This is a genomic window from Streptomyces phaeolivaceus (assembly GCF_009184865.1).
GTDB classification, from domain to species: domain Bacteria; phylum Actinomycetota; class Actinomycetes; order Streptomycetales; family Streptomycetaceae; genus Streptomyces; species Streptomyces phaeolivaceus.
In genome coordinates this window covers 7,336,526-7,394,196 of sequence record NZ_CP045096.1, presented here as the reverse complement: position 1 = coordinate 7,394,196, position 57,671 = coordinate 7,336,526, and the positions used below count along the sequence as shown (strand labels likewise).

Annotated in this window: 45 protein-coding genes and 4 pseudogenes (1 of these 49 cut by a window edge); 20 read left to right on the top strand and 29 right to left on the bottom strand. The window is 70.8% G+C overall.

Annotated elements, in window-relative coordinates; genetic code table 11:
• Window positions 1-2,106 carry the 5' portion of an alpha-glucan family phosphorylase gene (glgP, locus tag F9278_RS34235; RefSeq protein ID WP_152171756.1) on the bottom strand. 627 nt of this gene lie to the left of the window's left edge, so only the first 2,106 of its 2,733 coding nucleotides appear in the window; the start codon lies at window positions 2,104-2,106; its stop codon lies beyond the left edge, outside the window.
• Window positions 2,107-2,446: 340 nt separating this feature from the next.
• Here glgP and F9278_RS34230 point away from each other — a divergent pair, with 340 nt between their 5' ends.
• The 5 genes from F9278_RS34230 (at window position 2,447) to glgB (ending at window position 12,529) form a co-directional block, all read left to right on the top strand.
• Window positions 2,447-3,658 carry a S8 family peptidase gene (locus F9278_RS34230; protein WP_226967075.1) on the top strand — a complete coding sequence of 404 codons (1,212 nt, stop codon included), beginning with the start codon at window positions 2,447-2,449 and terminating at the stop codon, window positions 3,656-3,658.
• 229 nt (window positions 3,659-3,887) lie between these two features.
• Entirely contained in the window at window positions 3,888-6,023 is a 2,136-nt protein-coding gene (locus F9278_RS34225; protein ID WP_152171754.1) for an alpha-1,4-glucan--maltose-1-phosphate maltosyltransferase, read from the top strand.
• Window positions 6,023-7,741 (top strand): maltose alpha-D-glucosyltransferase, encoded by a 1,719-nt coding sequence (gene treS / locus F9278_RS34220; protein WP_152171753.1) that lies wholly within the window; start codon window positions 6,023-6,025, stop codon window positions 7,739-7,741. Before F9278_RS34225 ends, treS begins: the two co-directional genes overlap by 1 nt.
• Window positions 7,742-7,834: 93 nt before the next feature.
• Complete coding sequence (locus F9278_RS34215) at window positions 7,835-9,304, top strand: maltokinase N-terminal cap-like domain-containing protein (protein ID WP_152171752.1); 1,470 nt, start codon at window positions 7,835-7,837, stop codon at window positions 9,302-9,304.
• Window positions 9,305-9,331: 27 nt separating this feature from the next.
• Window positions 9,332-12,529 (top strand): 1,4-alpha-glucan branching enzyme, encoded by a 3,198-nt coding sequence (gene glgB / locus F9278_RS34210; RefSeq protein WP_152171751.1) that lies wholly within the window; start codon window positions 9,332-9,334, stop codon window positions 12,527-12,529.
• A 280-nt stretch (window positions 12,530-12,809) separates the two neighbouring features.
• Here the strand turns inward: glgB and F9278_RS34205 are convergent, their stop codons facing one another.
• From F9278_RS34205 to F9278_RS34185, 5 genes are all read right to left on the bottom strand, one after another.
• A complete protein-coding gene (locus F9278_RS34205; protein WP_152171750.1) occupies window positions 12,810-14,282 on the bottom strand; it encodes a cytochrome P450 family protein in 1,473 nt (490 codons plus the stop codon).
• Window positions 14,283-14,440: 158 nt separating this feature from the next.
• Entirely contained in the window at window positions 14,441-16,687 is a 2,247-nt protein-coding gene (locus tag F9278_RS34200; protein WP_193241755.1) for a HelD family protein, read from the bottom strand.
• A 199-nt stretch (window positions 16,688-16,886) separates the two neighbouring features.
• Window positions 16,887-17,219: a thioredoxin family protein gene (locus tag F9278_RS34195; protein WP_152171748.1), complete on the bottom strand. Its 333-nt coding sequence runs from the start codon at window positions 17,217-17,219 to the stop codon at window positions 16,887-16,889.
• Window positions 17,216-17,650: a MerR family transcriptional regulator gene (locus tag F9278_RS34190; protein WP_152171747.1), complete on the bottom strand. Its 435-nt coding sequence runs from the start codon at window positions 17,648-17,650 to the stop codon at window positions 17,216-17,218. The genes F9278_RS34195 and F9278_RS34190 overlap by 4 nt, the downstream gene beginning before the upstream one ends.
• A 223-nt stretch (window positions 17,651-17,873) precedes the next feature.
• Window positions 17,874-19,256 (bottom strand): cation:dicarboxylate symporter family transporter, encoded by a 1,383-nt coding sequence (locus F9278_RS34185; RefSeq protein WP_152171746.1) that lies wholly within the window; start codon window positions 19,254-19,256, stop codon window positions 17,874-17,876.
• 536 nt (window positions 19,257-19,792) lie between these two features.
• Here F9278_RS34185 and F9278_RS34180 point away from each other — a divergent pair.
• Window positions 19,793-21,580: an ATP-binding protein gene (locus F9278_RS34180; RefSeq protein WP_152171745.1), complete on the top strand. Its 1,788-nt coding sequence runs from the start codon at window positions 19,793-19,795 to the stop codon at window positions 21,578-21,580.
• Entirely contained in the window at window positions 21,577-22,266 is a 690-nt protein-coding gene (locus tag F9278_RS34175) for a response regulator (RefSeq protein ID WP_152171744.1), read from the top strand. The genes F9278_RS34180 and F9278_RS34175 overlap by 4 nt, the downstream gene beginning before the upstream one ends.
• A 37-nt stretch (window positions 22,267-22,303) precedes the next feature.
• Here F9278_RS34175 and F9278_RS34170 read toward each other — a convergent pair whose 3' ends face one another.
• On the bottom strand, window positions 22,304-22,897 hold the full coding sequence (locus F9278_RS34170; RefSeq protein ID WP_152171743.1) for a hypothetical protein: 594 nt from the start codon (window positions 22,895-22,897) through the stop codon (window positions 22,304-22,306).
• Window positions 22,898-23,052: 155 nt separating this feature from the next.
• On the opposite strand from F9278_RS34170, the pseudogene F9278_RS47585 reads away from it, so the two are divergent.
• Together F9278_RS47585 and F9278_RS34160 are read left to right on the top strand one after the other, a co-directional pair.
• Window positions 23,053-23,401: pseudogene (locus F9278_RS47585) on the top strand (ABC transporter substrate-binding protein); the annotation flags it as partial.
• 88 nt (window positions 23,402-23,489) lie between these two features.
• Window positions 23,490-23,798 (top strand): annotated as a pseudogene (locus tag F9278_RS34160) (carbohydrate ABC transporter permease); the annotation flags it as partial.
• Here the strand turns inward: F9278_RS34160 and F9278_RS34155 are convergent.
• The gene (locus F9278_RS34155; RefSeq protein WP_152171742.1) at window positions 23,707-26,145 is read right to left on the bottom strand and encodes an ATP-binding protein; all 2,439 of its coding nucleotides are present in this window, start codon (window positions 26,143-26,145) and stop codon (window positions 23,707-23,709) included. The pseudogene F9278_RS34160 and the gene F9278_RS34155 sit on opposite strands and share 92 nt — an antisense overlap.
• A 99-nt stretch (window positions 26,146-26,244) precedes the next feature.
• On the opposite strand from F9278_RS34155, the gene F9278_RS34150 reads away from it, so the two are divergent.
• Window positions 26,245-27,102, top strand: coding sequence for a 5'-methylthioadenosine/S-adenosylhomocysteine nucleosidase (locus F9278_RS34150; protein ID WP_152171741.1), 858 nt, complete (start codon window positions 26,245-26,247; stop codon window positions 27,100-27,102).
• Between the two features lie 62 nt (window positions 27,103-27,164).
• Here F9278_RS34150 and F9278_RS34145 read toward each other — a convergent pair whose 3' ends face one another.
• On the bottom strand, window positions 27,165-27,620 hold the full coding sequence (locus F9278_RS34145) for a PPOX class F420-dependent oxidoreductase (protein WP_152171740.1): 456 nt from the start codon (window positions 27,618-27,620) through the stop codon (window positions 27,165-27,167).
• Between the two features lie 83 nt (window positions 27,621-27,703).
• Here F9278_RS34145 and F9278_RS34140 point away from each other — a divergent pair, with 83 nt between their 5' ends.
• Window positions 27,704-28,525 carry a helix-turn-helix domain-containing protein gene (locus F9278_RS34140; RefSeq protein ID WP_152171739.1) on the top strand — a complete coding sequence of 274 codons (822 nt, stop codon included), beginning with the start codon at window positions 27,704-27,706 and terminating at the stop codon, window positions 28,523-28,525.
• Window positions 28,526-28,567: 42 nt separating this feature from the next.
• Here the strand turns inward: F9278_RS34140 and F9278_RS34135 are convergent, their stop codons facing one another.
• Window positions 28,568-29,593 (bottom strand): ATP-dependent 6-phosphofructokinase, encoded by a 1,026-nt coding sequence (locus tag F9278_RS34135; protein ID WP_152171738.1) that lies wholly within the window; start codon window positions 29,591-29,593, stop codon window positions 28,568-28,570.
• A gap of 242 nt (window positions 29,594-29,835) precedes the next feature.
• Between F9278_RS34135 and pta the strand changes: the two genes are divergently transcribed.
• The 3 genes from pta to pyk all read left to right on the top strand — a co-directional run bounded on the left by pta (window position 29,836) and on the right by pyk (window position 34,717).
• Window positions 29,836-31,920, top strand: a complete 2,085-nt coding sequence (pta, locus tag F9278_RS34130; RefSeq protein ID WP_152171737.1) for a phosphate acetyltransferase — start codon at window positions 29,836-29,838, stop codon at window positions 31,918-31,920.
• 47 nt (window positions 31,921-31,967) lie between these two features.
• The gene (locus F9278_RS34125) at window positions 31,968-33,173 is read left to right on the top strand and encodes an acetate kinase (RefSeq protein ID WP_152171736.1); all 1,206 of its coding nucleotides are present in this window, start codon (window positions 31,968-31,970) and stop codon (window positions 33,171-33,173) included.
• 113 nt (window positions 33,174-33,286) lie between these two features.
• Window positions 33,287-34,717: a pyruvate kinase gene (gene pyk / locus F9278_RS34120; protein ID WP_152171735.1), complete on the top strand. Its 1,431-nt coding sequence runs from the start codon at window positions 33,287-33,289 to the stop codon at window positions 34,715-34,717.
• A gap of 115 nt (window positions 34,718-34,832) precedes the next feature.
• Here the strand turns inward: pyk and F9278_RS34115 are convergent, their stop codons facing one another.
• The 4 genes from F9278_RS34115 to F9278_RS34095 form a co-directional block, all read right to left on the bottom strand.
• Window positions 34,833-36,227: a hypothetical protein gene (locus tag F9278_RS34115; protein ID WP_193241753.1), complete on the bottom strand. Its 1,395-nt coding sequence runs from the start codon at window positions 36,225-36,227 to the stop codon at window positions 34,833-34,835.
• Window positions 36,217-36,855, bottom strand: a complete 639-nt coding sequence (locus F9278_RS34110; RefSeq protein WP_152171733.1) for a DUF6114 domain-containing protein — start codon at window positions 36,853-36,855, stop codon at window positions 36,217-36,219. Before F9278_RS34110 ends, F9278_RS34115 begins: the two co-directional genes overlap by 11 nt.
• A gap of 163 nt (window positions 36,856-37,018) precedes the next feature.
• Window positions 37,019-37,654: a DUF6230 family protein gene (locus F9278_RS34105; RefSeq protein ID WP_152171732.1), complete on the bottom strand. Its 636-nt coding sequence runs from the start codon at window positions 37,652-37,654 to the stop codon at window positions 37,019-37,021.
• Window positions 37,655-38,293: 639 nt separating this feature from the next.
• Window positions 38,294-39,274: a tetratricopeptide repeat protein gene (locus tag F9278_RS34095; protein WP_152171731.1), complete on the bottom strand. Its 981-nt coding sequence runs from the start codon at window positions 39,272-39,274 to the stop codon at window positions 38,294-38,296.
• Window positions 39,275-39,473: 199 nt separating this feature from the next.
• Between F9278_RS34095 and F9278_RS34090 the strand changes: the two genes are divergently transcribed.
• Window positions 39,474-40,148 (top strand): TetR/AcrR family transcriptional regulator, encoded by a 675-nt coding sequence (locus tag F9278_RS34090; RefSeq protein ID WP_152171730.1) that lies wholly within the window; start codon window positions 39,474-39,476, stop codon window positions 40,146-40,148.
• On the opposite strand, the gene F9278_RS34085 is transcribed toward F9278_RS34090, so the two are convergent.
• From F9278_RS34085 to F9278_RS34040, 10 genes and pseudogenes are all read right to left on the bottom strand, one after another.
• Window positions 40,124-41,824 (bottom strand): acyl-CoA mutase large subunit family protein, encoded by a 1,701-nt coding sequence (locus F9278_RS34085; RefSeq protein ID WP_152171729.1) that lies wholly within the window; start codon window positions 41,822-41,824, stop codon window positions 40,124-40,126. The two genes, F9278_RS34090 and F9278_RS34085, sit on opposite strands and share 25 nt — an antisense overlap.
• Window positions 41,825-41,902: 78 nt before the next feature.
• Complete coding sequence (locus F9278_RS34080) at window positions 41,903-42,241, bottom strand: DUF3817 domain-containing protein (protein ID WP_152171728.1); 339 nt, start codon at window positions 42,239-42,241, stop codon at window positions 41,903-41,905.
• A 57-nt stretch (window positions 42,242-42,298) separates the two neighbouring features.
• Complete coding sequence (locus tag F9278_RS34075; RefSeq protein WP_152171727.1) at window positions 42,299-42,808, bottom strand: MarR family winged helix-turn-helix transcriptional regulator; 510 nt, start codon at window positions 42,806-42,808, stop codon at window positions 42,299-42,301.
• A gap of 93 nt (window positions 42,809-42,901) precedes the next feature.
• Window positions 42,902-43,009 (bottom strand): annotated as a pseudogene (locus F9278_RS47580) (galactose oxidase-like domain-containing protein); the annotation flags it as partial.
• A 20-nt stretch (window positions 43,010-43,029) separates the two neighbouring features.
• A pseudogene (locus F9278_RS34065) lies at window positions 43,030-44,682 on the bottom strand (glycosyltransferase family 2 protein); the annotation flags it as partial.
• Between the two features lie 240 nt (window positions 44,683-44,922).
• Window positions 44,923-45,555, bottom strand: coding sequence for a TetR/AcrR family transcriptional regulator (locus F9278_RS34060; RefSeq protein WP_152171725.1), 633 nt, complete (start codon window positions 45,553-45,555; stop codon window positions 44,923-44,925).
• Complete coding sequence (locus F9278_RS34055) at window positions 45,552-46,268, bottom strand: DUF4166 domain-containing protein (protein ID WP_226967074.1); 717 nt, start codon at window positions 46,266-46,268, stop codon at window positions 45,552-45,554. The genes F9278_RS34060 and F9278_RS34055 overlap by 4 nt, the downstream gene beginning before the upstream one ends.
• A complete protein-coding gene (locus F9278_RS34050; protein ID WP_152171724.1) occupies window positions 46,265-47,011 on the bottom strand; it encodes a hypothetical protein in 747 nt (248 codons plus the stop codon). Before F9278_RS34050 ends, F9278_RS34055 begins: the two co-directional genes overlap by 4 nt.
• Window positions 47,012-47,209: 198 nt before the next feature.
• Entirely contained in the window at window positions 47,210-47,503 is a 294-nt protein-coding gene (locus F9278_RS34045; protein ID WP_152171723.1) for an MTH1187 family thiamine-binding protein, read from the bottom strand.
• On the bottom strand, window positions 47,500-47,859 hold the full coding sequence (locus tag F9278_RS34040; protein WP_152171722.1) for a DUF3817 domain-containing protein: 360 nt from the start codon (window positions 47,857-47,859) through the stop codon (window positions 47,500-47,502). Before F9278_RS34040 ends, F9278_RS34045 begins: the two co-directional genes overlap by 4 nt.
• A gap of 191 nt (window positions 47,860-48,050) precedes the next feature.
• Between F9278_RS34040 and F9278_RS34035 the strand changes: the two genes are divergently transcribed.
• The 4 genes from F9278_RS34035 to F9278_RS34020 all read left to right on the top strand — a co-directional run bounded on the left by F9278_RS34035 (window position 48,051) and on the right by F9278_RS34020 (window position 50,711).
• A complete protein-coding gene (locus F9278_RS34035; RefSeq protein ID WP_152174298.1) occupies window positions 48,051-48,683 on the top strand; it encodes an AIM24 family protein in 633 nt (210 codons plus the stop codon).
• Window position 48,684: 1 nt separating this feature from the next.
• Window positions 48,685-49,335: an AIM24 family protein gene (locus tag F9278_RS34030; protein WP_152171721.1), complete on the top strand. Its 651-nt coding sequence runs from the start codon at window positions 48,685-48,687 to the stop codon at window positions 49,333-49,335.
• A gap of 2 nt (window positions 49,336-49,337) precedes the next feature.
• Window positions 49,338-50,135: an AIM24 family protein gene (locus F9278_RS34025; protein ID WP_152174297.1), complete on the top strand. Its 798-nt coding sequence runs from the start codon at window positions 49,338-49,340 to the stop codon at window positions 50,133-50,135.
• A 99-nt stretch (window positions 50,136-50,234) separates the two neighbouring features.
• The gene (locus F9278_RS34020) at window positions 50,235-50,711 is read left to right on the top strand and encodes a MarR family winged helix-turn-helix transcriptional regulator (RefSeq protein ID WP_152171720.1); all 477 of its coding nucleotides are present in this window, start codon (window positions 50,235-50,237) and stop codon (window positions 50,709-50,711) included.
• Window positions 50,712-50,811: 100 nt separating this feature from the next.
• Here the strand turns inward: F9278_RS34020 and F9278_RS34015 are convergent, their stop codons facing one another.
• Both F9278_RS34015 and F9278_RS34010 read right to left on the bottom strand, forming a co-directional pair.
• Window positions 50,812-52,233: a sensor histidine kinase gene (locus tag F9278_RS34015; protein WP_152171719.1), complete on the bottom strand. Its 1,422-nt coding sequence runs from the start codon at window positions 52,231-52,233 to the stop codon at window positions 50,812-50,814.
• On the bottom strand, window positions 52,230-52,898 hold the full coding sequence (locus tag F9278_RS34010; protein WP_152171718.1) for a response regulator transcription factor: 669 nt from the start codon (window positions 52,896-52,898) through the stop codon (window positions 52,230-52,232). The genes F9278_RS34015 and F9278_RS34010 overlap by 4 nt, the downstream gene beginning before the upstream one ends.
• Window positions 52,899-53,040: 142 nt before the next feature.
• Between F9278_RS34010 and F9278_RS34005 the strand changes: the two genes are divergently transcribed.
• Window positions 53,041-53,757, top strand: a complete 717-nt coding sequence (locus F9278_RS34005; protein WP_152171717.1) for a PepSY domain-containing protein — start codon at window positions 53,041-53,043, stop codon at window positions 53,755-53,757.
• Between the two features lie 63 nt (window positions 53,758-53,820).
• Here F9278_RS34005 and F9278_RS34000 read toward each other — a convergent pair whose 3' ends face one another.
• The 3 genes from F9278_RS34000 to F9278_RS33990 form a co-directional block, all read right to left on the bottom strand.
• Complete coding sequence (locus F9278_RS34000; RefSeq protein ID WP_152171716.1) at window positions 53,821-55,095, bottom strand: MFS transporter; 1,275 nt, start codon at window positions 55,093-55,095, stop codon at window positions 53,821-53,823.
• A gap of 310 nt (window positions 55,096-55,405) precedes the next feature.
• Window positions 55,406-56,362, bottom strand: coding sequence for a methylmalonyl Co-A mutase-associated GTPase MeaB (gene meaB, locus F9278_RS33995; protein WP_152171715.1), 957 nt, complete (start codon window positions 56,360-56,362; stop codon window positions 55,406-55,408).
• A 46-nt stretch (window positions 56,363-56,408) separates the two neighbouring features.
• Window positions 56,409-57,611, bottom strand: coding sequence for an acetyl-CoA C-acetyltransferase (locus F9278_RS33990; RefSeq protein ID WP_152171714.1), 1,203 nt, complete (start codon window positions 57,609-57,611; stop codon window positions 56,409-56,411).
• Window positions 57,612-57,671 lie beyond the last annotated feature (60 nt).

Sequence of the window (57,671 nt, the reverse complement as noted above, 5' to 3'; positions counted from 1 at the left end):
GTCGTAGAGGGCGGCGGCCTCCACGTCGTCCCGGCGGTCCTGGTCCTCGGCCGTGGCCGTGCCGTCGGCGGTGGGGATGGCCCAGCCGAAGTCCGGCCGGAACCACTCGTCCCACCAGCCGTCCAGCACGGACAGGTTGAGACAGCCGTTGAGGGCCGCCTTCATCCCGCTCGTCCCGCACGCCTCCAGGGGGCGGAGCGGGTTGTTGAGCCAGACGTCGCAGCCCGGGTACAGCTTCTGGGCCATGGCCATGCCGTAGTCGGGCAGGAACACCAGGCGGTGCCGGACGCGCGGGTCGTCCGCGAACCGCACCAGCTCCTGCACCAGGCGTTTCCCGCCGTCGTCCGCCGGGTGCGCCTTGCCCGCGACCACGATCTGGATCGGCCGCTCGGGGTGGAGGAGGAGATCCATCAGACGGTCGGGGTCGCGCAGCATCAGGGTCAGTCGTTTGTACGAGGGGACGCGGCGGGCGAAGCCGATGGTGAGGACGTCGGGGTCGAGGACGCCGTCGATCCAGCCCAGCTCCGCCGTACCGGCGCCGCGCTGCCGCCAGGAGGCGTGCAGGCGTTCCCGTACCTCGACGACGAGTTGCTCGCGCAGGTCCCGGCGCAGCTCCCAGATGTCCTGGTCGGGGATGTCGCCGACGGCGTCCCAGCGTTCGGAGCCGCCGACGGACATGGCGTCCTCGGTCCGTTCGGCGCCGATCTGCCGGGCGCCGAGTCGGAACACCTCCGGGGCCACCCAGGTCGGGGCGTGCACCCCGTTGGTGACCGAGGTGATCGGCACCTCGTCCGGGTCGAAGCCGGGCCACAGGCCCGAGAACATCTCCCTGCTGACCTGCCCGTGCAGCAGGGAGACGCCGTTGGCGCGCTGGGCGAGCCGCAGTCCCATCACCGCCATGTTGAAGACGTTCGGGTCGCCGCCGCCGTACGTCTCCATGCCGAGCCCGAGGATGCGGCCCACGTCGATGCGGGGGAGTTCGGCGTCGGGGCCGAAGTGGCGGGCGACCAGTTCGCGGTCGAAGCGGTCGATGCCGGCGGGGACGGGGGTGTGGGTGGTGAAGACGGTGCCGGAGCGGACCGCCTCCAGACCGGAGTCGAAGTCGAGCCCCTCGTCGCAGAGTTCGGCGATGCGTTCCAGGCCGAGGAAGCCGGCGTGCCCCTCGTTGGTGTGGAAGACCTCGGGCCCGGCGTGGCCGGTGATCCGGCAGTACGCGCGTACGGCCCGCACCCCTCCGATGCCGAGCAGCATCTCCTGGAGGAGCCGGTGTTCGCTGCCGCCGCCGTACAGCCGGTCGGTCACTCCGCGTTCGCCGAGGTCGTTCTCCTCGACGTCCGAGTCGAGCAGCAGCAGCGGCACCCGGCCGACCTGGGCCTGCCAGATCCGGGCGTGCAGCCGGCGCCCGCCGGGCAGTGCCAGGCCGACCTGGGCCGGGGTGCCGTCGGTGTCCTGGAGCGGTACCAGGGGCAGTTCGTTGGGGTCGAGGACGGGATAGTGCTCCTGCTGCCAGCCGTCCCGGGACAGGGTCTGCCGGAAGTAGCCGTGCCGGTAGAGCAGTCCGACGCCGATCAGCGGGACGCCGAGGTCGCTGGCCGCCTTCAGATGGTCGCCGGCGAGGATGCCGAGGCCGCCGGAGTACTGCGGCAGGGCGGCGGTGATGCCGAACTCGGGCGAGAAGTAGGCGATGGCGGCGGGGAGTTCGGACGTCGTGGCGGCCGGAGGTTCGGACGTCTGTGCCTGCCCCGGGGACGGCGGCTGCGGCTGCGCCTGTCCCGGGATACGGGGCTGCCCTTGGCCCTGCCCCCGTCCCTGCTCCTGGTACCAGCGGTCCCCGGTGACATAGTCACGCAGGTCGTCGGCGACGGCGGTCAGCCGGCGCAGAAACCGCCGGTCCTCGGCGAGTTCGGCGAGGCGCCGGGTGGAGACGGAGCCGAGCAGGCGTACGGGGTCGCCGCCCGACGCCGCCCAGCGCTCGGGGTCGACCGACTGGAAGAGGTCACGGGTCTCCGCGTGCCAGGACCAGCGCAGATTGCGCGCCAGTTCGCTGAGCGGATGGAGGGCTTCGGGGAGGACGGGTCGGACGGTGAATCTGCGGATGGCCTTCACAGAGGGTTCCACCTTCGCGCCAGGACGTACGGGCCGGGGGACGCACTCCGCTGTGCGCCGTTCGTCTCCCCCGACGGTAGCGGCGCGGGGGCCCGGCAACCACGGGGCGTCCCCTCGGTATGCGATTACGGCGCATCCGTACCCCGGCCGCCCCGCCGGGCAGTCCACCCCGGGGAGTTCAGGCCTGAATTCGTCGCAGCCCAGCCGCGAGGTTCACATGTACCCCACGGGTGATATGGCCGATTCCGCCCCTCTGCGCGGCCTTGTGGGGCTTCACACCGCACGAGAGGCTGCCCAGTGGAACACCGGCCGACCTCGGCCGGGGAGGGGGTTCTCACAGATGCACGATCCGACAGAGGCGAGAAACCGGCGCGGGCGCTGGGCGGGAGGGCTCACGGCGGTACTGACGGCCGTCGCGCTTTCGGCCATCTCCCCGCCGGCGCATGCCGCCGCGGAGGGGTTCGTCCTCGGAGCCGGTGGTCCCGGTTCCGTCAGCGGCAGTTACATAGTCACCCTCAAGGCGGGAACGGACGCCCCGTCGAAGGCCGGAAAGGGCATAGCGGCGAAGTACGGGGCGAAAATACGCCATATGTACAGCACCGCCCTGAACGGCTACTCCGTGACGGCCGGTGAGAAACAGGCCGGGCGGCTCGCGGCGGACTCCCGGGTGGCCTCGGTCGTCCAGGACACGAGGGTCACCCAGGACCGGCGGCAGTCGCACCCGCCCTCGTGGGGCCTGGACCGTGTCGACCAGCGGGACCTGCCGCCGGACAAGAGCTACACCTGGCCGGACTCGGCGGGCCGGGGCGTCACCGTGTATGTGATCGACACCGGCGTCCGGATCAGCCACAAGGAGTTCGGCGGCCGGGCCGTCAACGGCTGGGACTTCGTCCAGAACGACCGGACCGCCCAGGACGGCAACGGCCACGGCACCCATGTCGCGGGCACCGTCGCGGGGGCCACGTTCGGGGTCGCCAGGAAGGCGAAGGTCGTCGCCGTACGGGTGCTCGACGACGCGGGCGGCGGCACGACCGCCCAGGTCATCGCGGGCATCGACTGGGTGACCGAGCACGCGCGGAAGCCGGCCGTGGCCAATATGAGCCTCGGCGGCCCCGGCAACGCCCAGCTCGACACGGCCGTACGCAACTCCATCGCCTCCGGTGTCACCTTCACGGTCGCCGCCGGCAACGACGGGATCGCCGCGGGCCTCTCGTCACCCGCCCGCGTCAAGCAGGCGATCACCGTCGGCGCCACCGACCGGAAGGACGTCCGCGCCCCCTTCTCGAACTGGGGCCCGAGCCTGGACCTGTTCGCCCCCGGTGTCTCCATCACCTCCGCCTCCCATCGCGACGACACCGGGAAGGTGACCTCCTCGGGTACGTCCATGGCCGCCCCGCACGCCGCGGGCGCGGCGGCGCTGTATCTGGCCGACCATCCCCGGGCCGCCCCGGCGGAGGTGGGCAGGGCGCTGGTCAAGCGTGCGGTTTCGGGCAAGGTCAAGGACAGATATCCGGGCTCCCCGAACAGGCTTCTCCACGTCGACAACCCGTAGGAACCTGTAACACCACAGGTGAACGGCCCTTTACCCAGAGCGACTACAGTGACCGGTCTCGCCCTCCTCGGACGAGGCCGGTCTTGTGTGTAGACATACGCGTGAGTAGTTAACAAAGTGCCGGAATGCCCACCCGCACTGTGTGGGAAGGCTCCACCGGTACGTCCCAATGGCCCCACCTCCCCACACCCTCATCCGCCCACCCACGTTGACGCGGACAGGAGCGGTCATGCCCGCCACGCACCACTCGTCACCACCCCCGACGACCAGTACCACCACCGCACCACCCGACAGCACCGACGCACGCCCCGTACGCCCGGCGCGCACAGGCTCGCCCGCGCCGTCCGCGCCACCGCCGAAGCCCCCGACGACGCCGGGCGCCCCCACCATCGGGCGGATACCGGTTCTGGACGTACGGCCGACGGTCCACCATGGCCGCCGGCCGGCGAAGGCCGTCGTGGGCGAGGCGTTCGAGATCTCGGCCGTCGTCATCCGGGAGGGCCATGACGCGGTGGCCGCCAATGTCGTGCTGAGGGACCCGGAGGGCCGTCCGGCCGGCTGGACCCCGATGCGCGAACTCGCCCCCGGCACCGACCGCTGGGGCGCCACCGTCGCCGTACCGAGCGAGGGCGTCTGGTCCTACGCCGTGGAGGGCTGGGGCGACCCGGTCACCACCTGGCGGCACCACGCCCGCATCAAGATCCCGGCGGGTATCGACACCGAACTCGTCCTGGAGGAGGGCGCCCGCCTCCATGAACGCGCCGCCGACGGGATCCCCGAGGGCGGGGCCGGCCGGGGCACGCTCCGCGCCGCCGTGGACGCGCTGCGGGACACCGCGCGCCCCGACTCCTCCCGGTTGGCGGCGGCGTTGGCCCCGGAGGTGGACGAGGTCCTGACCCGCCACCCCCTGCGCGAGCTGGTCACGTCCTCCGAGCCGTTGCCGCTGCTGGTGGAGCGGGAGAGGGCCCTGTTCGGGTCCTGGTACGAGTTCTTCCCGCGTTCCGAGGGCACCCCCGAGCAGCCCCACGGAACCTTCCGCACCGCCGCCCGCCGCCTCCCGGCCATCGCCGCGATGGGCTTCGACGTCGTCTACCTGCCCCCGATCCACCCGATCGGGACCACCTTCCGCAAAGGCCGCAACAACACCCTCTCCCCCACCCCCGACGACGTCGGCGTGCCCTGGGCGATCGGCTCCCCCGAGGGCGGCCACGACGCCGTCCACCCCGGCCTCGGCACGATCGACGACTTCGACCACTTCGTCACCGAGGCCCGCGCACTCGGCCTGGAAGTCGCCCTGGACTTCGCCCTCCAGTGCTCCCCCGACCACCCCTGGGTGCACAAACACCCCGAGTGGTTCCACCACCGCCCCGACGGCACCATCGCCCACGCGGAGAACCCGCCGAAGAAGTACCAGGACATCTACCCCATCGCCTTCGACGCCGACCTGCCCGGCCTCATCGCCGAGACCACCCGCGTCCTGCGGCACTGGATGGACCACGGCGTCCGCATCTTCCGCGTCGACAACCCCCACACCAAACCGGTGGTCTTCTGGGAACACGTCATCGCCGACATCAACACCACCGACCCCGACGTCCTCTTCCTCGCCGAGGCCTTCACCCGCCCCGCGATGATGCACACCCTCGCCGCCACCGGCTTCCAGCAGTCCTACACCTACTTCACCTGGCGCACCACCAAAACCGAACTCACCGAGTACGCCACCGAACTCGCCGGCGAAGCCGCGAGCTACATGCGGCCCAACCTCTTCGTCAACACCCCCGACATCCTCCACGCCTTCCTCCAGGAAGGCGGCCGGCCCGCCTTCGAACTCCGCGCCGTCCTCGCCGCCACCCTCTCCCCCACCTGGGGCGTCTACTCCGGCTACGAACTCTGCGAGAACACCCCCCTCAAACCCGGCAGCGAGGAATACCTCGACTCCGAGAAGTACCAACTCCGCCCCCGCGACTGGGACACAGCCGCACGAGACGGACGTACCATCGCCCCACTGCTCGGCAAGCTCAACGAGATCAGGCGTCGGAGCCCGGCGCTGCGCCAGTTGCGGGATCTGCGCTTCCACCACGCCGATCAGGACGCGGTGATCGTCTACTCGAAGCGCGCGGGCTCGAACACGGTTCTGGTGGTGGTCAACCTCGACCCCCACCACACCCAGGAGGCCACGGTCTCGTTGGACATGCCGCAACTGGGCCTGGACTGGCATGAGTCCGTGCTGGTGCGCGACGAGCTCACCGGCGAGGTCTACACCTGGGGCAGGAACAACTATGTACGTCTTGAACCGGGCCGCGCGCCCGCCCACGTACTGACCGTCCTGCGACCGTCCAACCCGCAGATCGGGGGGTCACCCACATAATGATCGTCAACGAGCCCGTTCCGGACACCTTCGAGGACACTCCGCAGAAGGACCGGGACCCGGACTGGTTCAAACGCGCCGTCTTCTACGAAGTGCTGGTCCGTTCCTTCCAGGACAGCAACGGCGACGGCATCGGCGACCTCAAGGGCCTGACCGCGAAACTCGACTATCTGCAGTGGCTCGGCATCGACTGCATCTGGCTGCCGCCGTTCTTCAAATCCCCCCTCCGCGACGGCGGCTACGACGTCTCCGACTACACGGCCGTCCTCCCCGAATTCGGCGACCTCGCAGACTTCGTGGAATTCGTCGACGCCGCCCACCAGCGCGGCATGCGGGTCATCATCGACTTCGTCATGAACCACACCAGCGACCAGCACCCGTGGTTCCAGGAATCGAGAAATGACCCCGACGGCCCCTACGGCGACTACTACGTATGGGCCGAAGACGACAAACAGTTCCCCGGCGCCCGCATCATCTTCGTCGACACCGAAGCCTCCAACTGGACCTTCGACCCCGTCCGCAAGCAGTACTACTGGCACCGCTTCTTCTCCCACCAACCCGATCTCAACTACGAGAACCCGGCGGTGCAGGAGGAGATTGTCTCGGCGCTGCGGTTCTGGCTGGACCTGGGCATCGACGGCTTCCGGCTGGACGCCGTGCCGTACCTGTACCAGCAGGAGGGCACCAACTGCGAAAACCTTCCGGCAACCCATCATTTCCTGAAGCGGGTGCGGAAGGAGATCGACGCGCACTACCCCGACACGGTGCTGCTGGCGGAGGCGAACCAGTGGCCGGAGGACGTGGTCGACTACTTCGGCGACTTCCCGAGCGGTGGCGACGAGTGCCATATGGCGTTCCATTTCCCGGTGATGCCCCGCATCTTCATGGCGGTCCGGCGGGAATCCCGCTACCCGGTCTCGGAAATCCTCGCCAAGACCCCCGCCATCCCCTCCCGCTGCCAATGGGGAATCTTCCTCCGCAACCACGACGAACTCACCCTCGAAATGGTCACGGACGAAGAACGCGACTACATGTACGCGGAATACGCCAAAGACCCCCGCATGCGCGCCAACATCGGCATCCGCCGCCGCCTCGCCCCCCTCCTCGACAACGACCGCAACCAGATCGAACTCTTCACCGCCCTCCTGCTCTCCCTCCCCGGCTCGCCGATCCTCTACTACGGCGACGAGATCGGCATGGGCGACAACATCTGGCTCGGCGACCGCGACGCCGTACGCACCCCCATGCAGTGGACCCCCGACCGCAACGCCGGCTTCTCCTCCTGCGACCCGGGACGGCTGTCGCTGCCGACGATCATGGATCCGGTCTACGGCTACCAGGTGACGAACGTCGAGGCGTCGATGTCGTCACCGGCCTCGCTGCTGCACTGGACCCGGCGCATGATCGAGATCCGCAAGCAGAACCCGGCGTTCGGCCTCGGCACCTACACCGAACTCCAGTCGTCCAACCCGGCCGTCCTCGCCTTCCTGAGGGAGGCGCCCTCCACCGAGGGCGACGGGGACGACCTGGTGCTGTGCGTGAACAACTTCTCCCGTTTCGCACAGCCCACCGAACTCGATCTGCGCGCCTACGAAGGACGCCACCTCGTCGAACTCATCGGCGGAGTGCGCTTCCCGGCCATCGGCGAACTGCCCTATCTCCTCACCCTCGCGGGCCACGGCTTCTACTGGTTCCGCCTGCGGAAGGACGCCGTGTAAGCCCGCCCGTCACCCCGGGCGGGCCGGTTTCCCCCGGCCCGCCCGGGGCACGCAGACAGGAACACCCCGCCCCCGGGGAAAGGACGCGAGGCCATGTCGGAAGCCGCCACGCAGTCGGAAGCCGCCACGCACCCCACCGCGACAAGTCCCGCTTCACCGCCCGCCGCGGAGCCGGGTCCCGGGCTGCTCGTCTCCCTGGAGCCACTGCTGCGGGAGTGGCTGCCGCGGCAGCGCTGGTTCGCGGGGAAGGGGCGGCCGGTCACCGGCTTCGGCCTGGTGGCGGCCACCGAACTGCTGCCGGTGGGGGCGGCCAAGGCCGGGCTGCTGCATCTCCTCGTCCGGGCCCACCAGCCGCTGGTGCCGTCCCAGGGCACCCCGGCCCACCCCGGCGACTGCTACCAGCTCCTGATCGGCGTACGCGAGACACTGCCGCCACGGCTGGCACCCGCGCTGATCGGGCATGTGGCCGAAGGCCCGCTGGCGGGGCGGACCGTGTACGAGGCGCTGCACGACCCGCGTCTCGCCGACGTCCTGCTGGAGGCGCTGCGCTCGACGGCACACGTCGGGGACCTGCGCTGCGAGCGGGACACCCGGCGCGACATCCCCGAGGGCCTGGTGCCGCGCATGCTCACATCGGAGCAGTCCAACTCCTCGATCGTCTACGGCGATACGTTCATCCTCAAGCTGTTCCGCAGGGTCGTCCCCGGGGCCCACCCCGATCTCGAACTGCCCCTGATGCTGTCCCGTGAGAACTGCCCCCGGGTACCGGCACCGGTGGCCTGGATGCTGGCGGACCTGGGCCGCACCCCCGCCGAACGTGAGCCGCACACCCTGGGCGTCCTCCAGCCGTTCCTGCACGGCGCGGCGGACGGCTGGGAGCTGGCGCTGAGCGTGCTGGCCAAGGGCGAGGACTTCACGGCCGAGGCACGGGCGCTGGGCCGGGCGACCGCCGAGGTGCACACCGCGCTCACCCGGGCGCTGCCCACGGTCACCCTCGGGCGTCCACAGCTGGAGTCGCTGGTCGACGGGATGACCGGACGCCTGGAGGCCGCCGCGCAGGCCGTCCCCGCGCTGCGGACCTACGCGCCCGGACTGCGCACGGCGTTCGCGGCGCTCGCCGACCTGGCCGCCGAGGGCCGCACCTGGACCGCGCAGCGCATCCACGGCGATCTGCACCTCGGGCAGTGTCTGCGCTCCCCCTCCGGGGAGTGGTCGCTCATAGATTTCGAGGGCGAGCCGTCGAAGCCGCTGGCCGAACGGCGGTTGCCGCAACCCGTCGCCCGTGACATCGCCGGCATGCTCCGCTCCTTCGACTACGCCGCGCACTCGGCACGGCCCCCGGCCGACGGCTGGGCGACCGTGTGCCGGGCCGCGTACTGCTCCGGCTACGCGGACGTCGCCGGGGCCGACCCCCGGACCGATCCGGTACTGCTGCGCGCGTACGAGACCGACAAAGCGGTGTACGAGGTCCTCTACGAGGCCCGGCACCGCCCCGAATGGCTGCCGGTGCCGCTGGCCGCCGTCCACCGCCTGGCCACGGACCCCTGCACCGACACCCCCTGACCCACCCCTCCCGAGGAGACCGTCCCTGTGACTCCCCGCACGCCGTCCGAGGACAGCACGCAACACCCCGACACCCCGGCCGAGACCCCGGCTCCGGCTCCGGCTCCGGCTCCGGTGAAGAAGACGGCCGCCACGAAGAAGACGGCCGCGAAGAAGGCGACGGCGAAGAAGGCGGCACCGGCAGCGAAGAAGACCGCCGGGGGCGCAAAGGCGGCGCCGCGAAAGGCGACCGTGGCGGAGGGGACGACGGCGGAGGGGTCCCCCGCGAAGGAGACCGTGGCCAAGCAGACCATCGCCAAGCAGACCATCGCCAAGAAGACCGTCGCCAAGAAAGCCGTAGCCAAGAAGACGGCGAAGAAGGCCGCGAAGAAGGCGACCCCCGCTGGTGCGGCTCCCACGGAGACCGCCCCCACGAAGGCGGTCGCCACGGAGGCGGTCGCCGAGAAGCCGGTGGCGAAGAAGTCTGCGGCGAAGGAGACCGTGGCCAAGAAGGCCGCTGCCAAGAAGGCCGTCTCCGCCGGAGCCGTAGCCAAGAAAGCCGTGGCCAAGAAGGCAGGCACCGCCAAGGCCGTAACTGCCGAGGCAGGCACCGCCAAGGCCGGTGCCGCCGAGGCCGTAACCGCCGAGGGGCGTGCCAAGAAAGCCGTCTCCGCCGGAGCCGTAGCCAAGAAAGCCGTGGCCAAGAAGGCCTCCGCGAGGAAGGCCGTGAAGGCACCGCAGGATGCCGTGGGGGCGGCGGCGTCCTCCGTCCAGGCCGTCCCGCCGGGCGCCGGGACGCCGCCGGTACCCGAGATGGCCGCCGCCGAGCCGACCGCCTCCGTGTCCGTGCTGACCGACCCCACCGGCCCCGACCCCCTGCTCCCCCACCAGACCACCGCCGAGCCGGCCGACACCGCTCCGGCCGCCCCCGACCCGGTACTGCCCAAGCAGGCGACCACCGAGCCGGTCGTCCCGGAGTCGACCGGCTCCGAACCACCGGCCTCCGCCCCCGCCCCTCAACCCGCCTCCACCCCGTCCGCCCTGCCCCGGCCCGCCTTCTCCCCGGCCATGGACGGGGGCGATCGTGAGCGGCTGCTCGCGGGGACCCATCACGCGCCGCACTCCGTGCTCGGGGCCCACCCCGCGCCCGGCGGTGTCGTGTTCCGGGCGTTCCGGCCGTACGCGCTCGGGGTGAGCGTCGTGGTGGACTCGCTGCGGGCGGAGCTGCACGACGACGGCGGCGGCTTCTTCTCCGCGCTGCTGCCGCTGCGGGAGGTGCCGGAGGCGTACCGGCTGCTGGTCTCGTACGAGGGGACGGAGCAGGAGACGGAGGACGCGTACCGTTTCCTGCCCGCGATCGGTGAGCTGGACCTGTATCTGATCGGCGAGGGCCGGCACGAGGAGCTGTGGCGGGCGCTGGGTGCGGAGCCGATGACCCACCAGGGCGTCACCGGCACCCGGTTCACCGTGTGGGCGCCGAACGCGCGTGGCGTACGCCTCGCCGGGACCTTCAACTTCTGGGACGGCTCCGGCTTCCCGATGCGTTCGCTGGGCTCCTCGGGCGTGTGGGAGCTGTTCGTGCCCGGGATCGGCGAGGGCGAGCTGTACAAGTTCGAGATCACCCGGCCGGACGGTTCGAAGACGCTCCGGGCCGACCCGATGGCCCGCCGCACGGAGGTTCCCCCCCACACCTCCTCCATCGTGCACGCCTCGCACCACGAGTGGACCGACGAGGAGTGGCTGGCCGCACGGACGGAGACGCCCGCGCACGAGGCGCCGTTCTCCGTCTACGAGGTCCATCTGTCGTCCTGGCGCCCGGGGCTGACGTACCGTCAACTCGCCGAGCAGCTCCCGGCGTACGTCTCCGACCTCGGCTTCACGCATGTCGAGCTGCTGCCGATCGCCGAGCACCCCTTCGGTGGCTCCTGGGGCTACCAGGTCACCGGCTTCTACGCCCCGACGGCCCGCCTCGGCACCCCCGACGACTTCAAGTACCTGGTCGACGCCCTGCACCGGGCGGGGATCGGGGTGCTGATGGACTGGGTGCCCGCGCACTTCCCGCGTGACGACTGGGCGTTGGCCGAGTTCGACGGGCGTCCGCTGTACGAGCACGAGGACCCGCTGCGGGCGGCGCACCCCGACTGGGGAACGCTGGAGTTCGACTACGGCCGCCGTGAGGTGCGCAACTTCCTGGTGGCGAACGCCCTTTACTGGTGCGAGGAGTACCACATCGACGGGCTGCGGGTGGATGCCGTGGCGTCGATGCTGTATCTCGACTATTCGCGCGAGCCGGGCCAGTGGACGCCGAACGAGCACGGTGGCCGGGAGAACCTGGACGCGGTGGCCTTCCTCCAGGAGATGAACGCGACCGTGTACCGGCGGGTGCCGGGTGTCGTGACGATCGCGGAGGAGTCCACGGCCTGGGACGGGGTCACCCGCGCCACCCATCACAACGGTCCGGGCGGCTTCGGCGGGCTCGGCTTCGGCCTGAAGTGGAACATGGGCTGGATGCACGACTCCCTGGGCTACATGGCCAAGGAACCCGTCCATCGCAAGCACCACCACAACGAGATGACCTTCTCGATGGTGTACGCGTACAGCGAGAACTACGTCCTGCCCATCTCCCACGACGAGGTCGTGCACGGCAAGGGCTCCCTGGTGTCGAAGATGCCGGGCGACTGGTGGCGGCAGCGCGCCGACCACCGCGCGTACCTCGGTTTCATGTGGGCGCACCCCGGCAAGCAACTCCTGTTCATGGGGCAGGAGTTCGCGCAGGGGGCGGAATGGTCGGAGGCGCACGGGCCGGACTGGTGGCTGCTCGACCCGGCGTACGGTGCCGAGGCGGACCACCGGGGGGTGCGGGATCTGGTCCGTGACCTCAACACGGTCTATCGGGCCACACCCGCCCTCTGGGAGCAGGACACCCGGCCGGCCGGGTTCTCCTGGATCACCGGGGACTCGGCGGACGACAACGTCCTGGCGTTTCTGCGCCTCGCCGAGGACGGCACGCCCCTTCTCTCGGTCTCCAACTTCAGCCCGGTCGTCCGTGAGGACTACCGGCTGGGGGTCCCGGAGGACGTCCCAGCGTGGCGGGAGGTCCTGAACACGGACGCGGCGGTGTACGGCGGCAGTGGGAGGACGACGCCCGACCCGGTCAAGCCCGACCCCCACCCCTGGCACGCCCGCCCCGCCGGCATCCGCGTCACCCTCCCCCCGCTGTCCACCCTCTGGCTCCGCCCGGCCTGATCCCCTCGCCCCCGCCGCCCCTACCCGTCCCATCCCCCAGGGGCTGCGCCCCTTCGACCCCCATCTGCGGCTGAGTGGGGGCTGATCGCGCAGTTCCCCGCGCCCCTCAAAAAGCAGGGCTGCGCCCCATGCTTTTTGCTTTCAAGGGGCGCGGGGAACTGCGCGATCAGCCCCCACCGGACCCGCACTCACCCACCCACCCCAAAGGGGTTCGAAGGGGCGCAACCCCTGGGGATGGGACGGGTAGGGGCGGCGGGGGCGAGAAAACACACGGCGGGTGTCAGCCGGACTTGCGCCCCCGGGACATCATCCGCCGCAACACGCCCAGCACCCCGCTCCCCGCCCGCTCTCCGGCGGACGACGCGTCAGCCCCCACGGACGCGGACGGAGGGGCCGTCGACGCCACCGGCACCCCCACCTCACCCCCACGCCGACCCCCCGGCACAGTTCTCCCGGCCCCCCGCCCCCCACTCCCCGCCACCAACTCGTACCGCACGGGCAACAACCGCAACCCCCGCACCACCGGCCCGGACCGCCAGGGCAACTGATCCGGCGGCAGCGTCAACTCCGCGCGGGCGAACCGCTCGAACACCCGACCCACCGCCGTCGTCACGACCGTCCCCGCCAACTCCCGTGCCGCACTGGGGCACTGATGCGCCCCCGCCCCCCACGCGAGATGCGCCCGCGTACTGACGGCGGAGTCCACGAGCTGCGAGGACCCCATCGCGAGCAGATCCCGATGCGCGGCGGCGACCGACGGCGACACGATGTCCCCGGCCCGGATCCAGTAGTTCCCCAGCCGCACGTCCCGCGCCGCGAACCGGAAGCACAGATTGGCGGTCGGCGGATTCACCAGCGCCGCCCGGTTCACGGTCTCCCCGAGCTGCCCGTGGGACAGACTCCGCCGCACGGTCGCGTTCCCCCGCAGTACTTCGAGCAGCGTGTTGCAGACCATGTTGCCGGTGATGTCGTTGAGATAGACCGCGTTCATGAACAGCTCACGGCCCAACTGCTCGTCGCTGAGCGTCGGATCGGACAGCAGCATGTAGGAGGTCAGGTCCTCCCCGGGCCGGGACCGCCGATGGGCGGCCAGCCGGGTCATCGCACCGAGCGCCCGCCCGGTCGCCGCCCCCGCGTCCGGCCCGCCGTCCAGCATCCGCCACAGGTCCATGACCATCTCGTCGCCGAGTTCGACGGGGCAGCCGAACAGCTTGGTCGTCACCATCAGCAGCAGCGGCCGGGTGTACTGCGCCGCGAGATCGGCGAACCCGGTGGTCCCGGACTCGGCCGCGAGCACGTCGATCAGCTCGTCGGCGTACCGGGCGACGGCCGCCCGCAGCTCCCAGCCCTCGGGCGAGTGCCCGTCCTGGAAGGGCCGCATCGCCGAGTGGTGGCTCAGCCGGGCGTGCCGGTGCTCCTCGTCGTCGAGGAACATGGTCTGGCGGACCTCGTACCCGGCGAGCAGCGGCCAGTCCCTGGGCAGCCGCCCCTCGGCCCGCGCCCGCCAGTGCCGTACGTCGCGCCGCCACACGCTCTCGTCGCGCAGCACCTCCAGCACCTCGCGGTAGTCGAGAACCAGCCACACCGGCACCCCCATCAGCCCCACCGGTGCCACGGGACCGTACGTACTGCGCAGTCGCTCGTAGACGCCGCCCGGGTCCACATCGAACTCCGAGGTCAGCAAAGGCTCCACGGGCAGCGATTCCAGACCGGGGCCACCTGCCGGGGCAGCCGCGAACGGATGTGTTTCCATGACCGACACGCATACCGTACGCACCGTGCACGAGCAGTGACGATGACGGGAACTGTTACGGGTTGGTGATCCCCGGTGCACCTGTGGTGACGGTGCCGGGAAGACCGTCTGCCGGGTACCCGGCAGACGGCACTCCGACTGGCACTCCGCCCATCGATTCAGGCCACCTTCTCCAGCGACTCCCGCAGTGCCGTCGGCAGTTCCTCCGCGTGCACGACGCCGAGCGCCTGTGTGGCCCGTGTCAGGGCGACATACAGATCGCTCGTGCCGAACCGGCCCGGCTCGACGACGAGGACGGAGTCGAACTCCAGTCCCTTGGCCTGCCTGGGGTCGAGGAGGACGACCGACCGTGTCAGGTCGGGTTCGGCGCCGGCCGTCACCCCGTCCAGCCGGGCGGCCAGCGCCCGGTGCAGCTCGCGCGGCGCGATCACCGCGAGCCGCCCCTCGGCGGGGGTCAGTTCGGCGACCGCCTCGGCCACCTCCACCGCCAGCTCCTTCGCCGCCGCGCGGCGCGCCCAGGGCCGTACCCCCGTGGACCGTACGGAACTCGGCGGCTCGAAGTCCGGCCGCTCGGCGCGGACGACCCCGGCCGCGACGGCCATGATCTCGGCGGGGGTGCGGTAGTTGACGCCGAGCCGGGTGTGCTCCCAGCGGTCCTCGACGTACGGGGCGAGGATGTCGGCCCAGGAGCCGACGCCCGCGGCCTCCGCCGTCTGGGCCGGGTCGCCGACCAGGGTCATCGAGCGGGTCGGCGAGCGGCGCATCAGCAGCCGCCAGGCCATCGGCGACAACTCCTGCGCCTCGTCGACGATGATGTGCCCGAACGCCCAGGTCCGGTCGGCCGCCGCCCGCTCGGCCGCGCTGCGGTGGTCGTCCTCCTCGTGCCGCTCGGCGAACCGTTCGGCGTCGATGATGTCGTGCGCGGACAGCACCTCCGAACCGTCGGGGTCGTCCTCCTCCTTGTCCTCGAACTCGTACGTCCGGGACGCGTACGACACCTCCAGCACGCCCTGCGCATAGGCGATCCGGGTCTCCCGCTCCCGCTCGGCGCGGGCCCGCGCCACCCGGTCGTCCTCGCCCAGCAGCTCCGCCGCCTCGTCGAGCAGCGGGACGTCGGCGACGGTCCACGCGCGCGTGAGGGGACGGCGTACGGCGTCGGCGTCCTCCGGCGGCAGATACGCGTCGGGCTCGGCGAGGAAGTCGGCGATCAGCCGGCGCGGGGTGATCCGGGGCCACAGCCGCCCGATGGCGGACCAGACCTCGGGGTTCTCGGCCAGTTCGTCGCGGATCTGGGTGATGTCACTGGCGTCGAGGAGGTTGGAGCCGTCGTACGGATCGGTGCCGATGCGCTCCGCGACCATCTCCGTGAGCGTGTTGAGGATGTGGCCCTCGAAGTACTCGCGGGCCGTGTTGTGCGGGAGCTTCGCCTCGCGGGTGCGCTCGCGGGCGACCCGCACGAGGTCGTCGTCGAGCATCAGGATCTCCCGGTCGTGCTCGATGGCGATCACCGGGTCGGGCAGCGTCTGCCGGTCCCGTACGACGGCGGCGAGCACCTCGGCCATGGCGGCGGCGCCCTTCACCCGGGCGGCCTCGGGGGTGTCGGCCGCGGTGGCGCGTACACCGGGGAACAGCTCGCCGACGGTGGACAGCAGCACTCCCGTCTCGCCGAGCGCGGGCAGCACCTCGCCGATGTAGCCGAGGAAGGCGGGGTTGGGACCGACGACGAGGACGGCGCGCCTGGCGAGGAGTTCGCGCTGTTCGTAGAGGAGATAGGCGGCCCGGTGCAGGGCGACGGCGGTCTTGCCCGTGCCGGGGCCGCCCTCCACGACCATCACCCCCTGGTGCGGGGCGCGGATGATCCGGTCCTGCTCGGCCTGGATGGTCTGCACGATGTCGCCCATGCGGCCGGTGCGGGCGGAGTCGAGGGCGGCCAGCAGCACGGCGTCGCCGGTGGGGTCCTCGTAGCCGGTGCGGGTCTCGTCGCCGAGGTCGAGGATCTCGTCGTGCAGGGCGGTGACCCGGCGGCCCTCGGTGGTGAGATGCCTGCGGCGGCGCAGACCCATCGGGGTGTGGCCGGTGGCGAGATAGAAGGGCCGGGCGACGTCGGCGCGCCAGTCGATCAGGATCGGGGTGCGCTCGGTGTCGTCCTCGCGCAGTCCGATCCGGCCGATGTGGTGGACGGCGCCGTCGGCGAGGTCGAGCCGGCCGAAGCAGAGCGAACCGTCGACGGAGTTCAGCGCGGCCAGCAGTCCCGAGCGCTCGGCGACGAGGATGTCCCGCTCCAGCCGGGCCTGCATGGGTGTGTCGCCCTGGGCGAGCGCGTCCGTGACCGACCCCTCGGTCTCACCGCGCAGGGCGTCCACGCGCGCGTACACCCCGTCGATGAATTCCTGCTCACGCCGCAATTCATTCTGCTCGACATTCTGCTCATCGTGCGTAAAGCCGGTGTTTGACAATTCCACTCCCGCCCGGATATACTGTGCTCACTGAACTTCCCTGCGACTCAATCCCCTTGAAGTCGCGAACCATTAAATATACGCAGAAGACTCCCCCGAGCGCAATTACGCTCGGGGGAGTCTTCTTTTCCTGCCGATAAAGCCGATGTCAGAGCACTTCGTCCAGTTCCGCCAGCAGTCGCCGCTTGGGCCGGGCGCCCACCATGGCCTTCACCGGCTCACCGTCCCGGAACACCATGAACGTCGGCATCGACAGCACCCTGTAGGCGTTGGTGGTCTCCGGATTCGTGTCCACGTCCAGCTGCACCACCTTCAGCCGCTCGCCCTCCTCCGCGGCGAGGGCGCTGAGCACCGGCCCCATCTGCCGGCACGGCGGACACCAGTCGGCGGTGAACTCCACCAGCACCGGCAGCTCCGCCCCGATCACCTCCGCCGCGAAGTCCGCGTCCGTCACCTCGGCCACGCCAGCCACCCTGATCACAACTCCCCGCCTCCCACGCCCAGTTCACACACGGGCTCCGGACCGCCCGGAACCTCCGCCTCGGCCGCCAGCCGCTTCCGCGCGTGCTCGGCCCGCGTCAACTGCTCACCGACCGACGCCCGCACCGCCGCCAACTCACCGATCAGCGCGTCGAGTTCGTCCAGCTTCCGCCGGTACACCGCCAGCGACGCCGGGCACGAGTCACCCTCCGGGTGCCCCGCCCGCAGACACTCCACGAACGGCCGCGTCTCCTCCAGGTCGAACCCGAAGTCCTGCAAGGTCCGGATCTGCCGCAGCAGTTTGAGATCCGCCTCGTCGTACGTCCGATACCCGTTCCCACTCCGCCGCGCGGGCAACAGCCCCCGCGCCTCGTAGTACCGCAACGCCCGTGTCGTCGTCCCGGCCCGCTCCGCCAGCTCCCCGATGCGCATACGAGGACGGTATTCCTTGACGCCGACGTCAAGGCAAGACCCCGCGCCCGGAACGACAAAGGCCGAGCGGCCAGGTCTATAGGGGGAGGACCTGGCCGCTCGGGGTTCTGGGGATATTCGGTTGTGGGGCCCCGGGCCCCGTAAGGGGCGCGGGGCTGTGTCCATATGCGGCTCCGCCGCGTGGGCGCGACCAGCCACACTCAGCCGGCAGCCACAAGACGGCCTAGGCCTTGGCCAACTCCTTCTCACCCTCAGGCTCCGCGGCGGCGGCCGGCGCGGCCGCCCCGTGACCGTCGTCCAGCAGCGTCGCCTCGTCGAACGGCGCGTGCCCGGCGAGAACCTCGTTCACCCGCTCCTTGTCGATCTCCTTGGTCCACGTACCGATGAGGACCGTGGCGACCGCGTTGCCCGCGAAGTTCGTCAGGGCGCGGGCCTCGCTCATGAAGCGGTCGATGCCGACGATGAGGCCGATACCGTCCACCAGGGCCGGCTTGTGGGACTGGAGGCCGCCCGCGAGGGTGGCGAGACCCGCACCGGTGACACCCGCCGCGCCCTTGGAGGCGACCAGCAGGAAGAGCAGCAGCGCGATCTGCTCACCGACCGCCATCGGCGTACCCATGGCGTCGGCGATGAACAGGGACGCCATGGTCATGTAGATCATGGTGCCGTCGAGGTTGAAGGAGTAGCCGGTCGGGACGGTGATACCGACGACGGGCTTGCTGACACCCAGGTGCTCCATCTTCGCGATGAGACGCGGCAGCGCGGACTCGGAGGAGGAGGTCGACAGGATCAGCAGGAACTCACGGCCCAGGTACTTGAAGAGCGTGAAGATGTTCAGTCCCGCGACGACCTTCAGCAGCGCGCCGAGGACGATGAAGACGAAGAGGAAGCAGGTGACGTAGAAGCCGATCATCAGCACGGCGAGGCTCTTGAGGGCGTCGAGGCCCGCGGAACCGGTCACGGCCGCGATGGCACCGAACGCACCGATCGGGGCGGCCCACATCACCATGGCGAGGATGCGGAAGACAAGGCGCTGGATGTGCTCGATACCGCGCAGGATCGGCTGGCCGGTGTCACCCATGGCCTGGAGCGCGAAGCCGGCGAGCAGGGCGACGAGCAGGGTCTGCAGGACCTCGCCACCGGTGAACGCCGAGACGATCGTGGTCGGGATGATGCCGAGGAGGAACTCGGTGGTGTCCTTCGCCTCGGCCGAGACCTGCGCCTGACCGGTCTCCTTGATCGCGTCGGTGACCGCGAGACCCGTGCCGGGCTCGACGATGTTGCCGACGACCAGACCGATGGCGAGGGCCACCAGCGACATGATCAGGAAGTAGACCAGGGCGATACCGCCGACGGCGCCGACCTTCGCGGCCTTCCGTACGGAGCCGATGCCCAGCACGATCGTGCAGAAGATGATCGGCGAGATCATCATCTTGATCAGGTTCACGAAGCCGGTGCCGATGGGCTTCAGCTCGACGGCGAAGTCGGGGGCGATGAGACCCACGGCGATGCCGAGGGCCACAGCCACGATCACGGCGATGTACAGGTAGTGCGTGCGGTCCCGCTTGGCGGGTGCGGTAGGTGCCGTATGGGCGGTGCTGGCCACGGCTGCCCTCCTCGTCGACGACGTCGTCGGCTCGCTGTTCCGGCGTGCGGCTCACGTCCGGGGGAAATCGGGAGACGGTCTCCCAAGGTGGGAACCGGCGGGTTCCCGGGTGGGAGACCGGCTCCCGGTGGTCGGGAGCCGGCGGGCTCCCGGAGCCGGGAAGTTGGGGGACTTCCGGCGGTGGGAGCGGGGCTCCCGGGGGGTGTGGGAGCCGGGGCTCCCGGCGGTGGAAGCCGACGGGCTTCCGGGCCGGAGGCTTGGGGGCCTCCGACGGGGTGGGAGCGGGGATGCTCCCGGTGCGGGGAGACAGGCTCCCAGTGGTGGGAGAGGTGCCTCCCTGGAGTGGGAGAGGTGCCTCCCGGGGGTGGGAGACGGGCTCCCGGCGGCTCGGGTCGTGGGGTCCCGGTGCGGGAGTCGTACTCCCTGTCGGTGTCCATGGGCTGGACGGTCGATGGTGTGACTATGTCTCGCCCTGTGAGGGCGGTCACCCTTCCGTTCATTTAGTTCACGCCGACACGGCGATGCAGACTGTTGCCATGCGCGTCCCGTCCCTTCTCCGTCCCCGCAGCCTGGCCGGTCAGCTCTTCGCCGTGCAGGCGGTGCTGATCGCGGCCGTCGTGGCCGGGTACGCGCTGTTCACGTACGTCAGCGACCGCAGCCAGGCGGAGGAGGCGGGAACCCGCCAGGCGCTGGCCGTGGCGGTCACGGTGGCCGACTCCCCCTCGGTCCGGGCGGCGATCCACACGACCGAGCCGACAAGGCGGCTCCAGCCGTACGCCACGGAGGTGCAGCGGCACGCCGGGGTCGACTTCGTCACGATCATGACCCCGGGCGGCATCCGCTGGACGCATCCCAACCCGGATCTGATCGGCGAGCACTTCCTCGGCCACATAGAGAAGGCCCAGAACGGCGAGTCCTTCACCGAGACCTACACCGGCAGCCTCGGCCCGTCGGTCCGCGCGGTCACCCCGGTCATGGAGAACGGGGAGGTCATCGGCCTGGTCAGCGCCGGTATCCGGGTCCAGGCGATCAGCGACCGCGTCCAGGAGCAGCTGACCGCCCTGGTCGGGGTGGCCGCCGGCGCCCTGGCGCTCGGTGGCATGGGCACGTACATCGTGAACGCCCGGCTGCGCCGCCACACGCACAACATGAACGCGGCCGAGCTGAGCAATATGCACGACTACCACCAGGCCGCCCTGCACGCCGTGCGCGAGGGTCTGCTGATGCTGGACGGGCAGTACCGGGTGGCGCTCATCAACGACGGGGCGCGGGAGCTGCTGGGGGTGACGGACGACGCGGTCGGCCGCTCGGTGGCCGAGCTGGGCCTGCCCGCCCCGCTGACGGGCGCCCTGCTCTCCTCCGAGCCCCGGGTGGACGAGGTGCTCCTGACCGCCGAACGGGTGCTGGTGGTGAACACCTCCCCGGTCTCCGGCGGCCAGCGCCGGGGCGCGGTGGTCACCCTGCGGGACGTCACCGAGCTGCAGTCCCTCACGGGCGAGCTGGACTCCGAACGCGGCTTCACCCAGGCGCTGCGCTCCCAGGCGCACGAGGCCGCCAACCGCCTGCACACGGTCGTCTCGCTCATCGAGCTGGGCCGCTCGGACGAGGCGATCGACTTCGCGACGGCCGAACTGGAACTGGCACAGGCCCTGACGGACAAGGTCGTGGCGGCGGTCAGCGAGCCGGTGCTCGCCGCCCTGCTGCTGGGCAAGGCCGCCCAGGCGAACGAGCGGGGCGTGGAACTGGTGGTCTCGGAGGACAGCCGTATCGACGACGGCCTGCTCCCCGAGTCCCTCCCCGCCCGCGACCTGGTCACGGTCCTGGGCAACCTGATCGACAACGCGGTGGACGCGGCCCAGGGCTCGGTGGGGGCGCGGGTGACGGTGACGGCCTATACGGCCGAGGCGGACGAGGTGGACGAGGTGGGCCAGGCTGCCGAGGTGGCCGAGCGGGGCGACCCGGACGGCGGCGGGGCGGCGGAGGGCTCCGTGCTGGTGCTGCGGGTGGCGGACACGGGGGCCGGTGTGGATCCGGCCCACGCGGAGGCGGTCTTCGAGCGCGGCTTCTCGACGAAGCCGGCGGGGCCGGGCGGGCGGGGCCTGGGCCTGGCCCTCGTACGGCAGACCGCGCGCCGCCACAACGGCACGCTGACGGTGTCGGAGGCGGCCGGGGGCGGGGCCGAGTTCGAGGTACGGCTGCCGCTGGGCTCGGGCGGCGGCGACGGGGCGGCGCGGGGCTCCGTGGGGCATGATGCCGCGGTGCGGGACAACGACGACGATGTCCGGGCCCCTCGGGCCACTGTGGCTGGAGGCGACGACGTATGACGAAGGCCGGGTCCGACCCCATCAGAGTCCTGGTCGTCGAGGACGATCCCGTGGCCGCCGACGCGCACATGATGTACGTCGGCCGGGTTCCCGGCTTCACGGCGGTCGGCAAGGCCCACACGGGCGCGGAGGCGCGGCGCGCGCTGGACCGGTTGCCCGTGGACCTGCTGCTGCTGGACCTCCACCTGCCGGATGTGCACGGTCTGCAGCTGGCCCGCTCCCTGCGGGCGGCCGGTCACCACGCGGACGTGATAGCGGTGACGTCGGCGCGGGACCTGACGGTGGTCCGGGAGGGCGTCTCGCTGGGCGTCGTCCAGTACGTCCTCAAACCCTTCACTTTCGCAACCCTCCGTGACCGTCTCGTGCGCTACGCCGAGTTCCACGCGGCGGCGGGCGAGGCGAGCGGCCAGGACGAGGTGGACCGTGCCCTGGCCACCCTGCGCGCCCCGGGCCCCGCCGCCCTCCCGAAGGGCCTGAGCGCCCCCACGCTGGAACGCGTGACGGTGACCCTCCGGGACGCCGACGAGGGCCTGACGGCCGCCGGTGTCGCCGAGGCGGTCGGCATCTCCCGCATCACGGCCCGCCGCTATCTGGAACACCTGGTGGACGCGGGTCGGGCGGCCCGGAGCCCGCAGTACGGGCAGGTGGGGCGGCCGGAGCTGCAGTACCGGTGGGTGAAGGGCTAGCCACCGGCAGCCGCCGTCAGCCGTCAGCCGTCAGCCGTCAGCCGGAGGACGCGGCGGACCGCCCGGAGGGCCTGACGGATCGGGCGGACCTGGCGGACCGGGCGGGTCGCGCGTACAGGACGATCTGCACACCCAGCCCGACGATCGTGACCGCCTCGACGCCGGACAGGACGACGAGCTCCGTGCCGGTCTCGCCGCTCATCCAGTACACGAGCAGCCCGGCGAACGGCACGACGCAGAAGGCCAGCAGATCGATGCCGCACTGTATGACCTTGCGGGACCGCCGGCGCGCGTCGCCCCGATGCGCGACTTCCCAGTCGAAAACCTTCTCCGCCCCGGCCAGTTGCGCGAGGCGCGGCCCGAGATCCCCCCGTACATACGCCCCGATCGCCGATATCTTCTCGTCGTTGACGAGGTAGGTCCATCCGAGCACGACACACACGGGCGGCAGCGCGAGCAGCATCGCCGGCTGCTTCGCCTGCGCCGAGGCGGCGATGACGGCCGCGAGCACGGTGAGAGTGACGTAGAGCAGATTGTCCCGGAACCCGATCCGCGTCTTCTGCTCGTCCTTGACGGTCTGGTACTCGACGAGCAGCAACTGCCCGACGGTGACGTGATCCCGGTCCGACACCCTTGCCCCCTACCTCGTGCCGACAGAGCCGCTGCTCAAGCAACCTACCCAGCACCTTAGGGGGAACCGGTGCAGACGCATTTACCTGACTAGACCACTCCTCGTACCGTCACCGGGCACCCACCCGGCCACAATGACGTAGCCAGCAGGAGGTCGTGCCCGTGCGCCCCACCGCACCCCACCCCCGCCCCCACCGATCCCCCCCTCCACTCGCACCGATACCCCCTCCGTCTCCTCCTCACCGCCGCTCTGGCGATCACCGCGCCGGGCGCGCTCGCCGCGTGCGGGAGCGGCTCCGGCGGTGACCCGGACACGGTGGAGGTCTCCTACAAACAGTCCACGGACAACCAGGTCCGGGTGATGGACACCTTCCTCGCCGACGTCAAGAAGCAGTTCGAGAAGGCGAATCCGGGCAAGACGGTGAAACTCGTCCCGATCAAGGCCCCGGACTCGGAGTACTACACCAAGGTCCAGCAGATGCTGCGCTCCCCGAAGACGGCTCCGACCCCGCGTACGCCGAGGCCCAGCCCGGCATCAGGTTCTTCACCGACCTGGTGTCGAGCACGCGCTACCGCCCGGCGTACCCGGCGTATCCGAAGGTCTACAGTCGCTGGTACGGGTGGTGCTGCCGCTGATAGGGCCGGGCGTGGCCGTGGTCACCGTCTTCTCGTTCGTGATGATGTGGGGGAATTTCTTCGTCCCGTTCATGCTGCTCCTGACCCCGGAACAGATGCCGGCGGCGGTGAGCATCAACGAGTTCTTCGGGAACCGGGGGACGGTTGTCTATGGGCAGTTGGCGGCGTTCTCGGTCATTTGCTCGACGCCGGTGATTCTGCTGTATGTGGGGGTGGCTCGGCGGTTGGGTGGGGGGTTCGCTTTGGGTGGGGCGGTGAAGGGATGAGGGATTCGGCCGCGGCGGTCGCACGGGCGGCTTCGGTGGGGGCGTTGGCTCGGGTGTAGGCGTCGGCGGCCTTGAGCCAGTGGGCGCGGGCCTCGGCGGGGCGGCCGGCGTCCTCGTGGGCACCGGCAAGGCTGTGCAGGGTCTGGCCCGCCTCGTACCAGTCCTCGAACTCCCGGAAGATCTCCAGGGCCCTGCCGTACGCGTCGCTCGCCTCCCCCACCTGGCCCGCCTCGTACAGGACGATGCCGAGGTTGGCCCACGCCCTGCCCTCGCCATGACGGTTCCCGATGGCCCGATGCAGCTCACGGGCGTGGGTGTAGGCGACGATCGCCCCCTCCGCCCGGCCCGCCTCTTTCAGCGCGCTGCCCAGGTTGTTCCACGCCCTGGCCATACCCCGCCGGTTCCCGATGGCCCGGTGCAGGTCACGGGCGTGGCGGTGGGCGGCGATCGCCTCCCCGACTCGATCCGCGTCCCGCAGGGCGAGGCCGAGGTTGTTCCGTGTCTCGGCCTCGCGGTGCAGGTTCCCCGTGGCCCGGTGCACATCCACAGCGCGGGCATGAGCGAGGATCGCCTCTTCCGCCCGGCCGGCGTCCCGCAGGGCCAGGCCGAGGCTGTTGCCCGCCATGGCCTCGCCGACGCGGTCCCCGGAGCGATGCGCGGCCTCCCGCGCGGCATCGGCGACGGTGATCCAGTCGTCGAAGTACCGCCGCAGGCCCAGATACTCCCCCAGGCACACGGCCAACCGCACAGCGGTCCCGGCGAACCGCTCCTCCCGTACCCACTGGGCCGCCGCCACCAGCCCCGCCCGCTCCCCGTCCAACCACCCCAGCGCCTCGCCCCGGGTGGTGAACCGCTCGGGCTCCGCCTTCCCCGGCAGCCACGACAACCGGGCAACAGCGGCGTACGCCCACCGGCAGTAGAAGTCCAGCACCCGCTCCCGCGCCGCCTCCCCCTCCTCCCGCGATCCCACGGCCATCCCGAACGCCCGCACCAGGTCGTGCAACCGCCACCAGCCGTGCCCTGCGCCCCGCTCGACAAGATGCGCACGAGCCAGCGCCCGCAGTTCCCCCGCCGGAGGATCCTCGGCCCCCACCAGCACGGCGGCGACCTCGTCGCTCACCTCGGGCCCCGGTGCGAGCGCCAGCAGACGGGACAGCCGGGCCTGCCGGGGCGGCAGCCGGCGGTACGACAGCTCGAAGGCCGCGCGGACGCTGCGCTCTCCGTCGTCGAGGTGGGCGAGCCGGTCACGCGATGCCGCGAGGTCGTCGGCGAGTGCCGCGACCGGCATGCCCGGGTTCTCCACCAGCAGCGCCGCCGCGATCTGGAGTGCGAGCGGCAGGTGTCCGCACAGGCCGACCAGTCGCCCGGCCGCGCCGATGTCGTCCGTGACACGGCCGTCCCCGGGTTCGGCGGTCCGGAGGGCGAGATCGAGGAGTTCCCTGGCGTGCTCCGGGGTGAGCTGGTCCAACGGTACGAGCCGGGCGCCGAGTTGGGTGAGCCGGTCGCGGGAGGTGACCAGCACCCGATGCCGGTGGTCGCCCGGCAGGAGCGGCCGTACCTGGTCCGGCGACGAGGCGTTGTCGGCGAGCACCAGCACCGCCCCTCGCGCCGTCCCCCGCTCCGCGAGCAGGGACCGGTAAAGGCCCGCCCGGTCGTCCGCCTCGGCCGGGATCCGCTCCGCCGGAACCCCGAGCGCCCGCAGCGACGACCGGAGCGCCTGATCAGCGGTGACCGGCACCTCGTCGTATCCATGCAGGTCGACGAAGAGCACCCCGCCCGGAAACCGCCCCTCCGCGCACGCCAGATGCGCGGTCTCCACGGCGAGCGCGGTCTTCCCTATGCCGCCGAGCCCCGACACCGCGCTGACGAGGACCGCCGCCGACGCGTCCAACGCGCGCAGCAACGCGGCCGTCTCACCGTCCCGCCCGGTGAACCCGACCGGCCTCGGCGGCAGCGAGCCCATCGCCTCCGGCGCGGCAACGACTCCCCCGATCTGGATCACCACCTGGACGCCGATCGCCTCCCGCAGGAAGAGCCCGCCCCGGAAGTCGGAGTGATCCCCGCCGTACCAGGCCGCCCCGCTCCCCGGCGTATGCCGCTCCATGGCCGCCGCGACGGCACCCGCGACCGTGGAATCGTCGGCAAGCAGGCCGGCCAGCCGCTCACCCCACTCCCGTACGGCATCCCGCCGCACCGGGTCCCGTGCGATGTCCCGTACCGCCTCGGCAACCTCCGTCACCGAAGCCCCGGCCTCCAGCCCGACCGCCCGCGCCAGCGCCCCCACCGCCCGGCGCCCGTCATCCCCGCACGCGCCCTCGGCCAGGGCGGTCAGCAACGCCGCTTTCATGTGCTCGTTCCGTCCCCCGGTGTCGACGCGTCAGCAGTGCGTCAACGGTAGGGGGTCAGCACCCGCACCGAGCGAACCACTTGGCAGTACCTTGAAACTGTGCCGCAGACTCACCCCACCGCCCTCGTCCTGACCGCGCTCGCGGTGGAGTACGACGCCGTTCGCACCCACCTGACGGACATCGAGGAACTCGTTCACGACGACGGGACCCGCGTGGAACGCGGCCGGATCGAGGGCACCTCGTGGACCGTGGCGATCGCCGAGCTGGGCGAGGGTGCCATGAACACGGCCGCACTCTCCACGCAGCTCATCGGCTGGCTCCGCCCGGAGGCACTGCTCTTCGTGGGCATCGCGGGCGGGCTCAAGGACGATATCGGGATCGGCGACGTCGTCGTGGGCACGAAGGTGTACGGCATCCACGGCGGCAAGCAGACCCCCGACGGCTTCCGGGCCCGCCCCGAGGTCTGGCACGGCTCGAACCGGCTGGTGCAGGCGGCCCGTTCCGCGCTGCGGGGCATGACCGACGTCGTACGGGGCCACCGCAAGCCGATCGCGTGCGGTGACGTCGTCCTCGCCGACGACAGGTCCGCCCTCGCCGAACACATCCGCCTGCACTACAACGACGCCTGCGCCATCGAGATGGAGGGCTCCGGCGCCGCCCACGCGGCCCACCTCAACGGCCAGTTGGACGCCCTCGTCATCCGGGGCATCAGCGACCACGCCGACGCCGCCAAGCACGAGGCCGACGCGAAGGGTTCACAGCAGCGGGCGGCAGCCCAGGCGGCGTCGGTGGCGGTGGCGACGCTACGGAAGCACCGGCCGCGCGGGGGCCGCCACGGCTCCGCCGACACCGAGGAGGGTCCCCAACGAGCCGGCGGAGGCGGCGACCACATCGACCTCCGGGGCGGCACCTTCTACGGCCCCGTCATCGGCAAACAGACCGGACACCGGCCGTAGGGGTACGGTCCACGGCCCGGTCCCGGTCGACCACCCGCTCTCCCTGATCCCGACGCCCCCAGCTACCCCAACTTCCCGGGCCGGAACGGCTCCACCCCCACCACCCGCCGTACCCGTACCGGCTCGATGAGGATCATCAGGCGCCGTTCCCCGGGGAGGAGCCACGGATAGCGGTCCTCCCCGATGTACTTCCGGGTGAGCCGGTCCATCGCGCGCTCCGCCTCCGCGCCCTCCACGAAACGCGCCACCCGGCCCCGGATCTCCGCCCGGTCGTAGGGGTTGTCGGGATCGATGTGGGACAGGGAGACCGCCGGGTTGCGCCGCAGGTTCTCCTCCTTCACGCGCCCCACCGACGTGTTCACCATCACGTACTCGACCTCGGAGTCCCGCTCGCCCTCGGCCTCGATGTCCACCCACATGGGTGACACCTGGGGCGCCCCGTCCACGCCCACCGTCGCCAAGTGCCAGAAATTCGGGGCCAGTAGGCGCTCGCGTATGTGCTCGTCCAGCTTCGTCATGCGGCCATCCCTACCCGGGGAGTCACTCCGCTCACTCGCAGCGCACCGCTCCCACCAACCGTAGGTTCCTACAATCCGTGTTTGTGGCCGAACAGCCCGTAGTCACCGCACCCCCGCACCCCTACGTTGTGCGCGTGCACCGACGCTCAGCCCACGAACGGCCGCCTCAACACCCGCAGCCGTACCCGCAGCCTTTTCCGGAACCACAAGCCACCGACTCCACCCCACCCTTCAACGCCCCCGCCGCCCGAAAACTCCGTATCGCCCTCGGGATGGGACCCGAGCACGTCGCCTACGGAATGCGCTCCTCCTTCGGACTCCCGTACGTCACCCCGGACCTGGTCGCCGCCTGGGAACGCGGCACCGTCGCCCCCACCGGCCCCGAACTCACCGCGCTCGCGGGCGTGTTGTGGTGCTCGAAGGGTGAACTGATCAGCTCCCCGAGGACGTTGCGCGAGCACCGGACGGCCCGGGGGATCGCCGCCGAGGACGTCGCCCGGACGGTGGGGCTCGAACTCTCCGCGTATCTGCGGACGGAGGAGACCGGGGAGTGGCGCGGCACGGAGCGCCAGTCCGCCGCGCTCGCCGTCGTGCTCGACCTGACGCTCCCCGAACTCGTCGTCGTCACGGGACGCGAGCCGAGGCTCAGGGAACTGCTGCACAGCGCGGTGACCACCCGCTGGCAGGGGCAGGTCCGCCCCACCGCCAGGTTGCTGTCCCTCGACCGGCGCCTCCTGGAGGACGTCCTCCGCGAGATGCACACCGACTACCAGGGTCTGACGACCGCCACCCTCAGCTGGGCCAACGGCACCGCCGCGACCGACTCGGGCGATGCCGGCCGCGACTATCTGGACGGGGTCGTCGATCATTTCTGGTCACTGGTCCAGCGAACGACCGCCCACTGACCCCGGCCGCGACCCAACCCCGCCCCGACCGGAAAGCGCGCCCTAGAACACCGACTCCGCCTCGTCCATCCGATCCTTCGGCACCGTCTTCAGCTCGGTCACCGCCTCCGCCAGCGGCACCATCACCACATCCGTGCCGCGCAGCGCGGTCATCCGTCCGTAGTCGGCCCGGTGCGCGGCCTCGACCGCGTGCCAGCCGAAGCGCGTGGCGAGCACCCTGTCGTACGCGGTCGGGGTGCCGCCGCGCTGGATGTGACCGAGAATGACCGGCTTGGCCTCCTTGCCGAGGCGCCGCTCCAGCTCGTACGCGAGCGCCGCCCCGATGCCCTGGAAGCGCTCGTGGCCGAACTGGTCGATCTCGCCGTGGCCGTAGTCCATGGAGCCCTCGGCGGGGTGGGCACCCTCCGCGACGCAGATCACCGCGAACTTCTTGCCGCGGGCGAACCGCTCCTCGACCATCTTCACCAGACTGGCCGGGTCGAACGCGCGCTCGGGCAGGCAGATGCCGTGGGCGCCGGCCGCCATGCCCGACTCCAGGGCGATCCAGCCCGCGTGGCGGCCCATGACCTCGACGACCATCACCCGCTGATGGGACTCGGCGGTCGTCTTCAGCCGGTCCATCGCCTCCGTGGCGACCCCGACGGCCGTGTCGAAGCCGAACGTGCGGTCCGTCGAGGAGATGTCGTTGTCGATGGTCTTCGGGACGCCGACCACCGGCAGACCCGCGTCCGACAGCATCCGCGCCGCCGTCAGCGTGCCCTCGCCGCCGATCGGGATCAGTACGTCGATGCCGAACTCGTGCGCCATGTCCTGCGCGTTCTCGCAGGCCTCGCGGAGGCGGTCGCGCTGGAGGCGGGAGGAGCCGAGGATGGTGCCGCCGCGGGCCAGGATGCCGCTGACCGACTCCAGGTCGAGGCTGCGGTAGCGGCCGTCGAGCAGTCCGGCGTAGCCGTCCTCGAAGCCGATGACCTCGTCGCCGTACTGGGCGACCGCTCGGTGCACGACCGACCGGATCACTGCGTTCAGACCCGGACAGTCGCCGCCTGCGGTGAGCACTCCGATACGCATCGTGCTGTTTCTCCTGCTCGTCCTGATCATCCTGAGCGTCCTGCTCGGTGCTGGTACTGATGAGCCAGTCCGATTGTTTCACGGCCGACCGGGGGACACCGCGCCCCTCCATGTCGACCGGCACCACTCTGGGCCCATGGGCGCCTTACCCATGGCCAAGGGTATTGTCAAGAGGGTTTCCGTCCGCCGTGACGGTGTTTTCCACCCCTCCCCTGCCGAACCTCACGAAACGGAGAGCACACGTGACGCGCAGCGTGTACGTGACCGGGATCGACCGCGGCGACGGCCGCCAGGTCGTCGAGCTGGGGGTCATGGAGCTCCTGACCCGCCAGGTCGACCGGGTGGGGGTGTTCCGGCCCCTGCTGCACCACGGACCCGACCGGCTCTTCGATCTGCTGCGCGCCCGCTATCGCCTCACCCAGGACCCGGCGACCGTGTACGGCATGGACTACCACGAGGCGTCCACCCTCCAGGCCGAGCACGGCACGGACGAGCTCGTCTCGACGCTGGTCGAGCGGTTCCACGGCGTCGCCCGCGACTACGACGTCGTCCTCGTCCTGGGCACCGACTTCGCGGACACCCAGTTCCCGGACGAGCTGTCCCTGAACGCCCGGCTCGCCAACGAGTTCGGCGCCTCCGTCATCTCCGTGGTCGGCGGGCGCAAGCAGACCGCCGAGTCGGTCGCCGCCGAGACGCACAACGCGTTCCGCGCGTACGAGGGCCTCGGCTGCGATGTGCTCGCCATGGTCGTCAACCGGGTCGCGCCCGCCGACCGGACCGAGATAGCCGAGCGGCTCGGGGACTCCCGGCTGCCGCTGCCCGTGCCCTGCTACGTCGTCCCCGACGAGCCCGCGCTCTCCGCGCCGACCGTCGCCCAGATCACCCACGCCCTCGGCGGCAAGGTCCTGCTCGGCGACGACTCGGGCCTCGCGCGCGACGCGCTGAACTTCGTCTTCGGCGGGGCCATGCTGCCCAACTTCCTCAACGCGCTGACCCCGGGCTGTCTGGTCGTCACCCCCGGCGACCGCGCCGACCTCGTCGTGGGGGCGCTGGCCGCGCACAGCGCGGGGACCCCGCCGATCGCCGGTGTGCTGCTCACCCTCAACGAGCGGCCCAGCGAGGAGGTCCTCACCCTCGCCGCCCGTCTCGCGCCCGGCACCCCGGTCGTCGCCGTCGAGACCGGCTCCTTCCTCACCGCCTCCGAACTCTTCTCCATGGAGGGGAAGTTGAGCGCGGTGACACCCCGCAAGGCGGAGACCGCGCTCGGGCTCTTCGAACGGTACGTCGACACCGCCGAGCTGCGCGGCCGGGTCTCGGCGCCGAGCAGCGACCGGATCACACCGATGATGTTCGAGCACACCCTCCTCGAACAGGCCCGCTCCGAGCGGCGCCGCGTCGTCCTCCCCGAGGGCACGGAGGAGCGCGTCCTGCACGCGGCCGAGGTCATCCTGCGCCGGAACGTCTGCGACCTCACCCTCCTCGGACCCGTCGAGCAGATCCGCAAGAAGGCCGCCGACCTGGGCATCGACCTCGGCGACAGCATGCTGGTGGACCCGGCGACCTCCGAGTGGCGGGACTCCTTCGCGGAGAAGTACGCCCAGTTCCGCGCCCACAAGAACGTCAGCATCGAGCTGGCGCACGACGTCGTCTCCGATGTGAACTACTTCGGCACGATGATGGTCCAGGAGGGACTGGCGGACGGCATGGTCTCGGGGTCGGTGCACTCCACCGCCGCCACCATCCGGCCCGCCTTCGAGATCATCAAGACCAAGCCGGACGCCGACATCGTCTCGTCCGTCTTCTTCATGTGCCTCGCCGACAAGGTGCTGGTGTACGGGGACTGCGCGGTCAACCCGGACCCGAACGCCGAGCAGCTCGCCGACATCGCCGTCCAGTCCGCCGCCACCGCGCGGCGGTTCGGGGTCGAGCCGCGGATCGCGATGCTGTCGTACTCCACGGGGACGTCCGGCTCGGGCGCCGATGTCGACAAGGTGCGGGAGGCCACCGAGATCGTGCGGGCGCGGCGGCCCGATCTGCTGATCGAGGGGCCGATCCAGTACGACGCCGCCGTGGAGCCGAGTGTCGCGGCGACCAAGCTGCCGGACTCCGAGGTCGCGGGCCAGGCAACGGTGTTGATCTTCCCGGACCTCAACACCGGCAACAACACCTACAAGGCCGTGCAGCGGTCGGCCGGCGCCCTCGCGGTCGGGCCGGTCCTCCAGGGCCTGCGCAAGCCGGTCAACGACCTGTCCCGGGGCGCCCTCGTCCAGGACATCGTCACCACGGTCGCCATCACGGCGATCCAGGCCCAGACGGCCGCCAGGTGACCCCACCGAGCCAAGTGACCCCACCGACAAGAAGGCGAACCAGCACCGTGACCGCGACCCGTGTCCTCGTCCTCAACTCCGGTTCCTCCTCGGTGAAGTACCAGCTGCTCGACATGCGCGACAGCAGCCGCCTGGCCATGGGTCTGGTGGAGCGCATCGGGGAGGAGACCTCCCGGCTGAAGCACACCCCGCGCGTCGGCGGCAGCGCCTCCCGCGAGCGCACCGGGCCGATCGCCGACCACGAGGCCGCCCTGAAGGCCGTCGCCGAGGAGCTGGCCGAGGACGGACTCGGCCTGGATTCCCCGGAGTTGGCGGCCATCGGGCACCGTGTCGTGCACGGCGGCCAGAGCTTCACCGAGCCGACCGTGATCGACAGCGCCGTGCTCGCCGAGATCGAACGCCTGATCCCGGTGGCCCCCCTGCACAACCCGGCCAACCTGACCGGCATCCGGACCGCGCGGGCGCTGCGCCCGGACCTGCCGCAGGTGGCGGTGTTCGACACGGCGTTCCACACGACCATGCCGGAGTCCGCCGCCCGCTACGCCATCGACGTGGAGACCGCCGACGCGCACCGCATCCGGCGCTACGGCTTCCACGGCACCTCGCACGCCTACGTCTCCCGGGCGACCGCCGAACTGCTGGGCAAGGACCCGTCGGAGGTGAACGTCATCGTGCTGCACCTCGGCAACGGGGCGTCCGCCTCGGCGGTCGAGGGCGGCCGGTGCGTGGACACCTCCATGGGGCTGACGCCTTTGGAGGGGCTCGTGATGGGCACCCGGTCCGGAGACATGGACCCGGCCGTCATCTTTCATTTGATGCGCGTTGGCGGAATGTCCACGGACGAGATCGACACTCTCCTCAACAAGAAGAGCGGTCTGATCGGGCTGTGCGGCGACAACGACATGCGGGAAATACGCCGGCGTATCGACGAGGGCGACGAACGGGCGAAGCTGGCCTTCGACATCTACATTCACCGGTTGAGGAAGTACATCGGCGCCTACTACGCGGTGCTCGGCCGCGTGGACGCGGTCGCGTTCACCGCGGGTGTCGGCGAGAACGCGGCACCGGTGCGGGAGGCCGCCGCGGCGGGCCTGGAGGGGCTCGGTCTCGCGGTCGACGGCGAGCTGAACGCCGTACGGAGCGACGGGCCGCGGCTGATCTCGCCGGCCGGTGCGCGGGTCGCCGTCGCGGTGGTGCCGACCGACGAGGAACTGGAGATCGCGACACAGACGTACGCGCTGGTCGACAAATGAGCAAAGAACAGCCGGCAATACACGCCGGTAACACGGCTGAGCGCATAGCCGCCCATTTGCACATTCCACCAGACGGAATATTCCGTAGCGAAACAAACCGATAGGATCGTCCCATGCGCCGTTCGAAAATCGTCTGTACTCTCGGCCCCGCGGTCGACTCCCACGAGCAACTGGTCGCCCTCATCGAGGCCGGCATGAACGTGGCCCGTTTCAATTTCAGCCACGGCAGCCACGCCGAGCACCAGGGCCGCTACGACCGGGTCCGGGCCGCCTCCGCCGAGACCGGTGTCGCCATCGGTGTCCTCGCCGACCTCCAGGGCCCGAAGATCCGTCTGGAGACCTTCGCCGAGGGCCCCGTGGAGCTGGTGCGCGGTGACGAGTTCACCATCACCGCCGAGGACGTGCCGGGCGACAGGCAGATCTGCGGTACGACGTACAAGGGCCTGCCCGGTGACGTCTCCCCCGGCGACCAGGTCCTCATCAACGACGGCAACGTCGAGCTGAAGGTCATCGAGGTCGACGGCCCCCGGGTGCGGACCGAGGTCATCGAGGGCGGTGTCATCTCGGACCACAAGGGCATCAACCTGCCCGGCGCGGCCGTCAACGTGCCGGCGCTGTCCGAGAAGGACGTCGAGGACCTGCGGTTCGCGCTGCGCATGGGCTGCGACCTGGTGGCGCTGTCCTTCGTGCGGGACGCGAACGACGTGCGGGACGTCCACAAGGTGATGGACGAGGTGGGCCGCCGGGTCCCCGTCATCGCCAAGGTGGAGAAGCCGCAGGCCGTGGAGAACATGGAGGACGTCGTGATGGCGTTCGACGGTGTGATGGTCGCCCGTGGCGACCTGGCCGTCGAGTACCCCCTCGAAAAGGTCCCCATGGTGCAGAAGCGCCTCATCGAGCTGTGCCGCCGCAACGCCAAGCCGGTGATCGTGGCGACCCAGATGATGGAGTCGATGATCACCAACTCCCGCCCCACGCGCGCCGAGGCGTCCGATGTCGCCAACGCGATCCTGGACGGCGCGGACGCGGTCATGCTGTCGGCGGAGTCCAGCGTGGGCGCGTACCCGCTGGAGACGGTCCGGACGATGTCGAAGATCGTCTCGGCGGCCGAGCAGGAGCTGCTCTCCAAGGGGCTGCAGCCGCTGGTCCCGGGCAAGAAGCCGCGGACGCAGGGCGGTTCGATCGCCCGTGCCGCCTGCGAGATCGCCGACTTCCTCGGCGGTCGGGCGCTGGTGGCCTTCACACAGTCCGGTGACACCGCCCGCCGGCTGTCCCGCTATCGCGCCTCGCAGCCGATCGTCGCGTTCACCACGGACGAGTCCACCCGCAACCAGCTGACGCTCAGCTGGGGCGTCGAGTCGCACGTCGTGCCGTTCGTGAACAGCACCGACGAGATGGTCGACATGGTGGACCACGAGATGGTCAGGCTCAACCGCTTCCAGGAGGGCGACATCGCGGTCATCACCGCCGGCTCGCCCCCCGGTGTCCCGGGCACCACCAACATGGTCCGGGTGCACCACCTGGGCGGCGGCTCGCGCGACTGACGCGAGGCGCGCACGTCCGGAACACACCGAGGGCGCCCCCTGGAGAAGGGGGCGCCCTCGGTGTGTTCCGCGGCTCCCGGTCGGGTCCTGTGAGCGTGCTGCGCCGAGCGGCCGCTCAGTCGGTCGTGTACTGGTGAAGGCCCGGCACGGTGAGCGTTCCGCCGAACTGGCCCGCCTGGACGACCTTCACCTTGGTGAAGTAGATCAGCGGGATGTTCAGCGGCGGCGGGTGCTTCGGGTCGAAGGTCACCGGGATCAGACCGAGCAGATTGCCGGAGATGCTCTCGGTGTACATGACCGTCTGGCCGTCACGGATCGTGGACGTGGTGCCCGAGCCGGCCTGCACGTGATAGGTCACGCCGGCCTGCTTGTCCTCGACCGTCTGGTGGAGGTCGCCGATGTCGGTGCCGTCGGAGATGACGTACTTCAGCACCTCCTTGACCGTGCCGTCGGCGGTCTTCACCTTGACGACGCCCTTGTAGTCGGCGCCCTTCAGCAGCAGCGAACTGGCGTTCAGGTACCAGGGGTCGTCGGGCAGCGCGGGGATGCCCTTCTCCACGCCGCTCTCGTCGTCCGTGGCGACCGGGCAGCCTTCCGTGTCCACGCTGTCGCTCGGCGACGGGCTGGGCGTCGAGGTCGCGTCGTCCGCGGCGTCCTCCGCGGCGTCCTCGGTGTCCTCGGCGGTGCCGGTGACGTCCTTGGCGGCGTCCTCGACCTTGTCGTCGTCGGCGGTGTCCTGTGTGTCCTTGCCGGCGTCCGCACCCGAGTCCGTCTCCTCGTCGGAGCCGGAGGTGTCCCCCGAGGCCGAGTCGGAGGGCGACGGGGACGGGGACGGGCTGGTGGACTCGGACGGCGTGGTGGTGTCCGTCTCCTCGTCGTCCGGCGTGAAGAGGTCCTCCAGCGCGCTGCCGATGTCCTCCAGCACGTTGCCGCTCGACTCGTCCGTGGCGGTGTCCGACGGCGTGGTCGCGGTGTCCGTGGCGGTCTTGTCGGTGTCGGTGGACGTGGAGTCGTCCGCCGCGTCCTCGTCGGAACCTGAATCCGACGAGGAGGAACCGCTCGAGTCCGAGCCCGAGGACGTGTCGTCGGAGGCGGAGTCGCCCGAGGAGTTGCCGGAGTCGTCCGTGGAGTCGTCCGAGGACGTGTCCTCGTCCTTGGCCTCGTCGTCGGTGGAGTCGGCGCTCTCCGAGGCGGACGCGGACGGCGTCGGGGTCGGCGAGGCGGAGCTGTCGGTGCCCTCCTCGGCGGCCTCCAGGGCCTCCACGCAGTCCTTGTACTCGTCGGCCGTGAGACTCAGCTTCGCCGGGTCCTCGGCGCGGGCGAGCGTCACCGTGGGCGTGAAGCCCATGCCCATGAGGACCGCCGTGGGCATCGCCGCCAGGGCTATCGCCTTGCCCGCCGGCATGTTCAGCCGGGTGAGAAGGGGCTTCTTGGGCGCCGCGTGCCGCGGTCCGGATCTCGCACGGGACTCTCCCACCGAAGTCCCGTGGGTCACCTCGTCAGCCGGCACTGTGCCTCCCGTTCGTCCCGTTCGTGGGGGTGGTACCTGACAGGTCGTCGCCCTCGCCGTGCGCCGCCCCGTTCACCGAACCCGCTGTCGCGGGCTCCGGGGCGTCGTCCTTGCGCAGGGTGACCGCACCTTGCTGTGCCGTGTTCTCAGAAGTCGTGTCCTGGGGGGCCGTGTCCTGCGGAGCCCGCGTCCGCGAAGGGGTCCGGTAGGTGGACGGCACCGCCGCCTCCTCGTGACCGGGCGCCCAGGCGATGGCCAGCGCACCGCCGATCAGCGCGAGCAGGAAGCCGAAGCCGAAGCCTCCGAGGTTGGAGACGGGGATGGACACGAGCGCCAGGAGGATCGCCGCCGTACCGGCGAAGGTGCGTACATGCCGCTGGAACCACAGGCTGACGCCGAGCACCACCAGCAGCACACCGATGATGAGGGAGCCCGAACCGCCCGTCGTCGCCATGGCGAGGGTGAGGTGGCCGATCTGCAGGTTCGCGTACGGGAAGTACATGATCGGGAAGCCGCTGAGCAGTACCAACAGGCCCGCCCAGAAGGGACGACTGCCCCTCCAGTCGCTGAAGCGCCGCCGGAGGACGCGGAGATAGTCTTCGTTCTGCCCCGTTGACTCGGCGCTCATGGACAACAGCTCCCTGGAACGGTGTTGCTGTGACAAGTTCACGTACGACACGTACGAGGCGCGCGTACGGAATTCACGTACGGACTGCGCGTGCGCGGCGAAACGCACGGCGGGTGGGACGGGCGGGCGAGGAAGCAGGCCCCCTCACCCGCCCAGGGAGTGCCTAGTAGCACTCCACGGTGCCCTTGTGGAGCGACATCTTCAGATTGCTCAGCTTGAAGGTTCCGGCGGTGGTGGCCCACGCCGTCTGCTTCACGTCGGTCAGCGTGGCCGAATCGGCCTGCTGGGCGAACCCGTAGGGGTTGGCCTGCTCCGAGCCACCCTTCATGCCCGGACCCTTGGTGGCGTCCTTGGCCGCCACACCGATGTCGATGCCGCGGAAGACGGCATCCGCCGAGAGGTCCTCGACGTCGATGTAGAGGTTCTCGGCCTCAACCTTCTTGCCACCGGTACCGGCGGTCAGCTTGAGGCTGACGCTACCGAGGAACGGGACACCCGGGGTGACGACCGACTGGCACATGTTGGTGATCGACGCGGACTTGAACGCCGAGACGGCGACGGGGTGAACCGTCTTCTCGCCCTTGAGGGTGTAGCCCTCGTCGAGCGCTCCGTACTGCGAGAAGCCCGTACCGTCGAGCTGGTCAGCCGTCACCTTGAACGACTGGCCCGACACACTGAACGACGCTGCGAGAGCACCCTGCGCGAGGGCGACACCTATCGCTGCCGTGGCGGCGACGCTGGGCACCATGACCACAGCGAACCGCTTCCATCTGGTCCCGCCACGCACCTGGGACTCCATATTTCCTCCTTCTCGGACGTACATCTCCTGTTACCGGCTCGCCCCTCAACGGCGGCTCAGCCGGGCAGGGATGGGAGAAGTGCTACGTCCTCGGGAAGGAGAGCGCCCGTACCCTTCAGGCGCGAACAGCGCCCGATTCACCGGCGATCACCCCCGAGCGACAACCACTGGTCGCGCCTGACACGCATCACGCACAACCTGCTGGACAGGCTCCGCCGTCGAGCGGAGACCCCCCTGCCCAAGAACGGGCGCCACTGTCGCCCGCTCTACTCGGTGGGGACCCAGAAAACCCGTTGACCCGACTGGTTGACGGGGTACGGGACAGGACCGAGCGTCGCCGATCGTGGTGCATTCTCGCCGCCCCCGCAAGGGGGGTCGTTACTGGCTAGTAACGGACGGATAACCGAACAACGACCCATCGGCATCGGCCAGCGACCCTGGGTGTTTTCGAGCTGGCCGACACAACGGACGACAGCCGGACAGAGTCCGACAGATCGACGACTTTCTCTTACTGCGAGTAACTACCAGTAACAGCGGCCGCGTTTGCCAAGATTTGGCAAAACGCGGCCGCGGTGTCGCTGTGTCGTCAAATCTCTCACTCGCGCACCACACGTCCCGGCACACCGGGACCGGGACCGGTCAGAACAACGCGCGTGCCAGCGACCGACGCGCCGCGGCCACCCGCGGATCGTCACCGCCGACCACCTCGAACAGCTCCAGCAACCGCACCCGTACGGCGTCCCGGTCGTCGCCCGCCGTGCGCCGCACCGTGTCGATGAGTCGACCGAAGGCGTCCTCGACATGCCCGCCGACGAGGTCGAGGTCCGCCGCCGCGATCTGCGCCCGCGCGTCATCGGGGTTCTCGGCGGCGGCCTTGCGCACGTCCTGCGGATCGGCGCCCTGCACCCGCTGCAGCAACTCGGCCTGCGCGAGCCCGAGTTTGGCCTCGCTGTTGCCGGGGTCGTCGCTCAGCACGTTCTTGTACGCCTGCACCGCACCGCCGAAGTCGCCCGCGTCCAGGGCGTGTACGGCGGCTTCGAGCAGGTGGTCGTAGGGGCCGGCCGGGATCTGCGGGGCCGCCGCCTCGACGGGGGCGGCGGACTCGGCGTCCGGGTCCACCACGAGGCCGGTGAGCCCGAAGCGCTGCTCGGCGACCTGGACGAGCTGGTCGAGGGTGTCGCGGATCTGCTGCTCGGGGGCGGCTCCCTGGAAGAGGGGCAGCGCCTGCCCGGCGACAACGGCGAAGACGGCCGGAATCCCCTGGATCCCGAACTGCTGCATCAACATCTGGTTGGCGTCGACATCGATCTTGGCGAGGACGAACTTGCCGTCGTACTCGACGGCGAGCCGCTCCAGCACCGGGCTGAGCTGCTTGCAGGGCTGGCACCACTCGGCCCAGAAGTCGATGACGACGGGCACTTCGGTGGACCGCTGCAGAACCTCGCTCTCGAACCCGGCCTCATCGACATCGATGACCAGGTCGGCCGGGGAGACCGCCCCTCCGCCGCCCTGCCGGGCCGATTCGGCGCGCGCCTGCTCCGCCTTCGCCTTGGCCTCCTGGGCCGCCTTCACCGCGGCGAGGTCGACGACTCCGCTCATGGACATGTTCCGTGGCTGCATGAGTACATCCTCCCCCTTCCGAGCACGCACGTGAAAAGCGTCCCGGGACACCCCGAGGCACGGACGCGGCCCCCGCTTCCGCTACGAGTCGTAGCGTAACTGTCCCGGGCGCCTCTCTGTACCCCTCATTACCCACTCCCCGGTGATCTGCCTCACGCCACGGCCCAGTACTTCGGGAACGGCCGGATATGGTCGGCGGATGCAGAGCCGCATCCCCGCCTCCCGCGCCACGGGCGGACGCCCGCGCAACGCCGCCGCGGACACGGCGATCCTGGCGGCGACCCGGGAGGCGCTGGTCGACCTCGGCTGGTCGAAGCTGACCCTGGGCGACGTGGCCACCCGCGCCGGTGTCGCGAAGACGACCCTCTACCGCCGCTGGGCCGGCAAGAACGAACTCGTCGTGGACGCGGTGGCCGAACTCTTCGACGAACTCCGGCTGCCCGACCGGGGCAGCCTGGCCGCCGACATCGAGGGCGTGGTGCTCCAGTTCGCGGCGATCCTGGCCCGCCCGGAGGCCAAGAGCGGTCTGATGGCGGTCGTCGCCGAGTCGACCCGCGACGACGCCCTGCGCGAACGTATCCGCGCCTCCATCGTCGACCGCCAGAAACGCCTGGTCCTGGAGGGCCGGGCGCGCGCCCTCACCCGCGGCGAACTCCCCCCGGAACCCGACCCCGCCACCGCCACCCGCACCATCGACCTCATCTTCGACGTCGTGGCCGGCGCGGTGGTCCACCGCACCCTGGTGAGCGCGGAACAGGCGGACGAGGACTGGGTACGCGACTTCACCCGCCTGCTACTGCACGGCCTGACCCCTCTTGGAGGGGCGCGGGGCGGAGCGAACCGACCCCCTCAGAACCCGGCCGGCTCCGTGTAGACCCCCCACTCCTCCCGCAGAACCCCACACACCTCCCCCAACGTCGCCTCGGCCCGCACCGCGTCGAGCATCGGCCCGATCATGTTCCCCCCACCCCGAGCGGCCCTCACCAACTCCCCGAGCGCCCCCCGCACCACCCCCTCGTCCCGCCCCGCCCTCCGCTCCCCCAGCACCCGAACCTGCTCCCGCTCCACCTCGTGCCCGACCCGCAGGATCTCCAGATCCCCGGTCACCGATCCCTCGTGCACATTGACCCCCACCACCCGCTTCTCCCCCTTCTCCAAGGCCTGCTGATACCGGAACGCCGACTCCGCGATCTCCCCCGTGAACCACCCGTCCTCGATCCCCCGCAGAATCCCGGACGTCATCGGCCCGACCGGATGCGTCCCGTCCGGCCGCGCCCGCGCCCCCCGCTCCTTGATCCGCTCGAAGATCCGCTCCGCGTCCGCCTCGATCCGGTCCGTCAGCTGCTCGACGTACCACGAACCCCCCAGCGGATCGGCCACGTTGGCGACCCCGGTCTCCTCCATCAGCACCTGCTGCGTCCGGAGCGCGATCTCCGCGGCCCGCTCGCTCGGGAGCGCGAGCGTCTCGTCGAGGGCGTTGGTGTGCAGGGAGTTGGTCCCGCCGAGGACCGCGGACAGCGCCTCCACGGCCGTACGCACCACGTTGTTGTACGGCTGCTGCGCGGTCAGCGAGACACCGGCGGTCTGGGTGTGGAACCGCAGCCACTGCGCCTTGTCGGTCCGGGCCCCGTACACGTCCCGCAGCCACCGGGCCCAGATCCGCCTGGCCGCGCGGAACTTGGCGATCTCCTCGAAGAAGTCGAGATGCGCGTCGAAGAAGAACGACAGCCCCGGCGCGAACACGTCGACGTCCAGCCCGCGGCTGAGCCCCAGCTCCACATAGCCGAACCCGTCCGCGAGCGTGTACGCCAGCTCCTGCGCGGCCGTGGCCCCGGCCTCACGGATGTGGTAGCCGGAGACGGACAACGGCTTGTAGGCGGGGATCCGGGCCGCGCAGTATTCCATCAGGTCCCCGATGAGCCTCAGATGCGGCTCGGGCGGGAAGAGCCACTCCTTCTGCGCGATGTACTCCTTGAAGATGTCGGTCTGGAGCGTGCCGTTGAGCACCCCGGGATCGACGCCCTGCCGCTCGGCGGCGACGAGGTACATGCAGAAGACGGGCACAGCGGGCCCGCTGATCGTCATCGACGTGGTGACGTCCCCCAGCGGAATCCCCTGGAACAGGACCTCCATGTCGGCGGCGGAGTCGACGGCCACCCCGCAGTGCCCGACCTCACCGAGCGCCCGCGGGTCGTCGGAGTCCCGCCCCATGAGCGTCGGCATGTCGAAGGCGACGGACAGCCCACCGCCCCCGTCGGCGAGGATCTTCTTGTACCGCGCGTTCGTCCGCTCCGCGTTCCCGAACCCCGCGAACTGCCGAATGGTCCACGTCCGCCCCCGGTACCCCGTGGAATACAGCCCCCGCGTGAACGGATACTCCCCCGGCCACCCGATCCGCTCGAACCCCTCGTACACATCCCCGGACCGGGGCCCGTACACGGCCTCCACCCCGTCCCCGGACAGCGTCGTGAAGTCCCCCACCCGCTTCCGAACCCCGTCGAACCGCTCCTGCCAGCGTCGACGTCCTTCTTCGATGGCGTCAGCGTCCATGACCCCGATTTTACTAGGACGTCCTAGTAAAGGGTCAGGACAGACCGCCATACGTGTCCGTACGGCGGTAGGGCCTAGCTAGGCCTTGGCGGTCGCGAGCGGGCCGTCCGCGATCTTCGCCTCCAGCTCGCGGCTGATCTTGCGCTCCACGAAGAAGGCCGCCGTCGGGATCGTGCCCGCCAGCAGCACCCACAGCTGCTTCTTGACCGGCCACTTCGCCTTGGAGCCGAGGTCGAAGGCGAAGACCAGGTACAGGACGTACAGCCACCCGTGCGCGAGGCTGACGACGTACGTGAAGTCCGCGGCTCCGTCCAGTTCGAGCACGTACTTGCCGATCATTCCCAGGGTCAGCAGGATCAGCAGGACACCGGTGACATAGGCCAGGACGCGGTAGCGGGTGAGCACGCTCTTTTTCATGGAGACGAGCGTAACCACCGGATTCGAACGATCATCGAGCGCCCCTCGGCGGCCGGATCAGCCCTCCTCGAAGTCCCCCGCCGACACGCGCAGGGGGCGGAGCATCGCGAAGATTTCCGCGCATTCCTCGGCGTCGTAGGTGCCGAGGCCGAAGTCCATGGACATCAGGTCGCGGGTGGCGGCGTCGCAGACCTCGCGGCCCTTGTCGGTGATGGAGGCGAGGGTGCCGCGGCCGTCGTTGGGGTTGGGGCGTTTGTCGACGAGGCCGGACCTGACCAGGCGGTCGACCGTGTTCGTCACGGACGTGGGATGCACCATCAGCCGCTCACCGATCTTGGACATCGGCAGCTCGCCCTTCTGCGAGAAGGTGAGCAGCACGAGGGCCTCGTAGCGCGCGAACGTCAGTCCGTACGGCTTGACCACCGCGTCGACCTCCGCCAGCAGAATCTGCTGGGCACGCATGATCGACGTGATCGCGGCCATGGACGGGACGTTTCCCCAGCGCTGCTTCCAGTGCTCGTCGGCGCGCGAGATGGGGTCGAAGGAGAGGCTGAGCGGCTTCGGCACGGCATCGACCTTACCGGCCGGTCACATGCCGGTCAGCCCCGTCTCGCGTTTCGATATCGATCGACGCCGCCCGGGACGCCCCCCGGCCGCGTCTCATCTCACCTGCACCCACTTCGCCTTCGACGGCATCCCCTCCCCGTCCGTCACGAAGAGCATGTACCAGCCGGGCGGCACGAGGTTCCGGTCGTCCGGTACGTCGACGGTGATCGAAGGGGCACCGCCCACACCCCGACCGGCGCGAGCGGGACCAGCAGGGCGAGGACGGCCCAGGTGCGCATGGCCGCGTGGGCGTGGCCGAGGAAGAACGACGCGATCAGGGACGCGGCGAGCACGGCCGCCCAGAACAGATGGATCCGGAAGGTCGACAGCCGGTCGGGGCTCGCGTCACCGCCCTTCGGCGTGACGACGAAACGGCAGGGCAGCCGGAGCACCGCGGCGCCCAGGGACTTCAGACAGACGGGCGCGGAGAGCGCCGACATCGCCATCCCGGCGAGCCCGCCCGACCCCTGCGGCTCGTGCGGCGGGACATTGTGTCTGCGGTTCCACGGATACAGCCCCACCTGGAGGGCCGCCGCGTCGCTGTAGAGCATCAGCCACACGGAGGCGGCGACCTGCGTCCCGGACGCCCCGAACCACAGGAACAGCACACAACTGACAATGCCCAGCAGCCAGTTGAGGGCCGTCATCGGGTAGTGGACGAGCATCAGCGTGTACGAGAAGAGACGCCCCCACGGCATGGTGAAGGGCGCCTTCCCGTACTGCTTGAACAGCGTCTCGTAGGTCCCGCGCGACCAGCGCATCTGCTGGACGAAGAAGTCCGTCCAGGACGCCGGCCCCTCCCCCACCGCGAGCACGTCGGGCGTGTACACGGACCGCCAGTGCCGCCCGGTCCCCGGGTTCCGGTGCCGGTGCAGTTCGAATCCGGTGGCCATGTCCTCGGTGATGGAGTCGTACAACCCGCCGACCCGCTTGACGGCCGCGACGCGTACGACGTTGTTGGTGCCGACGAACATGGGGGCGCGGTAGCGGTTCCCGGCGCGCTGGATGAGGGTGTGGAACAGGAACTGCTGCGATTCGGCGGCCTTGGTGACTGCGGTGACGTAGTTCCCCTACACCTGCGGGCCGACGACGAAGGCGACGTCCGGGTCGCGGAAGTACCCCAGCATCCGTTCCAGGAACGCGGGGAGCGGTACCTGATCGGTGTCGACGGAGGCGAAGAACTCGTACGCGTCGCCGTGCCGGGCGAGCCACGCGTTGTAGTTGCCGTGCTTGGTGCGGGCCTTGTGGACGCCCTTCGGCCGGTTCCACTCGGGCACCCCGCTGCGGGTGAAGTGCCGGACGCCGAGTTCCGCGCAGAGGGCCTTGGCCCGGTCGTCGTCGCCCTCGTCCAGGAGCCAGAGGTCGAGCGGGCCGTCGTGCCGGAGCCGGGTGGCGCCCTCCAGGGTGGCCCGGAGCATGGCGAGGGGTTCCTCGCCCGGGACATAGGTGGTGAGGAAGGCGACGCGGATGCCGGGCTCGGGGACGACGGGCACCGGATCGCGCGCGACCATCGTGGCGTGGGCGATGGACACGACGTTGACGAGCATGAACAGCTCGATCAGCCCGACGGCGACCAGCATGGTGACGTCGAGCCCGACGAGCCAGGTCGCCCCGCCCTCGCGCTCCACCCAGTGGGAGGGCCGGACCAGATGGACGAGGAGGGCGCCGGTCAGCAGCGGCGCCAGCGTCATCAGCAGGACCGCCCGTATGCGATGCGGCTCTTTCGCCAGAAGCTTGCGATACCGCACCCGATACGCCGGCCCGGCCACGTCCGCCTCCGTGAGCGGCCCGGCGAGTCTGCTGTACGTCTCGTAGTCGTATCCCTCCAGCCGCACGGCGCCCTCCGGTGATCGAACGAGTCGATACGTCCACGAAAGGGCCGATCGGGTGGCACGTCCAACCGCGTTGGGCCGAACGGGAGACCGGCGCCGAGTTCGGCCGGGCCCTCAAGGGACGCGGGGAACTGCGCGAACGGGGTCCGGGGCGGAGCCCCGAAGTCCTTGACGGGGGCCGAAGGGGCGCGCAGCCCCTGGAGGATGGGGCGGGTAGGGGCGGCGGAGGCGAGAAGGAACCCCTCAGCGCCCGACCGCCTTCCGCAGCTGATGCCGAACCGCCCGCTGCGCCACACTCCCCAGCCCCTCCAGCGCCGCCACCAACACCCCCAACTGCTCCAGCGCTCCCAGCGCCACCCCCGCCCCCACCGGATCAACCCCCTCGTACAACTCCAGCCCCACGAACGAGGCCGCCACCGCCCGCGCCAACCCCCGCGCATCGACGAACTCCCCCACCGGCGAGTCCACCAGAACCCGCCGCAACACCCCCTCCACCTCGTCGATCCACAGCTCCAGCCCCGCCGCCGTCGCCGCCGCCAGCCTCGGCTGGGTCTGCGCCCCCGCGAGCAGCTGCCCCAGCACGGCCACATGCCCCGCCGCCCGCTCCTCCTCGTGCATCTCCCGCCCGAAGGCCAGCAGTTCGGAGAGGGAGGTGACGGCCGCGAGCCGCTCCCGATGCCGGGCGACCCGCTGCTCCGCCCCGTACCGGCAGGCCGCCGCCAGGAGTTCGTCCACGGACCCGAAGTGGTAGAAGACGAGCGCCTGGTTCACCCCGGCGGTGGTGGCGATCGAACGGGCGGACGTCTTGGCGATCCCCTGCTCGACGAGGGTCCGCAGCGCGCCCTCCAGCAGCTTCACCCGGGTCGCCTCGCTCACGCCCGCGCCTCCTCGCGGACCGGCCGCAGCCCGGTCCGCACGCCGCGCACCCGGACGTCCTCGTACGACGCCGTGAAGGAGCCCTCGTAGCCGAAGAGCGGCCCGAAGTGCCGGTTCACCACCCGCACCCGGATCCGGAAACGCCCCGTCCGTTCGTCGAACCGCTCCCGCACCTCCGCCTCACCGCCGATGAGTGCGGGGACCCGGACGTCGACCGGGCCCTCCCGGAAGCGGTGTTCGCCGGAGCGGATCAGCAGCGACCCGTCGGACTCCGCGTGGAAGCGCAGTTCGCTGGCGAGGTGCTGGTGGGTGCCGAGGTAGTCGAGAATGCGGTCGCCCTTGGGGCCCAGCACCATCTGGGCGTCGAACCGGCGGGCCCGGCCGGGCAGATCGAAGGTACGCACGAAGGTCACCGTCTCACGGGCGAAGCCGTCGGCGTACGGCACGTTCTCGATGGTGAAGGAGACGTCCCGCCCCTCGCGCGGCACGAGGATGTTGCGGGTGCCGCCCAGCGCGAGGAACGGTTTGACCAGCCCCCGCCCGTGCCAGACGCGGTGCATCGTGCCCCGGCCGGTACAGGCCTCACCACTCGCCAGCCCGACCGAGAAACGGCGGCGCAGCTCGGGGTGCAGCCGCTCGAAGTCGGCGCCCATGACCGTACGGAAGATCGAGACCGGAGCGGGCCTCGGCGTCCTGTCGTCCATGCCGGTCATCCCTTCAGCGTCGCGAGCAGACGGGGCGCACGCGCGCGTGGCGGCGGTGTCCGCAGACAGCGGCGGGCGGACGGCGTGCCGGGCAGCGGCGGCACGATCAGCGCGGCCAGCACCGCCGCGACGGCCAGCACGGGCGTCGCGAACAGCGCCAGCGGGGCGAGCGGGCCCGCCGGGTCCACCAGCGCCCCGTACGCGAGCCCCGCGCAGGCGGCCACGACCGTCAGCGCGCGTACGGCCGTCTCGGCGAGCCAGCGGCGCAGGGCCCGTTCGGGGGTGATGTCCCGCTCCAGCCACAGCCGGAGGCGGTCGAAGGACCAGGCGGTGGCCCAGCCCATGAGCGGGCGGAACAGCAGCCGGTCGGCGAGCGCGCCGGGGCGGCCCCAGCGGGGGCGGTAGTCGTAGCCGGTGAGGAAGCGGACCCCTTCACCGGCCGGGACGTACCGCCAGTAGCCGCTGCCCTCGGCGAGCGGGGAGAGGGGGTGCGGCGAGGCGAACCGCAGGGCCGAGGTTCGGGTGCCGTCCGGGCGCTCCCTCTCGCCGGCCGAGATCCCGGTGCCGGCGACCGTCAGGCCGGGCAGGACGCGGGTGGCGTACCGGAAGCGCTGCGGTTCGCCCTCCACGCGCGCGAGGTGGGCGATCTCGGTGAAGCGGAGGTCCCAGCGCTGGTGCAGGGACGGTTCCTGGGTGCGGGCCCACAGGTCGTCCAGGTCCGCCCGTATCCGTGCCTCGATATAGAGCCCCATGCGCGTTCCCCCAGGTCGGCGATGTTTTTGAGCGAGTGCTCAATCCGCACGCCCCAGACCGTACACCGATTTGAGCGACCGCTCAAACAGTGGGCGCGAAAGAATCATGGGGGCACGAAAGAACCAGCGGGCACGGAAGAACCCCGGTCCAGAAGGACCGGGGCTCTCGTGGCCGCGTGCGGCGGCAGGGTCGGACGGTTACGCGCTCAGGTGGCGCTCCACCGTCTCCACCTTCGACGTGAGGCCGTCCGTCACTCCGGGGCGGATGTCGGCCTTGAGGACGAGGGAGACCCGGGGCGCGCGTTCCTCGACGGCGGCGACGGCCCGCCGTACGACGTCCATCACCTCGTCCCAGTCGCCCTCGATCGAGGTGAACATCGCGTCGGTGCGGTTCGGCAGGCCCGATTCACGGACGACCCGTACGGCGTCGGCGACGTACTCCCCCACGTCCTCGCCGACGCCGAGCGGGGTCACGGAGAAGGCGACGATCACGCTTTCACGGCCCCTTCGTCCGCGTCGCCGGCGCGGGGCGCGAACGTCGCGCCGACCGCCGCCTCGGCCTCGCGGCGCAGCTTGCGGTCGGCGAAGAAGCCGCCGGTCGGCAGGACGGAGAGGACGAAGTAGAGGGCGGCGGTCTTCAGGGACCACTTGGCGCGGTTCCAGGCGTCGGCCCAGAAGACCACGTACAGGATGAAGAGGATGGCGTGGACCCAGCCCATCACCGGCACCGCGTTGAAGTCCGTGGTGCGCTTGAGCACCGAGCAGACGAGCAGCAGCAGGAAGGAGACGGCCTCGGGGGCGGAGACGAGGCGCAGGCGGCGGAGGGCGGAGGCGGTCTTTATGTCCACGGGTCACCTTCGGTGGGGTCGGCGGGGCGAGTCCTCGCACCGCTGGTCGATCTTTGTGAACGGAAGCACAAGCGCCGCCCATTCTGACATCCGTCAACCCGCCGAACGCTCTAGGGGTCCCTTCAGGGTCGAGATCCCCCTCTGGGACCTGTCCTGTCCGGGCATCTGCCGGTTACCGTCCTCCCGTGGCAATGTTCCGACTTCAAGGCAGCAAAGTGCTGGCCGTCGACATGACCGGTGACGCCGTGAAGGCGAAGAACGGCTCGATGGTCGCGTACGACGGTCAGATGTCGTTCAAGAAGCTGAGCGGCGGTGGTGAGGGCCTGCGTGGCATGGTGACGCGGCGCCTCACGGGAGAACAGATGACGTTGATGGAGGTGACGGGGCAAGGGACCTGCTGGTTCGCGGACCGGGCCTCCGAGATCAACCTCGTGAGTCTTCAGGGGGACAAGCTGTACGTGGAGTCGAGCAATCTGCTCGCGACGGACTCCGGGCTGCGCACGGGCACGAGCTTCACGGGGCTGCGCGGCGCGACCCAGGGCAACGGCCTGTTCACCACGACCATCGAGGGCCACGGCCAGGCGGCGATCATGTCCGACGGCCCGGCGGTGGTGCTGCGGGTGAGCCGGCAGTACCCGCTGACGGTGGACCCGGGGGCGTACATCGCGCATCAGGGCAACCTCCAGCAGTCCTTCCAGTCCGGTGTGACGTTCCGCACGTTCATGGGCGAGGGCGGCGGCGAGGCCTTCCAGATCCGCTTCGAGGGCGACGGACTGGTGTACGTCCAGCCCAGCGAGCGCAACACGGTGGCGGGAGACGTGTGACATGGCCTTCCGCGAGATCAACTCGAAGATGATCGAGGCGACCGTGATGCCGGGCCAGCGGCTGTTCAGCCAGCGCGGCGCGATGCTCGCCTACAAGGGCGAGGTCTCCTTCACCCCCAACACGCAGGGCGGTCAGGGCGGTATCGCGTCGATGATCGGCCGCCGGGTGGCGGGCGAGGCGACCCCGCTGATGACGGTCGAGGGCAGCGGCACGGTCCTGTTCGGGCACGGCGGTCACCACATCCAGGTGATCAATCTGACCGGCGAGACCCTCTACGTCGAGGCCGACCGGCTGCTGGCCTTCGACGGCACCCTCCAGCAGGGCACGATGTTCATGGGCTCACAGGGCGGCGTCATGGGCATGGTGCGCGGCCAGGTGACGGGCCAGGGCCTGTTCACCACCACCCTCAAGGGGCACGGCGCGGTCGCGGTCATGGCGCACGGCGGGGTCATCGAGGTCCCGATCACCCCGCAGCGCCCGGTCCACGTGGACCCGCAGGCGTATGTCGCGCACCACGGCGACGTACGCAACAAGCTCTCCACCGCGCTCGGCTGGCGCGACATGGTGGGTCGGGGCTCCGGCGAGGCGTTCCAGCTGGAGCTGAGCGGCAGTGGTGCGGTGTACGTCCAGGCCTCGGAGGAGAAGCTGTGAGCATGTACGGGGCTCCGGGCGCCGGCCCGACCGTCCACGACCCGATGACGCTGCCGTCCGACGACAACGTCAACAACTACACCTTCTGCGTGGAGCTCAAGGGGAGCCAGTGGTTCCTGCAGAAGGGCAAGATGATCGCCTACTACGGCCAGATGGAGTTCAACGGCATCGGGCACGGCCGGCTCGGCGGTCTCGTCCGCTCGTCGTTCCATTCGCCTCTGCACGCGAGCGACTGGGTGGTGGCCGAGGGCTCGGGCAAGATGCTCCTCGCCGACCGGGCCTTCGACGTCAATTCCTATGACCTGGAGGAGGGCAACCTGACCATTCGCTCGGGCAACCTCCTTGCTTTTCAGCCAAGTCTCGCGCTGAAGCAGTCGATCGTTCCGGGCTTCCTGACCCTCATCGGCACGGGCAAGTTCGTGGCGGCCTCCAACGGCCCGGTGGTGTTCATGGAACCCCCCATCCGGGTCGACCCGCAGGCCCTGGTCGGCTGGGCCGACTGCCCCTCGCCGTGCCACCACTACGACCACGGGTACATGCAGGGCCTGATGGGCGGCCTACGTGCGATGACGGGCCTCGGCGGCGCCTCCGGCGAGGAGCACCAGTTCGAGTTCGTCGGGGCGGGCACGGTGCTGCTCCAGTCCTCCGAGACCCTCATGGCCGAGCAGGCCACGGGCACGGTCCCGCACGAACCGGGCGTACCCGGTGGCGGCGGGGTACCCGGTCACCACGGACAGCCGGCGGGCGCACCGCGCCTTCCCGGACAGCTGGGGGACCTCCAGCGTCGCTTCGGGCTGTGAGCGGTAGTCTGCGGAGTGTGACATCGAACGTGTGCGCGTTGTCATGCACCACTGAACCCTCACTAGTTCACCTTTCAACTTTTTAGGTAGACTTCATTCATGGAGACCGAAACGGCCACGCGCTGGCTGACCGATACGGAGCAGTGCGCCTGGCGCACCCATCTGGACGTCAACAGGCTGCTGACTCACCAGCTCGAAAGGGACCTGCAGCCGTTCGGCCTGACAATGAACGACTACGAGATCCTGGTGAACCTCTCCGAGTCGGAGGGCCGGAGGATGCGGATGAGCGACCTCGCCGCCGCCACCCTCCAGTCCAAGAGCCGGCTCTCGCACCAGGTCACCCGGATGGAGAACGCGGACCTGGTGCGCCGGGAGAACTGCGAGTCCGACCGGCGCGGGCTGTTCGCCGTGCTGACGGAGCACGGCCTGGAGACGATGCAGCGGGTGGCTCCGCATCATGTCGCCTCCGTGCGGCGGCACTTCATCGATCTGCTGCCGGAGGAGGGGTTGGAGGAGCTGCACAAGTCGTTGGGGCCGATCGCGGATCACCTCCGCAGCCACCGCGGTAAGCCGTAGCGCTCCGCCTGGTCGGCCGAGGGAGCGCCGGGGGACTGCGGGTTCGGTTTCGGCCGCGGGTACGTCGTGGCCGGTCGCGCAGTTCCCCGCGCCCCTGGCTCTACCGGGGTAGCCGTAGCTCGAACAGCGCGCCTCCGCCGGGGGCGTCGCCGATCGTCAAGGTGCCTCCGTGGCGGGTGGCGATGTCTCTCGCGATGGCCAGGCCCAGGCCCGCGCCGCCGTCGTCCCTCGCCCGGGAGTCGTCGAGGCGGACGAAGCGTTCGAAGACACGGTCGCGGTCGGCGGGCGGGATGCCGGAGCCGTCGTCCGTCACCTGGAGGACGGCCCAGTCGGGGATCGTGCGCAGGGTGACCTCGACGCGGTCGTGGGCGTGGCGGGCGGCGTTGTCCAGCAGATTGCCGAGGACGCGGCAGACCTGGTTGCGCGAGCCGCGCAGGTCGACGGATTCGACGCTGTCCAGTGTCACCCCGGCCCGGGACGCCACCTCCTGCCGTACGACCTTCGCCAGGTCGAAGCGCGCGTCCGGCGGCGGGCGTTCGCCCGCGTCCAGACGGGCGAGCAGCAGCAGGTCGGCGGCGAGGCTCTGGAGCCGTACGGTGTCCTCGACCGCGCCCTCCAGATCGAGCAACTCCGGGTGCGCGGCGCCCACTTCGAGCTGGGTGCGCAGGGACGCGATCGGGCTGCGCAGCTCGTGCGAGGCGTCCGCGACGAAGGCGCGCTGCCGCTCCACCGAGGTCTCCAGCGCGGCCAGCGTCTCGTTCGTGGTCCGCGCCAGCCGGGCGATCTCGTCGTGGGTGTCCGGCTCGGGGACGCGGCGGGAGAGATCCTCGGAGGCGGTGATGGCGGCCATCTCGGAACGGATCCCCTCGACCGGGCGCAGGGCCCGCCCGGTGACGACGTACGTCACCCCGCTGACGGTCAGCAGCAGCAGCGGCAGCCCGATGAGCATCGTCGTCAACGCGGTGCCGACGGCGTCCTCCTCCGTGGCCAGCGGGGCGCCCGCGTAGACGGTGAGCGGCACGCCCGCCGGGGTGACCACGTCGACCCCGGCGAACCGGTAGTCCGCGGTCTCCCCCTCGACGGTCGCGGTGCCCTCGCCGTACCAGGTCTCGTCGGCGACCTCGGTGGCGCGCAGCTTCCCCTCGTCCTCGGCGTCCCGGTCGCCCTCGGCCGAGTCGTCGGCGTCGTCGTTGGTCTCGGAGTTCAGCCGGTCCGAGGCGACGGAGGTCACGTCCATGCCCTCGACGTCCTCGCCGACCGCGACGGGCTTGTCGTCCCGGTCCAGGACCTCGACGGGGTTCTCGTCGCCGTCCGGCAGCACGAGCTTGTCGTAGGCGAACCCGTTGGCCAGCGCCGAGGCCGCGTTGCGGGCCACGGAGTCGGCCTCCGCGTCCGCCTTGTCGATGAGGGTGACCCGTAGCGAGAACAGCACGGCGGCGCCCGCCGCGACCAGGGCGACGGCGACGACGACGGTCGCGGCGAGGGTCGCGCGGGCCCGCACCGAGCCGAGCAGGCGCTTCACCGGCGGACCTCCAGCCGGTATCCGGCCCCGCGCACGGTCTTGATGAGCGTGGGGCCGAGCTTGCGGCGCAGGGTGCTGATGTAGACCTCGACGATGTTCGGGTCGCCGTCGTACGCGAAGTCCCAGACGTGCTCCAGGATGTCGGCCTTCGACACGACCTCACCGGCCCGCAGGGCGAGCTGCTCCAGGACGGAGAACTCCTTGGTGGTGAGGGTGATCTCGTCCTCGGCGAGGAACACCCGCCGGGCCGCGGTGTCGACCTTCAGCTCGCCGACCTCGTAGACGGGCGAGGCGCCGCCCGACGGGCCGCGCCGCCGCAGCAGCGCCTTCACCCGGGCGACGAGGACGACATAGCTGAACGGCTTGGTCAGATAGTCGTCGGCGCCGGTGTCGAGTCCCTCGGCCTCGTCGTACTCGCCGTCCTTGGCGGTCAGCATCAGGATCGGCACGTCGTGGCCGGCGGCGCGCAGGGCGGCGCAGACGCGGTAGCCGTTCATGCCGGGCAGCATGATGTCGAGGATCACGAGGTCGTACGACCCCTCGCTCGCCCGGTGCAGACCGTCGGTGCCGTCGTGGACGACGTCCACGGCGTAGCCCTCGGCCGTCAGTCCCTTGGCCAGCGACACCGCGAGCCGCTTCTCATCTTCCACGATCAACAGGCGCATGCGTCCAGCTTGGCAAACCCAACCTGAAGCGGTCTTCAGGGTGCTTCAGGTCCGCTTCAGCGTCACTCCGCCAGATTGGTCCACGTCGAAAGCAGACGAGGCGAACAAGCCCGGCAAACCGGCCGCAACCTGGAGGAACCCCATGAAGCGCAACATCGTCATCGCCACCATCACGGCCGTCGCCCTGATCGGCGGTGGCACCGCGACCGCCATCGCGGTCTCCGGTGACGACGAGGCGCCCGCGAAGAAGACCGTGTCGGTGTCGAACGACGACAACGACCGCGACGACGTCGACAACGACGTGAACGACACCGACGACACCGCCCAGGACAAGGCGGAGGACCAGGCCGAGGACCGGGCCGCCCGTGACACGGACCAGGACGCCGAGGACAAGGCCGAGAACGCCGCCGAGGCGAAGGCCGGCCAGGTCACCGCCGCCGACGCGATCACGACCGCGCTGAAGGCCAAGTCCGGTACGGCCGTCTCCGCCGACCTCGACGACGAGGGCACGAACCTGGTGTGGGACGTGGACGTCCTGACCTCCGGCGACAAGTGGTTCAGTGTCCAGGTCGACCCCGCCACCGGCAAGGTCCTCGGCACGCACGCCGACCGGGACGACGACGGTGACGACGCCGCCGAGACCGCGCGGATCCGGGCCGCCCTCAAGGGCAGCTCCGTGACCGCCGCGGAGGCCGCGGAGGCCGCCGCCGCCAAGGGCACGGTGACCTCCGTCGACCTCGACGAGGAGAGCCGCGACCAGGCCTGGGAGGTCGACACCACCGCCGCCGACGGCACCGGCAGCGACTGGAGGGTCGACCTCACCTCCGCCAAGCTCACGGCCGACCGCTCGGAAGACTGACCCACCCTCCCGAAACCACTCCTCCCTCCCCCCACAGGTAGGGGCACCCGGCACCGGGTGCCCCTACCGCCCGTTCCGCCGCGGTTCCCCGACCCGCTCCACCCCGCTCTCCCCCGCCCCCGCCGGACGGGCCCGCCGCCTCCCCGCCGCTCCCACGGCGATGGCCGTGAGCAGGGCCGTGCCGCCGGCCAGGGTGAAGCCGAGGGTCGGGGAGACGTGGGCGACCAGGAGGCCCGAGCCGGCCGCGCCCGCCGAGATGCCCGCGTTGACGGCCGTGTTGACCCAGGCTCCGGACCGGGTGCGGGCGCCGGGCGCGGCGGAGGCGTCGGCGACCAGATAGGCCGTGGTCAGGGCCGGGGCGACGAAGAGCCCCGCGCAGACGACGGCACCGGTGAGCACGGCCGGGTCCGGGGCGAACCCGGCAGCGGCGAGGGCGACGCCCAGGCCCGCCGTCAGCAGTGCCAGCCGGACGCGGGCCCCGGAGCGCCACTCGACCGCCCCATAGGCCAGGCCGCCCACCGCGCTCCCGGCGGACAGCGCGGCGAAGATCCAGGCCACGACGTCGTCCCCGTGCCCCCGCTGCTCGGCGAAGGCCAGCACCAGCAGGTCGAGCGCGCCGAGCGCCAGCCCGACGCCACCGGCCGCGACGACGGGCGCCACGATCCCGGCCACCCCGCGCGACGCCCTCTTCCCCTTGCGATCCTTCGGCACCGCGCCACTGCCCGGCATCCGCGCCACGGCCGGGGAGGTCACGAACCCGAGGGTGCCGGCCACCACCAGCACGGCACCCAGTGCCACGGCAACGGCCGGAGCGGCGAACTGCACCACCCCGCCCACCACCAACGGCCCCGACACGAACAGCAGTTCCTCCGCGACGCCGTCGAGGCTGTACGCGCGCCGCAGCAACCCCCCGTCCGAGGCGGCGAGTTCGCTCCACACCGTCCGCATCGTCGGCCCGAGCGGCGGCGTACACGCGCCCGCCGCCACCGCGACCGCCCCCAGCACCGGGCCCGACGCGCCCGGCCGCCAGCTCGCCACCGCCAGCGCGCCGAGCAGCACGGCGTACAGCGAGGCCATCGGCAGCAGCGCCCGGCGCGGGCCGTACCGGTCGACGAGAGCCGCCCGAGCGGGCGACAGGAACACACTGGTGGCCCCGAACAGGGCCATCACCGTCCCGGCGACGGCGTACGACCCCGTCGCGCGGCTGACGGCGAGCAGCACGGCGATCGGCACCATGCCGTAGGAGAGCCGGCCGACGAGTACGGCGGCGAAGGTGCGGCGGGCGTACGGGATGCGGAGCACCGCGGCGTACGACGGCCGCGGAGAGGTCGCGGACATGCGGAAAGTTCCTCACTCGGAGGCGGAAAGGGGGCACCGGTGTGGGGGCCTGCCTCTACGCAAAGTGAAGGAACATGCGGCCAAGCTAGCAGCCGGCGACGGAACTTGGGGGCGAAGGTTCGATGGCGGGTGCGGGTGGGCGGGGGCTTCTCGCGCAGTTCCCCGCGCCCCTAAAAGATCAGGCCCCGCGGGCCTGAAAGAGCACGGCCCCGCGCCCCTGAAAGAGCACGCGGCGCAGCCGCTGCTTTTCAGGGGCGCGGGGAACTGCGCGAGAAGCCCCACCGGACCCGCACCCGAAAACGCAGCCCCGTCAGCCCCCTGTCAGCCCCGCCACCAGTTCGTCCGCCGCCCGGTACGGATCCAGCTCCCCCGCCACGATCCGCTCGGCCAGCAACGACAGCCGCCGGTCACCATGAAGGTCCGCGATCCGCGACCGCAGCGCCGTGACCGCGATCGCCTCCACCTCACGAGAGGCCCGCGCCCGCCGCCGCTCGACCAGCACCCCCCGCTCCTCCATCCACGCCCGGTGCTTCTCCAGGGCCTGCACGACCTCGTCGATCCCCTCGGCCCGCGCCGCCACCGTCTTGACGATCGGCGGTCGCCAGTCCCCGGGCTTCCGGGACTCCCCGAGCCCCAGCATGTGGTTCAGCTCCCGCGCGGTCGCGTCGGCCCCGTCCCGGTCCGCCTTGTTGACGACGTAGACGTCCCCGATCTCCAGGATCCCGGCCTTGGCCGCCTGGATGCCGTCCCCCATCCCGGGGGCGAGCAGCACCACGGACGTGTCCGCCTGGGAGGCGATCTCCACCTCGGACTGCCCGACACCCACCGTCTCGACCAGGATCACGTCACAGCCCGCCGCGTCGAGCACCCGGATGGCCTGCGGGGCGGCCCACGCCAGACCCCCCAGATGCCCCCGCGTCGCCATCGAACGGATGTACACCCCGGAGTCGGAGGCATGGTCCGACATCCGAACCCGGTCACCGAGCAGCGCGCCCCCGCTGAAGGGCGACGAGGGATCGACCGCGAGTACCCCGACCCGCTTCCCGGCCCTCCGGTACGCGGTCACCAGCGCCGACGTGGACGTGGACTTGCCGACCCCGGGCGCCCCGGTGAGGCCGACGACGTACGCCCCGCCCGTGAGCGGGGCCAGCGCCGCCATGACCTCGCGGAGCTGCGGGGACGCCCCCTCCACCAGGGAGATCAGCCGGGCGACGGCCCGGGGCCGCCCTTCCCTGGCCTGTGCCACCAGCGTGGGGACGTCCTGCATCACAGCTCCGCTCCGACTAGCCACCCGAACCCGAGAACCGAAGGCTTCAGGCCTTGGGTACCCGCACGATCAGCGCGTCACCCTGCCCGCCGCCACCGCACAGCGCCGCCGCGCCGACCCCGCCGCCGCGCCGCTTCAGCTCCAGGGCGAGGTGCAGGACGAGTCGGGCGCCGGACATGCCGATGGGGTGCCCGAGAGCGATCGCACCACCGTTGGCGTTCACCTTTTCCGGGGACACGCCGAGGTCCTTCATTGACTGCACGGCGACGGCCGCGAAGGCCTCGTTGATCTCGATGAGGTCCAGGTCCGCCACCTCCAGCCCGTCCTTCCGCAGGGCGTGCTGGATCGCGTTCGACGGCTGGGACTGGAGCGAGTTGTCCGGCCCGGCCACGTTCCCGTGGGCGCCGATCTCGGCGAGCCAGGTGAGGCCCAGTTCCTCCGCCTTGGCCTTGCTCATGACGACCACGGCGGCGGCGCCGTCGGAGATCTGCGAGGCGGAACCGGCCGTGATCGTGCCGTCCTTGGCGAAGGCCGGACGCAGCTTGCCCAGCGACTCGGCGGTCGTCTCGCCCCGGATGCCCTCGTCCTGGCTGAAGACGACCGGCTCGCCCTTGCGCTGCGGGATCTCCACCGGGGTGATCTCGGCGTCGAAGAGGCCGTTCTTCTGCGCGGCGGCGGCCCGCTGGTGGGACTGCGCGGCCACCGAGTCCTGCACCTCGCGGCCGATGCCGAGCCGGGTGTTGTGCTTCTCCGTCGACTCGCCCATGGCGATGTTCTCGAACGCGTCCGTGAGCCCGTCGTACGCCATCGCGTCGAGCATCTGGATCGCCCCGTACTTGTAGCCCTCACGGGACTTCGGGAGCAGATGCGGGGCGTTGGTCATGGACTCCTGGCCGCCGGCCACCACGATGTCGAACTCGCCGGCGCGGATCAGCTGGTCGGCCAGGGCGATGGCGTCGAGGCCCGAGAGACAGACCTTGTTGATCGTGAGCGCGGGCACGTTCATCGGGATGCCCGCCTTGACCGCGGCCTGGCGTGCCGGGATCTGCCCCGCCCCGGCCTGGAGCACCTGGCCCATGATCACGTACTGCACCTGGTCGCCGCCGATCCCCGCACGGTCCAGGGCGGCCTTGATCGCGAAGCCGCCGAGGTCGGCTCCGGAGAAGGACTTCAGCGAACCGAGCAACCGTCCCATGGGCGTCCGGGCGCCCGCGACGATCACCGAGGTCGTGCCGTTCGTTCCAGTCATGAGGTGCGATCCCCTTCCAGCTTGCACAGCCGAGGAGTGAGTGAACGAGGGTTTACTTCG

Bases quoted from the DNA above. Each gene is read 5' to 3' on its own strand.
- F9278_RS34025 (WP_152174297.1), top strand. From the start codon at position 49,338: ATGTACGGGGCTCCGGGCGCCGGCCCGACCGTCCACGACCCGATGACG.
- treS (WP_152171753.1), top strand. From the start codon at position 6,023: ATGATCGTCAACGAGCCCGTTCCGGACACCTTCGAGGACACTCCGCAG.
- F9278_RS34225 (WP_152171754.1), top strand. From the start codon at position 3,888: ATGCCCGCCACGCACCACTCGTCACCACCCCCGACGACCAGTACCACC.
- F9278_RS34110 (WP_152171733.1), bottom strand. From the start codon at position 36,855: ATGAGCGCCGAGTCAACGGGGCAGAACGAAGACTATCTCCGCGTCCTC.
- F9278_RS33990 (WP_152171714.1), bottom strand. From the start codon at position 57,611: ATGACTGGAACGAACGGCACGACCTCGGTGATCGTCGCGGGCGCCCGG.
- F9278_RS34080 (WP_152171728.1), bottom strand. From the start codon at position 42,241: ATGAAAAAGAGCGTGCTCACCCGCTACCGCGTCCTGGCCTATGTCACC.
- F9278_RS34175 (WP_152171744.1), top strand. From the start codon at position 21,577: ATGACGAAGGCCGGGTCCGACCCCATCAGAGTCCTGGTCGTCGAGGAC.
- F9278_RS34050 (WP_152171724.1), bottom strand. From the start codon at position 47,011: ATGGGGCTCTATATCGAGGCACGGATACGGGCGGACCTGGACGACCTG.
- F9278_RS34145 (WP_152171740.1), bottom strand. From the start codon at position 27,620: ATGACGAAGCTGGACGAGCACATACGCGAGCGCCTACTGGCCCCGAAT.
- F9278_RS34215 (WP_152171752.1), top strand. From the start codon at position 7,835: ATGTCGGAAGCCGCCACGCAGTCGGAAGCCGCCACGCACCCCACCGCG.
- F9278_RS34090 (WP_152171730.1), top strand. From the start codon at position 39,474: ATGCAGAGCCGCATCCCCGCCTCCCGCGCCACGGGCGGACGCCCGCGC.
- F9278_RS34155 (WP_152171742.1), bottom strand. From the start codon at position 26,145: ATGAAAGCGGCGTTGCTGACCGCCCTGGCCGAGGGCGCGTGCGGGGAT.
- pyk (WP_152171735.1), top strand. From the start codon at position 33,287: ATGCGCCGTTCGAAAATCGTCTGTACTCTCGGCCCCGCGGTCGACTCC.
- F9278_RS34000 (WP_152171716.1), bottom strand. From the start codon at position 55,095: ATGTCCGCGACCTCTCCGCGGCCGTCGTACGCCGCGGTGCTCCGCATC.
- F9278_RS34135 (WP_152171738.1), bottom strand. From the start codon at position 29,593: ATGCGTATCGGAGTGCTCACCGCAGGCGGCGACTGTCCGGGTCTGAAC.
- F9278_RS34020 (WP_152171720.1), top strand. From the start codon at position 50,235: ATGGAGACCGAAACGGCCACGCGCTGGCTGACCGATACGGAGCAGTGC.
- F9278_RS34095 (WP_152171731.1), bottom strand. From the start codon at position 39,274: ATGCAGCCACGGAACATGTCCATGAGCGGAGTCGTCGACCTCGCCGCG.
- F9278_RS34010 (WP_152171718.1), bottom strand. From the start codon at position 52,898: ATGCGCCTGTTGATCGTGGAAGATGAGAAGCGGCTCGCGGTGTCGCTG.
- meaB (WP_152171715.1), bottom strand. From the start codon at position 56,362: ATGCAGGACGTCCCCACGCTGGTGGCACAGGCCAGGGAAGGGCGGCCC.
- F9278_RS34055 (WP_226967074.1), bottom strand. From the start codon at position 46,268: ATGACCGGCATGGACGACAGGACGCCGAGGCCCGCTCCGGTCTCGATC.
- F9278_RS34205 (WP_152171750.1), bottom strand. From the start codon at position 14,282: ATGGAAACACATCCGTTCGCGGCTGCCCCGGCAGGTGGCCCCGGTCTG.
- F9278_RS34030 (WP_152171721.1), top strand. From the start codon at position 48,685: ATGGCCTTCCGCGAGATCAACTCGAAGATGATCGAGGCGACCGTGATG.
- F9278_RS34105 (WP_152171732.1), bottom strand. From the start codon at position 37,654: ATGGAGTCCCAGGTGCGTGGCGGGACCAGATGGAAGCGGTTCGCTGTG.
- F9278_RS34005 (WP_152171717.1), top strand. From the start codon at position 53,041: ATGAAGCGCAACATCGTCATCGCCACCATCACGGCCGTCGCCCTGATC.
- F9278_RS34190 (WP_152171747.1), bottom strand. From the start codon at position 17,650: ATGCGCATCGGGGAGCTGGCGGAGCGGGCCGGGACGACGACACGGGCG.
- F9278_RS34085 (WP_152171729.1), bottom strand. From the start codon at position 41,824: ATGGACGCTGACGCCATCGAAGAAGGACGTCGACGCTGGCAGGAGCGG.
- F9278_RS34035 (WP_152174298.1), top strand. From the start codon at position 48,051: ATGTTCCGACTTCAAGGCAGCAAAGTGCTGGCCGTCGACATGACCGGT.
- F9278_RS34230 (WP_226967075.1), top strand. From the start codon at position 2,447: ATGCACGATCCGACAGAGGCGAGAAACCGGCGCGGGCGCTGGGCGGGA.
- F9278_RS34180 (WP_152171745.1), top strand. From the start codon at position 19,793: ATGCGCGTCCCGTCCCTTCTCCGTCCCCGCAGCCTGGCCGGTCAGCTC.